We start from the raw sequence: 56,544 nt of genomic DNA, 5'->3' as shown, positions 1-56,544 counted from the left end.
CCGGATCGCCATCGAGTGTCAGGCGATCCGTTTGGCCTGCGAGCGTGCGACCGCGCGCGATCTGGCGCAGGTTCAAGCCACCTTGGACGCGATCATGGCCACGCTGCACGACCCCGCCCAGGGCGGCGAGGCGGATTTCCAGTTCCACTGGGCCATCGTGCGCGCCGGTCACAGCGGTGTGCTGACCACCATGTATGACGCCATCTCCACGCTGCTGCTGCGCTCGCACGTGCAGCGACGCGTGACGACCACCCCCGTGGCCGGCATCCGGGAATACCTCGCCGATGCGCATCGCGAGGTGTTCCTGTCGCTCCTCAACCGCGATGCCGATCAGGCGGAACGGAAGCTGCGCGAGCATTTCGCCATCGGTGACGAATTCCGGCGGCAGAGCATCATCGCCGCCTACCGGGAGTCCGCGACCGGCAGCGCCCCCACCGCAACAAATCCTGCCGCAACAAACCCCGCCACAATAAACAATGAGGAGGAAACGCGATGACCATGCTTACCAGGCTGTCTCCGCTCGCCGCCGGCATCGTCGCGGCGATGCTGGTCACATGCGGCAGCGTCGCGGCGAAGGACCTGCGCTACGCGCATGTCGGGGCCGAGGGCGACATCCAGACCCGGTACGCCGAGGAAGCGGCGAAGGCCGTCGAGCAGGCGACGCAGGGCCGGGTGAAGATCAAGGTCTACCCGGCCAGTCAGCTGGGCGGCGTGGCGGAGATGGTGGACGGCATCCGCATGGGATCGATCTCCATGGGGCACCACGATTTCGCATCGCTGGCCCGCATCGTCCCGGAGGTCGCCGTCTTCAACGCGCCGTTCATCTACCGCGACGCTACGCACGCGCTGCACGCCACGGACCCGGACACCCCGGCCGTCGCCGCCATCAACGAGCGGCTGGTTAAGGACGGCGGCGTGCGCATCATCGGGCGGATCTACCGCGGGGCCCGGCACATCTCCAGCAAGTTCCCCGTCAAGAGCCCGGCCGATCTGGCGAACAAGCCGTTCCGCGCCGTGCCGCTGGAACTGTGGGTGTCGATGGTCAAGGGCTTCGGCGCCATCCCGACGCCGGTCGAGGTGGCGGAGCTGCCCACCGCGCTGATGACCGGCATGGTGGTCGGGCAGGAGAACCCGCTGACCATGATCAACGCCAACAAGCTGTACGAGGTGCAGTCGCACATCTCGCTGACCGGCCACATGCACTCGGTGCTCGCCGTCTTCATCAACGAGAGCGTTTGGCAGGGCCTGCCCGAGGCCGACCGCAAGGCCATGAAGCAGGCGCTGAGCCAGAAGGCGGAAGAGTCGCTGCAGTGGGCGACCGAGGCGGAGAACAATCTGGTCGGCGAACTGAAGGGCAAGGGCGTCACCTTCGTGACCACGGACAGCGGGCTCGATCTCGCCAGCTTCAAGACGGCGGTGATGGCCCAGGTCTCCAAGGACTTCCCGACCTGGGGCCCGTACATCCAGCAGATCGAAGCCGTGAAGTGATCCGGGCCCGGCGGGCTCCCCCAAAGAGCCCGCCGGCCCAGAGCGGGGCCTTAGGACGTTGGTGACGCCACCATGACCGCCATCCTCAAGAAGTTCCTGACGGCGCTGACCGTGCTCCTGCTGTTCGGGCTGGTGCTCGTCCCGTCGCTGCAGATCGTCATGCGCACGCTGGGCGTGCCGTTCATCGGCTCGGAGGAGCTGACGCGCTTCCTGCTCATCTGCCTTGTCTTCACCGGCTTCCCGCTGGTGGTCGCGACCGGCGAGAACATCGTCATGGGCGAACTCAAGGCGGCCCTGCCCAAGGCCGCGCAGCGCATCGTCGATCTTGCCATTTCCGTGGCGGCGATCGCCGTCACGGCGTTCGTGGCCTACGTCACCTACCGGACGGCGTTCCAGTATCTGAGCAACGCCACGCCGACGCTGAAGATCCCCTTCTGGGTTTTCCTGTCGGCGACGTTCGTCGGGTTTGCCGGGGCGGCGCTCGTGCACCTCTGGCACCTGCGGCACCCGCCGCAGCGCGACACCAACATCTCCATCTGACCGGGCGGGGAGAATGCGCCGATGGGCATTGTCATGTTGGTGAGCTTCCTCGTCCTGTTCATCGCCGGGTTTCCGGTGGTCTACACCATCCTGCTGCCGGCCGCCGCCTACGTGCTGTGGGAGGAGCTTCCCTTCGGTCTGCTGGCGCAGCGCATCACCTACGCGCTGGACAGCTTTCCGCTGGTGGCCGTGCCGCTGTTCATCTTCGTCGGCAACCTGATGAACCTCTCGGGCATCACCGACCGCATCTTCCGCTTCGCCGACACGCTGGTCGGCCGGATCCCCGGCGGACTGGCGCAGGTCAACATCTTCTCCAGCCTGATCTTTTCCGGCATGTCCGGCGCGGCGCTGGCCGACGTCGGCGGCCTTGGCCGCATCGAGATCGCGGCGATGAAAAGGAAGGGGTTCGACCCCGCCTTCTCCGGCGCGGTGACCGGGGCGTCCGCCATCGTCGGGCCGATCTTCCCGCCCAGCATTCCGCTGATCGTCTATGGCTCGGTCACCAGCGTCTCGATCGTGCAGCTTCTCATGGCCGGCATCGTCCCGGCGCTGCTGTGCGTCGCATTCCTGATGATCACCGCGGCGGTCGTCGCGCTGTGGAAGGGCTACCCGCGCGCCGAGCGCTGGCCACGACCGCGCGAGGTCTGGCGCGACCTGCTGCCGGCGCTGCCGGCCCTGCTCGCCCCGGTGCTGATGATCGCCGGCATGCTGAGCGGTTTGTTCACCCCGACCGAGGCGGCGTCGGTGACCGTGCTCTACGTCATCGCCGTGGGCTTCCTGTACTACCGCGAGATGACCGTCGCGCACCTGATCGACGCCGCCATCGTCACCGCGCGCAACACCAGCGCCATTCTGATCATCGTCGCGGTGGCTGCGCTGTTCGGCTGGATCCTGGCGGTCGAGCAGATCCCGCAGGATGTCGCCCGGCTGCTGCTTGGCATCTCCAAGGACCCGCTGGTGCTTCTGCTGATTGTCAACGCGCTGTTCTTCGTCGCCGGCATGTTCCTGGACAGCACCACCGCCACGCTGCTGATCGTGCCGATCATCGCGCCGCCGCTGGTGGCGGCCGGCGTCGATCCGGTGCACCTGGGCATCGTCACGATCTTCAACCTGATGATCGGCCTGCTGACGCCGCCGATGGGGCTGTCGCTGTTCCTCATCAGCGACATCGCCCAGATCAGCATGCGCGCGCTGCTGAAGGCGCTGCTGCCGTTCTATGTTCCGCTGCTCGCCACGCTCGCCGTCATCACCCTCTGGGCGGACCTCACGCTGTGGCTGCCCAGCCTGCTGCGATAAGCAATTTCAAGGAGGCCCTGTTCATGCGCATCGTCATCGGATCGGACCATGCCGGCTGGAGGCTCAAGCCGACGGTTCTGGAAATCCTGAAGGCCAGGGGGCACGATGTCATCGACGTCGGCAGCCATGACGACAAGCCGGTGGATTTCCCGGACATCACCGGGCAGGTCTGCCGCCACGTCGTGGAGGGGCGGGCCGACCGTGGCCTGCTGGTCTGCGGCACCGGCGTCGGCGCCTCGATCGCCGCCAACAAGGTCGCGGGAATCCGGGCGGCGGTGTGCCACGACGTGCATTCCGCCCACCAGAGCGTCGAGCATGACGATGTCAACGTCATGTGCATCGGCGCCCAGATCGTCGGCCCCTGGCTGGCCACGGATCTGGTCGATTCCTTCCTCGGTGCGCAGTTCAACGCCACCGAGGACCATGTGCGGCGCGTCGCCAAGCTGCACGATATGGACAAGGCCCGCACAGGGGGCGGCACGGGGGGCGCTTAAAGGGGAGGGCCGGCATGATTGTCGTTTTCGGGTCCCTGAACATGGACCTTGTCATGGCCGTGCCCGCGCTGCCGAGGCCCGGCGAGACGGTGCTGTGCCCATCCTATCAGGCCTTGCCCGGCGGAAAGGGGAACAATCAGGCCGTCGCGGCGGCGCGCGCCGGGGGAACGGTGCGTCTGTTCGGCCGCGTCGGGCCGGACGGCTTCGGCGCGGCGTTGCGGGCCAATCTCGCCGCCAACGGCATTTCGGACGAGGACGTCCGTACGGCCGGGGCACCGACGGGATGCGCCACGATCATGGTCGCCCCGGACGGCGAGAACGCCATCGCCGTTGCCAGCGGCGCCAACCTCGAAGCCCGTTCCGCCGACGTCTCCGACGACGCGCTGAAGCCCGGCGGGTTTCTGGTGGCGCAGATGGAGGTTCCGGCGGAGGAGACCTGGGCGGTGCTGCGGCGGGCGAAGGCCGCCGGCATGCGCACGGTGCTCAATCTCGCGCCGGCCCCCATCCCGACACCGGCCCTGGCCACGGCGGTCCGCGAAGCCGTCGACATCCTCGTGGTCAACGAACTTGAGGCGGCAACCTTGGCGTCTGGCCTGGATGAAGGGGCCGCATCGGTGGACGCCGCCACGCTGTGCCGCCGCCTTGCGGATGCGTTGCGCGTCGTGTGCGTCATGACCCTTGGCGGCCGGGGCGTGCTGGCCTGCGACCGGGAGCGGGTCTGGGCGGTCGAGGCGCTGCCGGTTGCGGTGGTCGATACGACCGGCGCCGGCGACACCTTCACGGGCGCGCTGGCCGCCGCGCTCGATGCAGGGGAAACGCTGCCGCAGGCTCTGCGCTGGGCGGTCACGGCCGCGGCCTTGGCGTGCTGTGGCCGTGGCGCTCAAGACAGCATGCCGGCCGCCGATCGGATCCGCGCATCCCAAGCGAACCTGCCGCCAGCCCGCGAACTGTCAGGCAATTGGCGCGTTCCGAGTTGACTCCATCCGCAATCCCTCATCCTTGCCGACACGGCCGACAGTGGCTACCGGGGGGATGTCGCGGCCACCAAGGTGGGTGATGCCGGCGATTGGCGGCTGGAGATTGTCAAACGCTCCGATCAGGTCAAAGGCTTTCTCGCGCTCCCGAAGCAATGGCTGGTCGAGCGAACGCTGTCATGGCTCACGCGGTGCCGCCGCCTCGTACGTCGTGACGAGCAGTATCTCCGCACCTCCGTTGCCTTCATTCGCATCGCCACGACCCGTCTGATGCGCCGCCTCGCTCGGAAATAATCTTTCAAGACAAACTCTGACTTAAAGATGGCGGGCGAGCCGCAACACGCATAGCGCGGTTCAGTTGTGAAAGATGATTTTGATTCACTTTTGTATACTGTTAAGCAATCCGAAACTGCGGCTGAATAGGATTGGCAATTAAGCCTGCTCTTGGGGAAGTGAGCAGATAACAGCCGAGGTGGATATGCGTATTGCTGCCATAGTGAAATTTTCTTACGCCGCTACGGTAACTTTGTCTGTCCTGTCTGGTATCTGTCTCGCGCTTGCGAATGACGCTACCGATGCGGAACGGCGGGCTATGCTGGAGCGCGCGGAATACAGGCAGTTGGCCTTCGATCTCGCCAATGCGTCTGAGCATCTGACCAACGAAGCCCGCCGATATACGGTTTTCGGCGACAAACGGCACTACGACAACTATTGGCGGGAGGTGAAGGATGTCAAAACCCGTGACCGAGTGGTCCGGCGCCTTACCGAACTGGGTGCTCCTCAACGTGAACTCGATCTGATTGAGGAAGCCAAGCGAAAGTCGGACACGCTGGTCGCGGTAGAAGACGCCTCTATGAAAGCGGTGGCCGCAGGAGATTTGAGAAAGGCCCAGGAACTCATGTTCGGGCCTGACTACGACCGCGGCAAGGCAGAAATAGCGGCACCGCTTTCCCGCTTCCAGGAGTTGCTGGCGGAGCGGACGACGAAAGTGGTTGAGGAAGCACGAGATCGTGCAGGTCTGCTGGACACGTTGACTAAAATCATCATTGGGCTGACGGCACTCAGCTTTCTGGCAATTCTGTACGGTGTTCTGAGCCGTCGTGTCGTCGCTCCGTTGGTTCGTATGAGCGATATCGTTACCCGGCTTGCCAATCAGGACTACCGTGCCGACGTGCCCGATTGCGAACGCAAGGACGAAATTGGCGACACGGCAAGGGCGGTGCAGGTGCTGAAAGAAAACGGCATCGCTCGCCAGCGGCTTGAGGCTGAGCAGGCGGCCGAGCGCGAGGCTAGGGAGAGGCGCAGCGCGGCGGTCGAGCAACTGGTCCGCGGCTTCGAAGGCACGGTGTCGCGAAGCCTGCGCACGGTTGCCTCGGCGGCGACTGAGCTCGATTCGACTGCGCGGAGCATGGCCGAAATCGCCGAGCAGACCAACCGGCAGGCGACCGCCTCGGCCGCCGCGGCCGAGCAGACCTCGGCCAATGTGCAGACGGTCGCTGCGGCTACCGAGGAGATGGCTGCTTCCATCCATGAGATCAGCCGGCAGGTCGCCAGTTCCAACGAAATTGCCGTCAAAGCGGCAAGGCAAGCGCAGGAGACGACGAGTTCGGTGAGGAGCCTCGCCGATGCTGCGAGCCGGATCGGCGAGGTGGTCAAGCTGATCCAGGACATCGCCTCGCAGACCAACCTGTTGGCGCTGAACGCCACCATCGAGGCGGCACGCGCTGGTGAGGCAGGTAAGGGCTTCGCCGTCGTGGCGTCGGAGGTGAAGGCGCTGGCCAATCAGACCGGAAAGGCGACTGAGGAGATTGCCACGCAGATCATGTCCGTGCAATTGGCCACCCAAGGCACGGTGACCGCCATTGAGGGAATCGGCCAAACGATTACGACGATCAACGAGATCGCGTCGGCCATTGCCGCCGCCATTGAGGAGCAGAACGCTACAACGGGCGAGATCACTCGCAACGTGCAGCAAGCGGCGAAGGGCACCGACGAGGTGAGCACGAACGTTGTGCAGGTGAACCAAGCGGCCACACAGACCGGCACCGCAGCCACGCAGGTCTTGGGCGCCTCCAGAGAGCTGTCACAGCAAGCGGAAGCTCTGCATCGTGATGTGGAGAATTTCCTTGGTAGCATCCGGGCGGCCTGATGTCCCACACCAACCGCCTTGGACAGGAGATGGCTGAGGGAGCGTTGTCACAGGAGCCCGTAACATCCAGTGCTCGATGCCGGTAGTCTGGAGAGATGGCATGCTGCCGCGTGAGTCCCCGCTGGTCTCGCCGTGTGCTGCTACCTCCAAGCTTGGCAGCGTGGCGGCGTCTGGGCCACCTTCCATAATCAGCTGCGGGGCGATCTGCGCGAGCGCGACGTCAGAATGATTGCTTTGTGCGCAATAGGTTCCTGATGGTAGTGACACGATAACGCGGGAGAGGAATTCATCGCCATCTTCTTGCTACCCAGCTGATCCGTCCTGACGGCCCTCGCCACTGTCGCGGCTGTCGCGGACGCCACGGCTCCGGCAAACGCCGAGGAACGGTTCATCGCCGCTGCCGAGGCAAAGGGTTCCGGCGTGCAGCGCTTTTGGTGAGGTGCAACGACTTCGTCTTGACCGAGCCGAAAGCCGACGTTCGCTCCAAGGCTATGGCCCAAGCCGCTTCCTGCCGGAAGCGGTCAAAGCTCCACAATGGGTGGCCTCCTGCGTGGTCATCGCTCCCATCGGCCTTGCCCAGGGCCATTGGCCTATAGACGAAAAGGCAACGACCGCTCATCGTCTTGAGCCGACAAATGTCCACCATCCGGAGCGATCATGGTGCCCGGCTGTGCCATACCAGTTCGAACTCGGCTTTCTGTGTGTCGGTTAAGTTTCGGCTTTTTTCTCGGGTTGCTCGCCACGCAGCCCATGGCAGCGGCAGAGGACGGGTTCGTTGATTCGTCCGGGCGCCGTGTTGCCGTACCGCCCCGCGTCGAACGGGTGTTTCCCGCCGGTCCGCCCGCTTCGGTCGTCGTCTATATGCTGGCGCCCGACAAGCTGCTGGGCTGGACCCGCGCCATCAGCCCGCCGGAGCGCTCGTTCCTGCCGGAACGGTACGCCGATCTGCCGGAACTGGGGCGGCTGACCGGGCGCGGCAACACCGTCAATCTGGAAGCGGTCGTCGGCGCCCGGCCGGACATCGTCCTCGATGTCGGCAGCACGGCGCCGACCTTTGTGTCGCTCGCCGACCGCGTTCAGGAGCAGACGCGCGTGCCGACCGTGCTGATCGACGGGCATCTGGCGGATTCAGCCAAGACCTTCCGGTCGGTGGGCACGCTGCTTGGCGTGTCGGAGCAGGGAGAGCGGCTGGCCCGCTATGCCGAGGAGACACTGGCCGAGGTGCGGCGGCGCATGGAGAGCGTGCCTGCGGACCGGCGGCTGACGGTCTACATGGCGCGCGGGCCTCGCGGGTTGCAGACCGGCATTCGGGGCTCCATCAACGTCGAAGCTCTGGACGTTGCCGGGGTGCGCAACGTCGCCGCCGAAGCGCTCGGTAACGGCGGCATCGTCAATGTCTCGATGGAGCAGGTGCTCGCATGGCAACCCAATGCCATCGTCACCATCGACCGCGGCTTTTACGACAGCGTGTGGACCGATCCGCTGTGGCAGGGCGTCAAGGCGGTGCGCGAACGGCGCGTCTACCTGTCGCCGGGGCTGCCCTTCACCTGGATCGGTTCACCGCCCTCCGCCAATCGACTTCTTGGTCTGCGCTGGCTCGGCAAAGTGTTGTACCCTGACCTCTTCCCGGAAGACCTGCGCGAGGAGACGCGACGCTTCTATGCCCTCTTCTACCACCGAGAACCGGACGACCGGCAGATCGACGAACTCCTGGCCGGTTCGCGTCCGCCCGGGTGAGATGCCCTTTGCCGTGGTGCTGGGGGCCATCGTGGCCATGCTGCTGGCGGCTGTGCTTGTTGCGTTTCACGTCGGCGCCTTCCCCGTGTCGCCAGGCGAGCTTGCGTCGCTCCTGTGGGCCAAGGCGACGGGAGGTTCAGTGAGCGTTCCGCGCGCGGTGGAGACGGTGATCTGGGACATCCGGGGGCCGCGCGTGCTGGCCGCCATGCTGATCGGCGCCGGGCTCGCGGCGTCGGGTGCCGCCTACCAGGGGCTGTTCCGCAACCCGCTGGTCTCGCCGGACATCCTCGGCGTTTCATCGGGTGCGGCGCTGGGCGCGGTGCTGGGCATCTTCGCTTCGCTGCCGGTGGTCGCCATCCAGGGGCTGGCCTTCGCCGGGGGGCTCGTGGCGGTGGCGGCGGTCTACGGCCTCGCCGCCGCCGTGCGCGGGCGGGACCCGGTGCTGGTCCTTGTGCTGGGGGGCGTGGTGATCGGTTCCCTGCTGGGGTCGGGGGTGGCCCTGCTCAAGTACCTCGCGGACCCCTACAACCAGTTGCCAGCCATCACCTTCTGGCTGCTGGGCAGCCTATCGGCAGTCAACCGCGCCGATCTCGCCGCGTTGGCACCGCCGGTGGCGGTGGCGCTGGTGCCCTTGGTGCTGCTGCGCTGGCGGCTGGACGTTATGACGCTGGGTGACGAGGAGGCGACCTCGCTCGGCGTCTCGGTGCGCGCCATCCGTGCCGTTGTCATCGCGGCGGCGACGCTGATGACCGCCGCCGCCGTGTCGGTGGCCGGCATCGTCGGCTGGGTCGGGCTGCTGGTGCCGCACCTTGCACGGCTGATGGTCGGGCCGGCCTTCGTGCGCCTGCTGCCCACCGCCGTGGTGCTGGGGGCGGCCTACCTGCTGGCGGTGGACACGCTGGCGCGCGGACTTGGGCGGGTCGAATTGCCGCTGGGGGTGCTGACGGCGGTGATCGGCACGCCGGTGTTTCTCTGGCTGCTGGCCTTCGGCCGTCGAGGCTGGTCATGAGCGCGCGGCTTGCCGTCGAGGATCTGGCCTTCGGCTACGGCGAGCGAACTGTCGGGGCCAGTGTCGGCTTTGCCGTCGGGGTGGGCGAGGTGCTGTGCCTGCTCGGTCCCAACGGCAGCGGCAAGACAACGCTGTTCAAAACGATTCTCGGCCTGCTGCCCCCGCGCGGAGGCCGCATCCGCGTCGATGGCGAGGATGCCGGTGGCTGGACCCCGCGCCGCCGCGCGCTGGCCTTCGGCTATGTTCCGCAGGCCGGCGCCGGGCAGTTTTCCTTCAGCGTGAGCGAGATGGTGCTGATGGGCCGCACCGCCCACCGGGGGCCCTTCACCGCCCCCGCCGAATTGGACCACGCGGCGGCAACGGCAGCCCTGGACCGCCTCGGCATCGCGCATCTGGCCGAGCGCGACTGGCTGCGCATCAGCGGCGGCGAGCGGCAACTGGCCCTGATTGCGCGGGCGCTGGCCCAGGCGCCGCGCGTCCTGGTGCTCGACGAACCGACCGCCAGCCTCGACTTCGGCAATCAGGTGCGCGTTCTGGAGCAGGTGCGCCGGCTGGCCGACGAGGACGGCCTGGCGGTGGTGTTTTCCACCCACCATCCCGAGCAGGCCTTCGCCATCGCCGACCGCGTCGCCCTGCTGCACAACGGCCGGCTCGCCCGCCTCGGTTCGCCCGATGAGGTCATTACCGCCGCCATGATGCGGGAGGTGTACGGGACCGAGGTGGACGTGCTGACGGTCGGCGACGGCGGCATGCGTGTCTGCCTGCCGCGCACTCTGCGCCGGGGGGCGTAAGGCTCATCGGAACAGCGTCATGCCGGCCGCCGCCTTCTGCACCAGTTCGAAGTTGCACCGGCTGCTCAGCACGGCGAAGCCCGCCGACACGACATCGGGACAGAAAGCGATTGCGGTCGCGCCCGGCTTTTTGGGCCTAAAGCGGATTTCGATCCGCTCTGGACCGCGACGGCGGGCCCGGACGCCTATGCGTCCGAAGCCCGGCCGGCACATGAGGCCATATGAATCTAAAGCGAATGCAAATTCGCTTTAGTCGGCGTCGGCAAGGGCGGACGGGCTGGATGTTGATTCGGCAACTCCGGGCACAGGGTCATTCCGGGATGATCACCTGCCCCCCAGGATTATCGGTGACCGCCAAGGTCCGGAAATACTCGATCTCCGGATAGGTCCCGTAACGGGCGAGAATCCCTTCGAGCCAAGGCCCCTCGTAGAAGTGCTTGGCGTCCTCGATGCTGCTCCATTGATAGACGCCGCCGGCGGTGCCGATCTCGCTCCAGATGAACTGCTTGCGGATCAGGCCGGGCACGTCGCCGAAGCCCGGCGCGATCTTCTTGAAATGGGCGAAGCAGTCTTCCCGCGTGATGGACGCGGGAAGGCGGTAGCGGACGATGGCGGTGATCATGCGGCTCTCCGAACACTTGGCGGGGACGTCACCAGCTCGATCCCATGCCCAGCAGGTCCAGCACCTTGTGGCGCAGGTCCACCAGCACGGGGTCGTCGCGGTGGCGCGGGTAGGGGCGGTCAATGGGGATTTCGGCCGTGATGCGCGCGGGACGCTCGCTGAACACGATGACGCGCGTCGCCATCAGCAGGGCTTCCTCCACGTCGTGCGTGACGAGCAGGGCGGTGAAGCCGGCGCTCTGCCACAGCCGCACGATCTCGCCCTGCATGGCGATGCGGGTCAAACTGTCCAGCTTGCCCAGCGGTTCGTCCAGCACCAACAGGCGCGGGTCGTTGACCAGTGCGCGGGCGAGTGCCGCGCGCTGGGCCATGCCGCCGGACAGCTGGTGCGGGTAGGCCTTGGCGAAGCCGGACAGGCCGACCAGGGCCAGCGCCTCGTCCACCCGCGCGCGGTTCTGCTTCAGCAGCCCTTGCGCCTCCAGCCCCAGCGCCACGTTGTCCCACACCGTGCGCCAGGGGTAGAGCGTCGGGTCCTGGAAGACCACGACCCGCGACGGGTGCGGCCCGTCGATGGGCCGTCCGTCGGCGAGCAGGCTTCCGCCGCACGGCGGCTCTAGCCCGGCGACGAGGCGCAGCAGCGTGGACTTGCCGCAGCCGGAGGGGCCGAGCAGCGCCACGAACTCCCCCGGCTCCACGGAGAAGCTGACGTTGTCGAGGACGGGCAGGGTCTGCCCGTGCAGTTCGAAGGCGTGACTGACGTTGCGGACGGCAAGGCCGAGCCCGGCCTCATCATCCGCCTTGTGGGCGAGCGCTACCATCGCAGCAGTCCTTTCTGCCAGGCGAGCAGGTGATCGCGGATGCGGAACAGCAAGGCGACGAGACCGGAGCACAGCAGCGCCATCACCAGAAGTGCCGCGTACATGTTGCCGTAGGCGGCCCAGCCCTGCGCCCACTGGATGTACCAGCCGAGCCCGGCCTTCACGCCCAGCATCTCCGCCACCACCAGCACCGCGAAGGAACCGCCAAGGCCCATGAACAGGCCGACGAAGACGTGCGGCATGGTCGCGGGGATCGCCACCTTCAGCACCAGGAACCGCTTGTTGGCGCCCAGCGTGCGGGCGATGTCGTAGAAGGCGCTGTTGACGCCCGCCACCCCCGACAGCGTGAGGATCGTGACCGGGAAGAAGGCGGCCAGAGCCACCAGGAAGGTGCTGGCACTGGCGCTGCTTGGGAAGGCGAAGAAGGCCAGCGGCAGCCACGCGGTGGCCGGCAACGGCCCGATCAGCCGCAGCACCGGGTTCACCCAATAGCCGACCGCCCGCGACCAGCCGACCGCCACGCCGGTGATGAAGCCGGCGGCCGAGCCCAGCAGGTAGCCGGAGATCAGCAGCCACGCCGAATGCAGCACGCATTCGGCAAGGCGGGGCCAATCGTCCAGATAGACCTCCAGCAATCCCTGCGGTGGTGCAAAGAAGGGGCGCGGCAGCAGGTTCAGCTTGGCGGTCGCCACCTCCCAGGCCGCCACGCCCAGCGCCAGGGCCAGCATCCAGGGCCACGCCCGCTGCGCCCGGCGCAGCAGGGAGGCGAGCGCGAGCCCGCCCCCCACAACGGCCAGCAGGCTGGCGAGTTCGCCCGTGCGTTCCCACTCCTCCGCGTCCGGCCAAGCGGAGGTCAGCGCCGCGACGGCGAACCACGCCGCCGCAGCGCTCAATCCACCGATTACCGGCCGTAGCGATGGGGCCTCCTTGGGCAGCGCCCCCGCCTCCTCGCCAGCTGCTCCTTCAATGGCCGCCATCTCAGGCCACCACGTCCGCGTAGATCTTGTCGGCGAACTTCGCGGTGTCGAAGTTCGGCTTGAAGACCTGGATGCCCTTCAGCTCGTCGGCGTAGGAGGCCAGTTCCTTCTTCAGGTTGGCGCTGACAGGGTGGTGGTGGTGCGTCTGGCTGCGGAGCTGCGCCACCAAGTCCTCAATGCTGGTCTTGGGCGAGTACTGCTGGTAGGCCTTGGCCGCTTCCTCCGGGTGGTGGACGGTGTAGTCCTGCGCCTCGAACACCGCCTTGACCAGCGCGGCAGCCGCCGCCTTGTCCTCGCGCAGCAGGCTGCCGCGCACGCCGATGACGCAGCAGGTGCGGTTGACGTACTCGCCGGTCAGGTTGGTGGCGATCTCCACGAGATTGCCGGACTTCAGGAAGGCGTAGGTGACCGGGTCCCAGTGGGCGACGGCCTGTGCCTCGCCCTTTTCGACGGCGACGGCCAGCAGGTCGCCGGGGAACACGCGCCAGTCCACATCCTTGTTCGGGTCGATTCCCTGCTTGGAGAACAGGATCGAGAAGAAGTGCTTGGCCGGGCTGGACAGGTCGGCGACGGCGATGGTCTTGCCCTTCAGCCCCTTCAGGTCGGTGATGCCGCCGGACTTCGCCGCCAGCAGGCGCATGCAGCCGCCGTGCACGCCAGCCGCGATCTTCACATCGAAGCCCTGCTCCAGCGGCTTCAGCCAGCGCAGCGCCATGCCGTGACCGACGTCCGCCTTGCCGGAGGCGATGGCCTCCAGAAGGCTTTCGGTGGTGCCGGCGAAGTTCACGAATTCCACGTTCAGGCCGTGCTTGGCGAAGAAGCCCTTGTGCTGCGCGACCGCGACCGGCGCGCCGCAGACCGCGCCCGTGTTCCAGGCGAGCTTCAACGTCTTCGTCACCGTCGGAGCGTTGGCCACCGCCAGACGCGGCGCCAGACCGGTCAGAGGAAAGGCGGCGCCGACCGCCGCCGCGCCGATCAGAAGACCACGCCGGGACACCGCCGCCGGACGGTTGCCCTGTCGAAACTCCACCATGATCCAATTCCCTCGTGTGTGCCGAGCCCTATTAGCGACTGGGCGTTGTTGAAATTGCTGTCTTCTTCATGAAAGCACACACTTGCAGCGCATTGTCAATTGCGGGTGTAGGCTTTTGTGCGGCCTCGGGCGGCTGTATAACAAAATGAATTAGTATTATTTTTTCCAATAAATCTACTTTTTAGGTAGATTGATGTTGACAGCCTGGATCACGCTTGGTGTGATTGGGGCACGCAGTTTGGACAGACCCCTTTCGGGAGACCCCGATGACAGCGACCATGAAGCACCTGCTTGTGGCCGCAACGGCCGCGCTCGGCCTTGCGACCGCCACCTCCGCCACGGCTCTTGCCGCCGACCGCACGGTGACCATCGGCTACCAGACCACGGTCGATCCCGCGAAGGTCGCGCAGGCCGATGGCGTCTACGAGAAGACCACCGGCTGGACGATCAACTGGCGCAAGTTCGACAGTGGCGCCGACGTGATCGCCGCCATCGCGTCGGGCGACGTGCAGATCGGCTATGTTGGGTCGAGCCCGCTGGCCGCCGCCGCCAGCCGTGAGCTGCCCATCGAAACCATCCTGGTCGCCGCCCAGATCGGCGAGGCCGAGGCCCTGGTCGTGCGCAACGGCGCCGGCATCAAGGAACCGAAGGACCTTGTCGGCAAGAAGGTCGCGGTGCCCTTCGTCTCGACCACCCACTACAGCCTGCTGGCCGCGCTGAAGCATTGGGGGATCGCGCCCAAGCAGGTGCAGATCCTGAACCTGCGCCCGCCGGAGATCGCCGCCGCTTGGGCGCGCGGCGACATCGACGCGGCCTATGTGTGGGACCCGGCGCTGGGCAAGGCGAAGGAGACGGGCAAGGTGCAGGTCACCTCGTCCGAGGTGGCAAAGTGGGGTGCCCCGACCTTCGACGCCTGGATCGCCCGCAAGGACTTCAGCGCCGCCAATCCCGACGTGGTGAAGGGCTTCGTCCGCGTCACCAGCGACGCCTATGCCACCTACCGCCAGAACCCGGCCGCCTGGGCCGGCAAGGCCGAGAACGTCCAGAAGGTCGTCAAGCTGACCGGCGCCAAGGCCGAGGAGGTGCCGGAACTTCTGACCGGCAACCACTTCCCGCTGCCGGACGAGCAGGCATCACCCGCTCTGCTGGGCGGCGGCACCGCCAAGGCCATCGCCGAGACCGCCGCCTTCCTGAAGGAACAGGGCAAGGTCGAGCGTGTGCTGCCCGACTACGGCGCCTACGTCCAGCCGCGCTTCGTCAAGGACAGTGTAGCGGCGAAGTAGATCCGCATCGGGCCCCCACCCCGACCCTCCCCCACCTGACGGCGGGGGAGGGAGACGAAAAGGCCCTCCCCCGTGCGCAGCATGGGGGAGGGTTGGGTGGGGGCCCACCGCAGCGCTTCAAACATCCCGCCGGAGATCCTCCATGCCCACCCTGAGCGTCCTCGATGCAACCGTGCGCTTTCCGTCCCCCGCCGGGGGGACGGTCACCGCGCTCGACCGGGTGTCGGTCGCGGTGGAACCGGGGGGCTTCGTCGTGGCGCTGGGGGCGTCGGGTTGCGGCAAGACCACCTTGCTGAACCTGATGGCCGGCTTTCTGCCTCCCACGTCCGGACGGGTAGCCCTGGGCACGGCCCTCGTCACCGGGCCAGGGGCGGAGCGCGGCGTGGTGTTTCAGAACGACGCGCTTTTCCCCTGGCTCAGTGTCCTCGACAACGTGGCCTTCGGGCTGCGGCTGAAGGGAATGCTCAAGGCGGAGCGGCAGGAGAGGGCGCGCGCCGTGCTCGACCTCGTCGGGCTAGGGGGCTTTGCCGGGCACCGCGTCTGGCAGCTATCGGGCGGCATGCGCCAGCGCGTCGGGTTGGCCCGCGCGCTGACCGCCGACCCGGAGGTGCTGCTGATGGACGAGCCGCTGGGCGCGCTCGACGCTATGACGCGCGAACAGATGCAGGAACTGATCCTGGAGGTCTGGGCGCGCACCGGCAAAAGCATCTTCCTCATCACCCATGGCATTGAGGAGGCGGTGTTCCTGGCGACCCGGCTGCTGGTCATGTCGCCGCGCCCCGGCCGGATCACCGCAACGCTCGACCTTGATTTCGGCCGGCGGGTGGCGTCCGGGGAGCCCGCGCGGGCCGTGAAGTCCGATCCCGCCTTCATCGCGGCGCGCGAACGCGTCCGCGACCTCGTCTTCGCCGCCGCCGGGGAGTGACGCCATGTCCGAAATCGAAGCGCTTCTCTATGGCCTTGCTTCGCCCGACGGCGGGAGGGAGGCGCCGCACCGCTCCTGCCCGCTATCCCCAACGGCGCGGGCCGCCCTTCTCACCGTGGCGCTGATGCTGGGAGGCTGGTGGGCGGCATCGCACTTCGGCCTTGTGCCGCCGCTGTTCCTGCCGTCGCCCGAGGCGGTCGCGGGCCAAGCGGTGCGGGTGTGGACGGAGGGCTTCGTCGATTCCACCCTGGCCGAGCATCTCGGCGCCAGCCTGGGGCGCGTGTTCGCCGCACTCCTGTTCGCCATCCTGACGGCGGTCCCCGCCGGCCTTGCGCTGGGCCTGAGTCCGCTGGCGCGCGGCGTGCTGGAACCGGTGATCGAGTTCTACCGACCGATCCCGCCGCTGGCCTATCTGCCGCTGATCGTCATCTGGTTCGGCATCGGCGAGGGCTCGAAGGTTCTGCTCATCTACCTCGCCATCTTCGCGCCCATCGCCATCGCGACGGCGGCCGGCGTGCGCTCCGTCGATGCGGAGCGGGTGAACGCCGCCCGCTCGCTGGGCGCCACCCGGTTTCAGGTGGTTGGCCTCGTCGTCCTGCCCAGCGCCCTGCCGGACATTCTGACCGGCGTGCGCATCGGCCTTGGGGCCGGCTGGTCCACGCTGGTCGCGGCGGAGCTGGTGGCGGCAACGCGCGGCCTCGGCTTCATGGTCCAGTCGGCCGCTCAGTTCCTCGTCACCGACGTGGTGGTGCTGGGAATCCTCGTCATCGCCGCCGTGGCCTTCGCGCTGGAACTGCTGGTGCGGCTCTTTCAACGGATTTTCGTGCCCTGGCAGGGGCGCCAATAAACCTTCCTAAAGGGGGATTTCACATGCCAGATGTTGCGCTTCCCACCCTGACCATCGCCCCCATCAGCCCGTCCATCGGCGCCCGCGTGACGGGGATCGACCTGACCCGCCCGCTGTCCGAGAACAGCTTCGCGGCGCTGGAGCGGGCGCTGGTTACGCACCACGTGCTGTTCTTCGAGAACCAGCCGCTCAACCCCCGCCAGCAGCGCGACTTCGCCGCCCGCTTCGGCGACCTGCACATCCACCCGGTCTACCCGAACGTGCCGGAGCAGCCCGAGATCATGGTGCTGGACACCGGGTCGCACAACCCGACGGACAACGACGTCTGGCACACCGACGTCACCTTCATCGAGACGCCGCCGGCCATCGTCGCCCTGTCCGGAAAGATCATCCCGCCGCAGGGCGGCGACACGGTGTGGGCGAGCAACGTCGCCGCTTACGAGGCGCTGTCCGCCCCCATCCGCCGGCTGCTGGAACCGTTGCGGGCGGTGCACGACTTTACCAAGGCCTTCCCGGAATGGCGGCACACCGGCCCGGCCATCCATGAACGCTGGCGCGAAGCGCGCGACAAACACCCGCCGCTGACCCATCCGGTGATCCGCACCCACCCGGTGTCCGGCGCCAAGGCTCTGTTCGTCAGCGAGAACTTCACCACCCGCATCCTCGGCCTGACGGAGAAGGAAAGCGCCAGCATTCTTGGCTTCCTCTTCGACCACATCGCCCGGCCGGAATTCACCGTGCGCTGGCAGTGGAAGCCGGACGATCTGGCGATCTGGGACAACCGCTCGACCCAGCATTACGCGGTCAACGACTACCTGCCGCACCGGCGCGTCATGCACCGCGCCACCGTGCTCGGCGACCGCCCCTACTGACCCCTGCGACGAGGAGACGAGGAATGGCTTTCGGTAAGATTCGCGGGGCGTGGCTCGGCCTCGCCGTGGCTCTGGGGGCGGCGCTGGCGCCGGGCGCCTCGCGCGCCGAGGTGCCGGAGCTGAAGATCGGCATCCAGTACGGCCTCGGCTATCTGCCGCTGATGATTGCCAAGAACCAGCAGCTGATCGAGAAGTACGCCGAGGCGCGCGGGGCCGGGAAGGTCAAGGTCAGCTGGCAGGTGCTGAGCGGCGGGGTGGCGCTGAACGACGCGCTGCTCAGCGGCAACGCCCACATCGTGGCCGCCGGCATCTCGCCGCTGCTGACCATCTGGGACAAAACGCGCGGCGGGCTGAACGTCAAGGCGCTGGCCGGGCTCGACTCCTCGGCCTATTGGGTGAACAGCAACAACCCGAACGTCCGCAGCATCCGCGACCTGACGGAGAAGGACCGCATCGCAGTTCCGGCGGTGAAGATCTCCATCAACTCCGTCGTGTTGCAGATCGCGGCGGAGAAGGAGTTCGGGCCGGGTCATCATTACGACCTGGAGCCGCTGACGGTGACGCTCAGCCCGCCGGAGGCCACCGCCGCGCTGGTGTCCGGCAAGACCGAGATCACCGGGCACATCACCACGCCGACCTACGGCACGATCCAGTTGGCCTCCCCAAACGTCCACCATATCCTGAATTCGCGCGACGTGATCGGCGAGGCGACGCTGGTCCTGGCCTACGCTACTTCGAAATTCTACGAGGAGAACCCCAAGGTCGTCGCCGCCGTGGTGGACGCGCTGCGCGACGGCTTCGCCCTGATCGCGCGCGACAAGGCCGAGTCCGCGCGCATCTACCTTGCCGAGGAATCCAGCAAGCTGAGCCACGAGGACGTGGTGAAGCTGCTGAACAACCCGGACATCAGCTACTCGCTGGTCCCGCACAACACCGGCGTGATCGCCGACTTCATGCATCGGGTCGGCTCCCTGAAGAACAAGCCGGAGTCCTGGAAGGACTACGTGTTCCCGATCCTGCACGGCGAGTCCGGCAGCTAATCCAAGCTTTCATTCTCCCCCTTCCTCACCAACAGGAGATTGGTCGATGAGCGTTTCCACCCCCTCCGCTCTGGACATCAAGCCGATCAACGGCAACATCGGCGCCGAAGTGCGCGGCGTCCAACTGTCGGGCGACCTGCACCCGGCGACGCTGAAGGCGATCCAGGACGCGGTGTACGAGCACAAGGTGATCTTCGTCCGCGACCAGCACCACATCGATGACGCCCAGCAGGAGGCCTTCGGCCGTCTTTGGGGTGATTTGGTCGGCCATCCGACGGTGCCTTCGCTGGGCGGGACGCAGGCGATCTTCGACGTGGACGGCTCGCGCGGGGAGCGCGCCAGCTCCTGGCACGCGGACATCACCTTCGTCGACGCCTATCCCAGTATCAGCATCCTGCGCCCGCATGTGCTGCCGGACAGGGGCGGGGACACGCTGTGGGGCAACACGGTCGCGGCCTATAAGGAACTGCCGGAGGCGCTGCGCGACTTCGCCGACAAGATTTGGGCCATTCACACCAACCAGTACGACTATGCCGGCGACCGCGTCACCGTGCGGGAGGACGGGCTGAAGCGCTTCAAGGAGGTCTTCACCTCCACTGTCTACGAGACGGAGCATCCGCTGGTCGCGGTGCACCCGGTCACCGGCGAACGCACGCTGATCGTCGGCCATTTCCTGCAACGGTTGAAAGGCTTCACCACGTCGGACAGCCAACGGTTGATCGGCATCTTCAACGACCATGCGACCCGGCCGGAGAACACGGTGCGCTGGCACTGGTCGCCGGGTGACGTGGCGATCTGGGACAACCGGGCCACCATCCACCGCGCCGTGGATGACTACGGCGATCGCCCGCGCGTCGTCCGCCGCACTACGGTGGCCGGCGAACCGGCCGTCAGCGTGGACGGGCGCCGGAGCGTGACGCGCGTTCTCGGCAAGAAACCGAGCCTCGCGGCCTGAGGCGACCTGCGGCGGCGGTGCGGGGTCCCACGCCTCCCGTACCGCCACCGTGCCAACGTCTGCGCCAAACCGGGAGCTGAGACGATGAACGCGCTGACCTCTCTGGACGTTGTGGACACCGACAAGGTTTCCGAACGCCCGCTGCTGGACGTGTCCGGCGTCACCTTGCAGTACAAGACGCGCCGGCACCTCGTCACCGCCACCTACCGGGTCGATTTCCAGGTGTTCCAGGCGGAACGCTACGTGCTGCTGGGGCCGTCGGGCTGCGGCAAGTCCTCGCTGCTGAAGGCGGTGGGCGGTTTCCTCCAGCCGGTCGCGGGCGCGATCCGGCTGAACGGCCGCGCGGTGAAGGGGCCGGGACCCGACCGCATGATGGTGTTCCAGGAGTTCGACCAACTGCCGCCGTGGAAGACGGTCAAGCAGAACGTCATGTTCCCGCTGCTCGCCAGCGGCAAGGCGTCGCGCCGGGAAGCGGAGGAAAAGGCGCTGGACTGTATCGCCAAGGTGAACCTGTCCAAGTTCGCCGACGTCCATCCGCACATGCTCTCAGGCGGTATGAAGCAGCGGGTCGCCATCGCGCGGGCCATGGCGATGGAGCCGGACATCCTGCTGATGGACGAGCCCTTCGCGGCACTCGACGCGCTGACCCGCCGCAAGATGCAGGAGGAGTTGCTTCAGCTCTGGGACGAGGTGCGTTTCACTGTCCTGTTCGTCACCCACTCCATCGAGGAGGCGCTGGTGGTCGGCTCGCGCATCCTCGTGCTGTCGCCGCACCCCGGACAGGTGAAGGCGGAGCTGAACTGCGACGGCTACGACCATTTCGCCGTCGGCAGTCCGGAGTTCCAGGCCACCGCCAACCGCATTCACACCATGCTGTTCGCGGACCAAGTTGAAAATGACCGGGTCGAGGAGGTGCGCGCATGACCGACCTTGCCATTTCCTCGCGCATCCAGCGCGAGCCGCCCCGGCGACCCGAGTACGAGCGTAAGGTGGTGACCACCGGCCCCATCGGCGACGCCGCCCGCCCGCTGTCCCCTTGGGAGCGGCTGAGCAACGTCACGGCGCTGCGCCGCCTGCTGGTGCTGGCCCTGGTGGCGGCGCTGTGGGAGGGGGCGGCCACGTGGCAGAACAACCCGCTGATGTTCCCGACCTTCAGCGCCACGATAGCGGCGCTGTGGGACGGAATCTGGCGGGAAAACCTGCTGTCCATGGTCTGGGTGTCGCTGTCGGTCCTGCTGAAGGGCTATGCCATCGCCGTGGTGCTGGCGGTGGTGTTGACCAGCTTCGCCGTGTCCACGCGCATCGGCAACGACGTGCTATCCACGCTGACTTCCATGTTCAACCCGCTGCCGGCCATCGCCCTTTTGCCCATCGCCATGCTGTGGTTCGGCCTAGGGGCGGTCAGCCTGACCTTCGTGCTGGTGCACGCGGTGCTGTGGCCGCTGGCGCTGAACACGCACGCCGGCTTCACCTCGGTGTCGGAGACGCTGCGCATGGCCGGGCGCAATTACGGCCTGACGGGCATCCGCTACGTCGTCACCATGCTGATCCCGGCGGCCCTTCCGGCCATCCTGACCGGACTGAAGGTTGGTTGGGCCTTCGCGTGGCGCACCCTGATCGCGGCGGAGCTGGTGTTCGGCGTGTCGTCGGGCAAGGGCGGGCTCGGCTGGTTCATCTTCCAAAACCGCAACGAGCTGTCCATCGACAAGGTTTTCGCCGGCCTTGTCACCGTCATCCTGATCGGCCTGCTGGTCGAGAACGTCGTCTTCCGCTGGATCGAAACACACACGGTGCGCAAGTGGGGAATGGTTCGCTGATACTTTCCCTGTGCCTTCGGTCCGGTCCTAAAGAGGCTTGCCGCTTCAATCCGTTGCCTTCTTCAACAGGCCCACCGCCCAAGTCTACGCGGCAACATCCAAAATCGCGACGGCGCCCGCGTTCTCCTGTTGCTGATGGTCGTGGCATTATCCAGCGTCTTGCGCCTGCGGGCCGATGGCGGTCAGGGGGGCAAACTCGTCGCCTGGGTCTCCAACTTAACGATGAACGAATTGAGGGCCGCAGCATGACACGAACCCATTTTGCTCCGCCCGGCCCGCTGGGGTTCGGCGGAGCGCCGCTCGGCAACATGTTTGACGTCGTCTCGGACGAGACGGCAGAAGCCGCGCTGGTGGCCGCCTGGGAAACGGGCGTTCGTCACTTCGACACGGCGCCCCATTACGGAAACGGTCTTTCCGAGCACCGCTTCGGAAACGTGCTGCGCCGGTATCCCCGCGAGGAGTTCACGCTTTCGACGAAGGTCGGCCGGGTTCTCAGGGCGGACCCGAGCGTCACGGCCAACGGGCCGTTCGTGAGCACCCTACCGTTCCGTGGCGACTATGACTACACCTACGACGGAACGATGCGCTCGATCGAGGACAGCTATCAGCGGCTGGGCCTTGCTCAGATTGATGTCGTCTACATCCATGATCTCGCCGCCGATCATCATGGCCCCGCCTGGGAAGAGCTGTTCGATGTGGCGATGAACGGCGCGGCCAAGGCGCTGATCCGCCTGCGGGACGAGGGCGTCATCAAAGGTTGGGGCATGGGCGTCAACCTCACCGAGCCCTGCGAGCGTGCGTTGGAGCGATCGGACCCCGACGTTTTCCTGCTCGCCGGGCGCTACAGCCTGCTCAATCAGCCGGCGCTGGCGCGGCTGTTCCCGATGTGCGCCGAGCGCGGCGTGCACGTTGTCGTCGGAGGGCCTTATAATTCCGGCCTTCTGGCGGGCGGGAAGACCTTCGAGTACCAGGAGGCTCCGCCCGAGATGATCGCCAAGCGCGATCGGCTGGCCGCCGTGTGCGCGCGCTTCGGCGTGGACCTCCGCTCCGCCGCACTGCAGTTCTGCACCGCCCATCCTGTCGTCGCCGCGATCATCCCAGGCGCCAAGCATCCCGATAAGGTGCGGGACAATGCTCGCCTGATGACCGCAGAGATCCCGGACATGCTCTGGCAAGAGCTGCGCGCTGAGGGATTGATCCCCCCTGAAGCGTCAGTTCTGGAGGCGCGGATATGAGCCGCCTTCACCCCTCCATCGCTGCGGGGCGCGTTGCCGTGATTACGGGAGCCGCGAGCGGCATCGGTCTTGCCGCCGCGCAGCGTCTGACGGAGGCGGGCATGCGGATCGTCCTCGCCGATCACGCGGCGGAGGCCCTTGAAGCCGCGGCCGAGCAGGTCCGGGGGCAAGGCGCGGAGGTCTTGGCCGTCCGAACCGATGTAAGCGATCAGAACGCCGTTGCCGCGCTCAAGGCCCAGGCGAGCGCCTTCGGTCCCGTTTCCTTCCTCATGAACAATGCGGGGCGCGAGGGCGGTGGCGGCCTTTTGGCCGGCGCCGACGTGTGGGAACGAACGATCGCGACAAACTTGATGGGGCCGCTCTACGGAATTCAGGCGTTTGTTCCCGACATGCTCCGCGCGGACTGGCCCTGCGCCGTGGTCAACACCGGGTCCAAACAGGGCATCACCCTTCCGCCCGGCGATACGGCTTACAACGTCAGCAAGGCCGGGTTGAAGGCGCTCACCGAATCCCTTGCGCATGACCTGCTGCAAACCGGTGGCCGTGTGTCGGCGCACCTCCTGATCCCGGGCTTCACCTTTACGGGTTTCACCCGCGCGCGCGGCGTTGCGGAGAAACCGCCCGGTGCCTGGACCCCGGAACAGGTAATCGAATACATGCTCCCCGCCATGGCCGCGGGGGACTTCTATATCCTCTGCCCCGACAACGAGGTAACGCCCGACATGGATAAGAAGAGGATCGCTTGGTCCGCTGGCGATATTATCGAGAATCGTCCGGCCCTGTCGCGTTGGCACCCTGAATTTTCGGAGGCGTTCAAGGCGCATATGGAAGGGGGCCAGCCGTAAGACCGGCTTTGTCGGCCCTGGCGGGGCGGTAGGTTCCGTAGCTGCGTCTGCAATGGGTTTCCAGTCGACCTCAGTCGATGCTGAGACGCGGCGAGGTGCATCACCGTGTTGCAGAAGGGGAGGGCGCTCCGAGGCTGCGACTGGGGCCACGTGTCGCCGAAAGCCGCCCCTCCCGATGAACAAAGGGAGCGTGGCGGCGCACTCCGTGCCCATCCGCCGCGCCTCTCGGGTGCGCGGTTATTTTCCCCGCGACCTTTGGGCGAAGGCGGTGAAGCCCCGCAGGAACGATCGCAACTGCTCTTCCACCTTCGTGTCTGAGACTGTGCCGTCCTCGCCGAAGATCGTGTGCGCCCGCGAGACCAGCAGGCGACCGTCACTCCACAGTTCGGTACCGAGCGTGCGCAGAACTGGAAGCCAAGCGTTCTGGCTCAGGATGGTGCCGAAGCCACCAGGCGAGGCTCCCATCAGCGCAACGGGCTTCCCGCCGAAAACCCGGGGGATGTCGGCCGGCGGCCGGGACAGCCAGTCGATCGCGTTCTTGAACACGCCGGGGATCGAGTTGTTGTACTCGGGCGTGACGAGCAGCAACCCGTCGGCGGCCGCGATGGCGTCCTTCAGCTCCACCACCGGCTGCGGAATTCCTTCGGCGGCCTCGAGATCCCCGTCGTAAAGCGGTATGCTGCGGATGCTGGCTATGGTCAGGGTCGCGCCATCCGGCATCGCAGCGGCGGCCGCCTTCAGCAAAGCGGTGTTGAGCGAACCTCGGCGGAGACTGCCCGATAATCCGATCAGTGTGGTCATCCGCGCCTCCATGGTCATGCGATCAGCTAACGTTGGCAATATGGCTGCTGCGGCGCGGCCGTCAAAGGTGGGCCGCCGCGCATTCCCACCGAGGGGATGGACGCCGAGGCGCAAACCTCCACCTTGTTCCCCGAGTCCGCTCGATCCCGCGAGGAGGTGCCGCATGTGGCCGGACATTCCCTATCAGCCTTGGCGGGACACCTGCACCGCCCTGCACCTCTACACGCAGATCGTGGGCAAGTACCGTCTTGCGCGGACGCCCTGGGTGAACCATTCCTGGCACGCCACGCTCTATGTGAATGGACGGGGGCTGACGACCGGCCTGGTCCCCGACGGGCCGGGCGGCGTCGAGATCGCCTTCGACCTGATCGACCATGCGGTGGTGGGGTGTGCCACCGACGGCCGTTCCGGCCGCTTCGCCCTCGGCCCGACGACGGTCGCCGGCTTTCACACCCGCTTCATGGAGCTGCTCGCGTGGCTCGGGGCCACGCCTTGGCTGGACGGCCGTCCCAACGAGGTGCCCGACCCGGTGCCGTTCGCCGAGGACCGGATTGAACGTCCCTACGATGCGGATGCCGTGCGGCGGTTCTTTGGCGCTCTGGTGGCCGTTGACGGCGTGCTGAAGCGGTTCCGCACGGGATATCTCGGGAAGGTCAGCCCGGTGCATCTTTTCTGGGGAAGCTTTGACTTGGCGGTTACGCGCTTCTCCGGTGCCGCAGCGCCTCTTCACCCCGGCGGGATCCCGGCCTTGCCCGATGACGTCACCCGCGAGGCTTACAGCCACGAAGTGTCCTCGGCCGGCTTCTGGCCGGGCGGCGGGATGGTCGAGTATCCAGCCTTCTACTCCTATGCCTATCCGGCGCCCGAGGGCTTCGCCGAGGCCAGGGTCGAGCCGGAGGACGCGCGTTTCAACCGTGAACTCGGCGAGTTTCTGCTGCCCTACGATTCCGTGCGTCGGGCGGTTGATCCGGAGGCGACGTTGATGGCGTTTCTGGAGAGCACCTACCGCGCGGCGGCCGGCCTCGGCGGCTGGGAACGCGCACGTCTTGAATGCGCGCTCGGAGAACCACGTCGGCCACGCTCGCTGTGACGGTCCGCCGCTTCACGTATCGCCGTGGGGCGAGGAGGGCCGCCCCGAAGCGCCGCGAGCGCGCGAGATATCGCAACCAGCTTTCCAAGGTTCTCCGCTCAGAGTTTGAGTGCTCTCCTGTGATGCCCTGAACGGGTGGCGGCAACCGGGGGCGGGACCGCCAAAGGCCCGCTTGGGGCCGTGACGCCGCATCGGACTGGCGGAAACTGCCGTTTCAGCCCGGGCCTTGTGCGTTCGGAACCAACCGAGCCTCGCTCGGGTTCCTCTCCCGTCATGGTGCGGAGCACAATGGCTCCGCTCCGCTCACCCCACGCGGGAGACCAAGCATGACCGGAATCCGGGTTCACGACTCTCCCACGCGCGAGATTCGGCTTTCCAATCAACCGCATCGGCAGCAACGACGGTCGCGGCTGGGGACCGTTTTGGGTCTGTCCACCGCTGCCGTGGCCGCCACAGCCCTCTTCAACACCTACCGGGCACGCAAGGTCGAGCGCGAGCACCCGCCCAAGGGGCGATTCGTCACGGTGGACGGCGTCCGGCTCCATTACCTCGACCAGGGCGAGGGATCGCCGGTCGTCCTCATTCATGGCAACGTCGTGGATGCGGGAGATTGGGTTTTGAGCGGCGTCTTGGACCGAACCGCCACTCATCACCGTGTGATCGCTTTCGACCGCCCCGGCTTCGGACACAGCGGCCGGCCGCACGGCTCGATGTGGACGGCGGCCCATCAGGCCACGCTGCTGCGCCACGCCTTCCGCAAATTGGGGATCGAACGCCCGGTGGTCGTCGGACACTCCTGGGGGGCACTCGTTGCGTTGGAACTCGCCCTGAACCACCCGGACGCGGTCAGTGGTTTGGTCGTTCTATCCGGCTATTACGATGCCACGATCCGCTACGACGTGCCGCTCGTCGCGGTGTCGGCGGTTCCCGGTGTGGGCGATGTCATTCGGTACACCGTGTCGCCGGTTCTGGGAGCCGCCCTGTTGCCGCTGAACATCAAGGCTATGTTCTCGCCCCAACCCGTGCCGCCCCAGTTCAAACGCAATTTCCCATACGGTTTCCCAATCCGCCCTTGGCAGATCCGGGCCGAGTCGCAAGACGCCGTCACGATGATGCCGGCCGCGATCGACATGCACCAACGGTTTCGCAATCTGCATCTGCCAGTCTTCATCTTAGCCGGGACGGAAGACCGGATCGTGAGCCACGAAAGCCATGCCACTTGGCTCCACGACCAGATTCCCGGCAGCCGCCTGCAGTTGATCAACGGGGCTGGTCACATGGTCCACTATGCGCGTCCGCAGCAGGTCGCCGCCTGCATCGACGAAGTGGCCGCGGCTCGTCACCCAACTGAGGAAGTGCCGGCAGACGATGGCGTGGTCAATTACCCATAAATTCGCCGGGTCCGCACAGCTTCAATCCGGTGCTGTCCACCAGCAGGCGGATCGCACCGCCGCTGGCCCGTGACGCGGTCTTCCACGCCGTGTTCGCGTCTTCGGTGAACCACACGGTCAGGCTGCCACGCCGCCGCAACGCCGCATCGTATTCGGACGAGTTGGTCACGCGCCGCTTTGGTCGCGGGATATGATGGCGGCATTCGCCTTGTGCGGCATCAGGAAACCATCGGAGCAGCGGAACGGCGCCCCCTCCCTATCGCTGCCGACACCTCGATGCACCACGCTGGCACGGTGATAAACCGCATGACCAGCCTCGGCATGCCGGTCTCCCGAAAGGTCGCCTGAAGTCCGCGGGCAAGGGGCACAGCCTGTCCGCAATCCGATTTGCACAACAACGCTTATCGTTACGGCTGTGGATCCGTTCAGCAGCGCCGCATTCGCACTTTGTCGTGGTGACGAGTTGACGCTCTTGCGTTTTCCGGCCCGGGACGCTGCCAGGAAGCGTGCGAGCTAGGTCGGTCCTACAGGCCGCTGGAGGGAACCGTCGTTTCCGTGGCCGCGCTAGGGCCAAGAATGGCCCGCAAGCCTTCGAACGCTTTGTCGAGGACGCTCGCATCGGCCTCCGTCGGGTAGACCGCGTAGATGGGAAGGGCGAACGGATGGGCTTCGGGAACGATCTCCCCTATTCCCTGATCGATCAAGGGCTGGACCAAGCCGCGCGGAAAATGCCCGCTGCCACCGCATTGCCTCACATAGTCCAGCCCCAGCGTGCCGACGCCGATGGACAGCGGTGTGGACAATATTTCCGGATGCCGCAGGCGGATGTTGCGCTGGAACTCCTCTCCCCAGTCGATGTGGACATAATGCCCGCCCTCGGTTTGCGGATCGGCGGCGATGTTCAGCAGGACCAATTCCTCTTCCAGCAGCAAGCGCACCGTCAACCCCGGCACAGCGCGCGGCGAATAGAGAATGGTGAGGTCGAGCGTCCCATCCTGCAGACGCTGCAGCAGGTCATCCGCCAACCCGACTTCGCACCGCAGGGCGATGTCGCCGGCATTGCGCCGCATCCACGGGATCCAGCGGTTCAGCATGCGGTTCCACAAGCCGGCCTCGCTGCCGATGCGCAGCAACGCCCGGTGCCCGCGGGGAAGCGCCGCCTCTTGCCGGGCCTGTTCCCACAGGCGGACCATGGCGATGGCGTGGCGCTGGAACCGCACTCCGGCGGCGGTCAGCGTTGCACCATTCTTGTTCCGCACGAAGAGCTGGCAGCCGAGTTGCTCTTCCAACTGGCGGATGCGCGTGCTGACCGTCGACTGCGTCACATGCAGCCGTTCCGCCGCGGCCACGAAGCTGCCCGCCCTCGTCACCTCAAGGAAGGTGCGTGCCGTTTCCGTATCCATGCCACCTCACCACACACCGGGTATCGCGCTCCGACTGCGAGCCAGTGATATCGGAAACTTCGATGCAATTCATCGAACAAATTCGCTTTTCCTGCCTTTAGGCGCGACCTAGGCTTTGTGCAACCGACCCCGGAGAGAACCAGGGGCTTCCTCGGCTTCCGGTCCTGTCTTGCCCAATGGGGGGCGGGTCGGAAGCGCTCCCATCCCATGCACCGCGACAGCGGCCCTCACGGCGCAACGCCCGCAGTGCGTGCTTTTGACGGCAATAGGACTACGATCATGACCGATCTTGCGCCCACGACCCCCCTCGATCGCACGGCCAGCGATGCTTCCATGTACAGCACGGGCGACGATCTCGTTCGGATGTTCGTAAAAGCATCTCTGGTCTGGTGTGTCGCTGGCCTTGCCATGGGCGTCTGGGTGGCGCTGCTGCTCGTCTTTCCTTCCCTGAACCTTGGCTTGGAATGGACCAGCTTCGGCCGCATCCGGCCAATCCACACCGCCCTCGTCGTCTACGCCTTCACGGGCAATGCGCTGCTCGGGTCATCCTTCTTCGTGGCGCAACGCACCTGCCGCACAGCGTTGTGGGGCGGTCGCGACGTGCACCAGCTGCTGTTCTGGGGCTACCAGATCTTCATCGTTCTTGCCGTGTCCGGCTACGCGATGGGTGCCACGCAAGGCAAGGAGTATGCCGAGTTCGAGTGGTACACGGACCTGTTTCTGCTGGTCATCTGGTCGCTCTACTTCACCATCCTGGCGGCCACCGTCCGGCGACGCCGGGAGACACACATCTATGTCGCCATCTGGTTCTATTTGGCTTTCGCCATTGTCGTGGCCATGGTGCACACGGTCAACAACCTGTCGGTTCCTGTGTCCTTCACCGGTTCGAAAAGCTATCCGCTTTTTTCCGGCGTGCAGGATGCCATGCTGCAATGGTGGTTCGGGCACAACATCGTCGGCTTTTTCCTGACCGCCGGCGTGGTCGGCATGATGTACTACTTCGTGCCGAAGCAAGCCGAGCGGCCGGTCTATTCATACCGCCTGTCGATCGTGCATTTCTGGTCGCTGGTCTTCATCTATATTTGGGCCGGTCCGCACCACCTGCACTACACCGCTCTCCCGGACTGGGCGCAGACGCTGGGCATGACCTTCTCGGTGATGCTGTGGATGCCGTCGTGGGGCGGCATGATCAACGGCATCATGACCCTGTCGGGGGCCTGGGATAAGCTGCGCACCGACCCAGTCCTGCGTTTCCTTGTCACGTCGGTGGCCTTCTACGGCATGTCGACCTTCGAGGGCCCGCTGATGGCGATCAAGGCGGTCAACGCGCTGTCGCACTACACCGACTGGACCGTCGGTCACGTGCACTCCGGCGCGCTGGGCTGGGTGGCCTTCATGGTGTTCGGTTCCCTCTACCACCTCGTTCCGCGTCTCTGGAAGCGGGAACGGCTCTATTCGCTGCCTCTCGTCAGCCTGCATTACTGGACCGCGAGCCTTGGCATCGTGCTCTATATCACCGCCATGTGGGTGTCGGGCATCATGCAGGGCCTGATGTGGCGTGCCCACGACAGCCTCGGTTTCCTGCAGTACTCGTTCGTTGAGACGGTCACGGCCATGCACCCGTTCCATGCGATCCGCGCGGCTGGCGGGGCGCTGTTCCTCGCGGGCGCCTTGATCATGGTCTACAATCTCGTGCGCACCATGCGCGGCGATACGGCTGAGGAACGTGGACGGACCCGCCGCACGCCAGCCGTGCAAGCGGCAGCCCATTGACGGAAGATCCAGCCATGGTCTTCCGGAGCACCCGCAAAAGAGGGCTGGAACGAGCGTGCCCCGGGCATTTTCCCGCCTCATGGGCGCTGGGGCGGTTGTCCAGAGCCTAGACCCGCCCGCTTCGGAACGGCAATGCGCTCTACGCCTGCAAGGGCCTAAGCCGACCCTTTCATCCGTCTGTCTGACTTAGAACCGCCTTTGAGCTTTGCGCTCAGACCTTTCGCCACCTCCGGGAGAACGAGGAGAATGAATTGTAAGAGAAGGCATCCGCTGCGCCGTTGGATGATCATCCTCTCCAAGAAACATCGGGTCCGCCGTCACATCGCCCTCTTCAGGCCCATTCTTCCGGGGGCCAATCTCCAAGACCGTCTCGTCGCCTGCTGCGGTGCCCTGCTTGGCATCGCCCTGACCGGACTTCTGTGCCACAACCTGCTGTCCAGCCTGTCGGTCGCGCCGGCCCTGGTCGCACCGATGGGGGCGTCGGCCGTGCTGCTGTTCGCAGTGCCGGCCAGTCCGCTGGCCCAGCCCTGGCCGATCATCGGCGGCAACACTCTGTCGGCGCTGGTCGGCGTCCTGATCGCGGCGGTGATTCCCGACCCGATGGTCGCCGGGGCGGTGGCGGTGGCGCTCGCCATCGTGGCGATGTCCCTGACGCGCTGCCTGCACCCGCCGGGCGGCGCCGCGGCGCTGACCGCCGTGTTGGGCGGGCCGGCGGTGGCGACCTCGGGCCTCGGCTTCGCCTTCTTCCCGGTCGCCGTCAATTCGGTCCTGCTGGTCGCCGCCGGCTGGCTGTTCCACCGCTACTCCGGCCATTCCTACCCGCACGTCCCGGCGATAAGGCCGGCCACCCCGCAACCGGCCAGCGGGTCGCCGCAGCCGCAGCTGCGCGGGGGCGTCACGGCGTCGGATGTGGATGACGCGATCCAGAAGCTCGGCGAAGCGCTGGACGTCAGCCGGGAGGATCTGGGCATGCTGCTGGCGCAGGCGGAACTGAACGCCATGGAGCGGCTGCACGCCGAAGTCGCCTGCCGCGACGTGATGTCCACCGGCGTGGTCGCGGTCACCGCCAATTCGTCGCCCGACATCGCCCGCGCGCAGCTGATCGCGCACGCCTTCCACGCCCTGCCCGTGGTGGACGAGCGCAACGTCGTGGTCGGAGCGGTCGGCCACGCGCAGCTGGCCCAGGGCGGCGCGCGCGTCGCCGACGTCATGGCGTCGGCGCGGCTCGAAGCGCCGGACACGCCGGCTTTCAAGCTTCTCGGCGACCTTTCCGAGGGACGGACGCGCGAAGTCATGATCGTGGACGACGACGGCAAGCTGTTGGGTGTCATCACGCAGACGGACCTGTTGATGGTCCTGGCGCGCAGCGCTCTTTCACACTCTGTACCGGGAGAGAGCCAACCACGCGGTGGGTCAGCGCCGCTGATGAAGCGTCAGCATGGTCGCGATGCTGCATCAGCCCAGATGAAACTGAGCGAGTTACAATGAAGGGGCGTTCAGCATGACGACTGCGCTGCTCGCCACTGCTCACGTCCGGCAGGGGGCGTGTCGCCGCAGCCGGTTTGCAAACTCACGACCGAACGTCTGACCCCACTGGTGCGCCGTCTCGTGGCTGACGGTGATGCCGCGCGCCGCCAGCATTTCCTCGACCATCCGCAGACTCAGCGGTAACCGGTTTAGCGGGAGTCGGGACGCGTCGTCATGGTTGCCCTATACCGATCCCGTCGGCCATCGACCAGCCTGAACTTGACGGTTACCAGAGCGAGCCATCCGAAGGAACGTTCCATGGTCCTGCAGATTCCGGCTGGGATGGAGGTCCCCTTACGTCCTCCGGCAACCGGCTCGATGGTGATGCCGAGCACCGCGCCGGCTTTGGACAGGCGTTCGCTCCGGTCACCGAGGTCGCCCAGAGCCGGCCCTTGGAAGCCTTGCCCGGCAAGTCGACGCAGGACCGGGACGATGCCTGTGGTGTCGTGGACATTGGCCGGCGCGGTATCAATGGCCAGAGGAATGCCGTACTTGTCCACGCTGATGTGGACCTTCACGCCGAAGCCCTTCTTGCCGCCGGCGACACCACGCGCAAAGCAGCTGGGAGCCGAGCGGCAGGTGCGGCTTGCGGGCGAACCGCGTGTACAACGTGCCGAAAGGCAGGCCCGAGAGCGGGGCGATGGCGCGCCACAGCATGCGGCCGAATCCCACGCACCAAATGGCCATGATCGCTTTGCGCAACGATGCGACCGTCAGGGTCGGCTTCGGCCCAGAACGCGCCGGCCGGGACGTCCCCGCTACAAACATGTTCTTAATACGCATCGTCCCCGCTGCTGGAATGGAGGCTCGCGGGTTGCGGCGGCGATATGACGGTACACATATTCTGCACCTGACCTCCCTGTCTCCATTGTCCACATTCTTGCTGATCTGCCACGACATGACGATTGCCGAATGAGCACTGAGCCCTTCGCTCCTACCGCCCCCGACATCTTCGCCGGAGGCGGCGCGATGGGGGCGCGTATGCTTGCCTGCGACTGGACACGGTCGCCCCTGGGACCGCCTGAAGCTTGGTCACAGTCATTGCGCACGGTGGTGAACCTGATCCTCACGTCCCGCTTCCCGATGTTCGCGGTCTGGGGACCGGACCTCACCTTCCTTTACAACGACAGCTATCGTCCCATCCTCGGCAACAAACCCGAGGCGCTGGGCCGTCCCTTCGCCGAGGTCTGGGCCGACATCTGGGATGATCTCACCCCGCTGGTCGAGCGCGCGCTGGCCGGCGAGGCGACCTTCCACGAGGATCGCCTGCTGGTGATGGAGCGCCATGGGTATCGGGAGGAGACCTACTTCACCTTCTCCTACAGCCCGATCCGGGACGAGTCCGGCCGCGTCGCCGGCATGTTCTGCGCGTGCACCGAAACCACCGCGACGGTGATCGCCGAACGACAGCAGGCATTCCGGCTCGACCTGGAACGCCAGTTGCGTGACCTTGCCCATCCCAGGGAGGTCATCGCCGCCGCCGCCGAGCGGCTGGGTCGACATCTGAACGTGGCGCAGGTGGGATACGCCGAGATTGATGGCGGCGGGGAGTTCATCACCATCGGGCACGACTGGGGCGACGGCCGCATCCCCAGCGTTGTCGGGCATCATCGGCTCGCCGACTTCGGCGACGCCCTCATCGCGCCGCTGCGACGCGGCGAGAGCTTCGCCGTGTCGGATGTGAGCACGGACGACCGCACCGTCGCGGCAGCCTTCGACGCGCTGGGCATCCGGGCCGTGCTGGCCGTGCCGCTGGTCAAAGAGGGGCAACTGGTAGCCACGCTCTTCGTCCATCACCCGGAACCCCGGATGTGGAGCGTGGCCGAACTGACCCTGACCGCCGAGGTGGCCCAACGCACCGGGTCGGCGGTGGAACGGGCGCGTGCGGAGATGGCGTTGCGCGAAAGCGAAGCACGCTTTCGCGATATGGCCGACAATGCGCCGGTGATGATCTGGGTCACCGAACCGGACGGCCAATGCAGCTACCTGAACAGGCCTTGGTACGAGTTTACCGGCCAAGCGCCGGGTCTCGGACAAGGCCTCGGCTGGATTGATGCCATCCATCCCGAAGACCGTGCCGCGGCAGAACGAAGCTTTCTCGACGCCAACGCGCGGCAGCACTCCTATCGCACCGAATTCCGTCTGCGCCGCGCCGACGGCTCCTGGCGTTGGGCGCTTGACGCCGCAGCGCCACGCTTCCACGCCGACGGCCAGTTCCTTGGCTATGTGGGCTCCGTCATCGACATCACAGACATCCGCGAGGCCGAGCAGGCCGTGCGCGCCGGCGAGGAGCGGCTCCGCCTAATCGCCAACCTGACTCCAGCGTTCATCTGGTTTGCCCACCCTGACGGGTCGCTGCACCATTTCAACGACCGTTGGTACGCGTACACCGGACAGACACCCGCGGAAGCGCTGCCCGACGGCTGGATCGCGATGCTGCACCCCGACGACGTGGAACGCACCGCGGCGCAGTGGGATGACGCGCGCGCCCGCGGGCACCTGTACGAGATCGAGGTGCGCTACCGCCGCCGCGACGGCGAATACCGGTGGTTTCTGGCGCGCGCCGAGCCGCTGCGCGATGGGGCCGGGCGGATCACCGGCTGGTTTGGCTCCAGCACCGACATCCACGAGCGCAAGATGGCTGAAGAGGCGCTTCAGCGGCTCAACGCCACGTTGGAAGTCCGCGTCGCCGAGGAGACCGCCGAGCGCGAACGAGCTCAGGTGGCCCTGTTGCAAGCGCAGAAGACCGAAGCGCTCGGCCAGATGACGGGAGGCGTGGCGCACGACTTCAACAACCTCCTCCAGGCCCTCTCCGGTTGTCTGGCGATGATCGAGCGCCGGGCGGCTGACGCCCCGATCCAGCCGCTGCTGGACGCCGGGCGGCAGGCTGTGGACCGGGGGGCCAAGCTGGTGCAGCAGTTGATGGCTTTCGCCCGCCGCCAAGCGTTGCGGCCCGAGGCGGTGGACCTGCGCGACCGGGTGCTTGGCATGTCCGATCTGCTGACCCGGGCGTTGCGCGCGGACATCCGGTTGGAAACCAATTTTGCCAGCGGCCTGTGGCCGGTGGAAGTTGACCCGACCCAGCTGGAGTTGGCCCTGCTCAACCTGTCGGTCAACGCCCGCGACGCCATGCCGACAGGCGGGGCGCTTACCATGCGGGCAGCCAACGTCTCGCTCGCCGCCGATCACCCAAGCGGGCTGATGGGTGATTTCGTGCGGCTGACGGTGTCGGACACCGGCACCGGGATGCCTCCCGACATCCAAGCGCGGGCCTTCGACCCGTTCTTCACCACCAAGGAGGTCGGCAAGGGCTCCGGCCTTGGCTTGTCGCAGGTCTATGGCTTCGCCCAGCATTCGGGCGGCACCGCGTGGATCGAGTCCGTGGAGGGTGGCGGCACCTGGGTGCATCTCCTCCTGCCTCGCTCTCTCGGCGTTCCGGTGTCGGAAAGCAAGCAGCGCTCCTCTTCCTTGGCCGAACCGATCCGAAGCGGACGCGTGCTGGTGGTGGAGGACGATCCCATCGTCGCCATGACGGTCGCGACCGCGCTGGAGGACGCCGGGTTCACGGTGATCCGCGCGGCGACCGGGGATGAGGCGCTTCCCCTGCTCGCAGAAGGCGGCGTGGACCTTTTGTTCAGCGACGTGGTCATGCCCGGCAGCATAAGCGGCGTGGAACTGGCGCGTGAAGCGCAACGCCGCTATCCCAATCTACCGATCGTGTTGGCAACCGGCTACAGCGAGGAGATCGCTCGTGCCACCGGCGTGAAGGTACTGCCCAAACCCTATCGGATCGACCTCCTGATCCATGAGCTCAATGCAATGCTGACCGATGCCGGACAGACACGCCGGACTGAGTGAGGTCGCGCCTGGACTCTGGGCGAGCTGACGGCATAGCTGGGCCCTGGAGGCCCCTTTGTACAACGGAGAAGGCGGCTTCTGGCGAAAAGCCGGCCAAGGTGCCGGCAGATTGCTGCTGTGCCGACTGCAAGGGGCCAGCGGGCCGAGGCCCCTCATGCTAGGCTGGGTTCCGGCATCGGGATGAGCTTGGTGGCGCCGCGGCGGCTTGCGCGCCGTCAATGAACGCCAAGCACGTGTCCAGCTGCGTCAAGGATGAGAACGACTTCGCGGCTGCGGTGTCGAAAGGTCACCCGAGTGTTTCCCAGATCATCTCCCGTGCCCATTTCATGGATTTGAAACACGAGGTTGTCGCGCAGCCCGGCCATAAGCCCCTCCGGAGGTAGGCCGAGCAAGGCCGCGACCGGTGCGGCATCGAAAACGACAGCCCCCTCAGCGTCAACGTCAGCAATTTTGCGTCCAAGCAGTTCGGCTGAGCCGATCCGGTCGATGTCTCTCATGATCGGTCTTCCTGTGATGACGGCAATAGTGTGCGCTCATCCGGACCACCGGACGCGCCTTTCCCGTGGCTGTAGGCCTGCGCCAGGGTGGCGTCCTGTGCCGGCGTGAGCACGGCATCGACGGCGCCGAGCAGCGCCGTCTCCTCCTTCTGGATGTGCAGAACGAGGCCGTCGATCAGCTCGCGGCCAAAATGACGGAAGACGGGCCAGCTTTCCTCATCGAAGCCTTCGCGCAGAGCCAGGGCACACAGGCGGGCGAGGCGTTGGGCAAGAGGGCGCAGAGTTTCATGGTCGGCCAACAGGTCGGCCGTCATCTCGTAGGCGCCAGCAGCGGCGATGGGCGGGAAAAGGAACTCTTCCTCCAGCATGAAATGCCGTTCAAGGCTCTGGCCCAGCTCTGTGCCAAGGGTGGCGAGCAGAGCGCGGTCCTCCGGACCAAGGGGTGGAATGTGATCCTCCGTGGTGCGCTCGATGCAGGCTTCGAAGGTGTTCAGAAGGTCGATGGTGCGGTGATGGTCGTCGTGAAGGAGCTGACCGGTCTGGCTTTCGGTGTGCATGTCACGAAGTCTCGTGAAAAGGTATCAAGCGGGGTGCCAACCCAGCGCGCCGGCGGCGTGAATCGCCAGGATCAGAAGGCCGACCACCAGCAGATAGGCGGTCAGGCCGGTTCGCCAGCACCGCCGGGCGCGGTGCAGCTCCATGTAGTGGAGGAGGATCTGGCGCCCCTTCGCCACCGCGATGCTCAACAGGGCCGCGGCCACGGCAATCCCGAAAGCCGGCCCGTGCTCACCGTCGGCCAGCGGCAGCGCGGCCAGTGACAGGGCGATCAGAATGCCCCAGGCGCGAAAAAGGACGATCATGGATTGGGTCATCGCCAGCCTCCTCAGCGCATTAAGTAGAGAAGCGGGAAGAGCACGACCCACACGAGGTCGAGCATGTGCCAGAAGGCCGCTCCGGTCTCCAGATTTTCCACGCTGTCGTGCCACGCCACGATCAGCAGCAGCAGGATGCCCATGACCACGTGCAGCGCGTGGAATCCGGTCAGCAGGAAGTACAGGGTGTAGAAACCGCCGCTGTCGAGCGAATGGCCGGCCTCGAAGGCCGCCGCATACTCCACGCCCTTGATGGCGAGGAACAGCGCCCCCACCGTCGCCGCCGCGACGAACAGCCCCCGCGCCCGGAACCGCCAGCCCCCACGGGCCAGCGACACACCCAAGGCAGCCAGGAAGCCGCTGGTCACCAGGACGATGGTGTTGATGCCGCCCAGCATCGGGCTGAGATGGGCCTGCCCGGCGGCGAAGCCGGCCGGATCGAACAGCCGCGCCACGGCGAACCCGACGAAGCCGACGCCGAAGACCGCCAGTTCGCTCAGGATCAGGATCCAGATCATCGGATGGCCGGGCAGGCCCACGAACGGGTCCGACCCCGCATCCGTGTCCGCATCGATGATGATGTCCGCCGTCGTCATGCCTCTGCCGCCCCCAGTCTTTTGGTTGCCGACATCCTAGGCGCCGCGCTGGGTGGCGTCTTTGCGCCGGAGCAAGCTCCGCGGGATTGGCGCCCGTGAAGGGCGGCCGTTACGGTGAGCACCGCGAAGAGCAGGATGGCTGCGCCGTTGCGGATATCCTATCGTCGCTCTCGTCGTCGGCTATCCGTGGGGGGCGGCGGTTCCAGGTGGTAAGGCTGACCAACCGCGGATCGTCGGCGTGGTCCACCAACATGCGTCGGACCCGCTCTTGCCATAGGCTGCGGAAACGCACGGCGTTGGTGCATGGAGGCGCTGCTGGAGCAGTTAGCGGGGGCTGACGTGCCATGTCGACGGGCGGCCCCGTCGTTCTGATCGCCGCGCCCACCATACCCTTCAAGCACAAGTCCGCAGCCAGAGACGCGGAGGGCCAAGAGACCGGCCGCCCGCCTCCGTGCACCAACGCCAGACAGCGAACAATGTCAGCCCTGCGCGTCATGCAGCCGCCGGTAGACGCCGCCGCGAATAAGCTGATCGTGCGGTCCCTCGGCCAGGATGCCGCCATCGCCGACCACCACGATCCGGTCGGCGTCCCGAATGGTGGTCAGCCGGTGTGCGATGACCAGCGACGTCCGGCCCTGCGCCAATTCCTGCAGGGACGCCTGGATCGCCCGCTCCGTCTCGGTGTCCAGGGCCGAGGTCGCCTCGTCCAGGATCAGGATCGGCGGGTTCTTCAGGAAGATGCGTGCGATCGCCACCCGTTGCTTCTGGCCGCCGGACAGCTTGACCCCTCGTTCGCCGACGATCGTGTCCAGGCCATCGGGGCAGTCGGCGATCAGCCCGTCCAGGCGGGCGCGGCGGGCGGCTTCCAGGATCTCCGCCTCGCTGGCGTCGAGCCGGCCATAGGCGATGTTGTCGCGCAGGGTGCCGGCGAACAGGAACACGTCCTGCTGCACGATGCCGATCTGCCGGCGCAGCGAATCCAGCGTCAGGTCACGGATGTCGTGGCCATCGATGGTGATGCGGCCCCGCGTCACGTCGTAAAAGCGCGGCAGCAACGACAGCAGCGTCGTTTTCCCGGCTCCCGAGGTGCCGACGAAGGCGACGGTTTCCCCGGCGCGGATCGACAGGGAGACGTCCTCCAGCACCGGCCGGTCGGGGTCGTAACCGAAGCTGACCTCCTCGAACGTGATGTCGCCCTTGAAAGGCGCCGCCGTCACGGCGCCGGGACGGTCCACGATCTCCGGCTCGATGGCGAGGAAGTCGCAGTAGCGGCGAAAGCCGGCGATCCCCTTGGGATAATTCTCGATCACCGCCGCGATGCGCTCCAGCGGCTGGTAGAAGACGTTGATCAGCAGCAGGAAGCCGACAAATCCGCCGATGGTCAGTTCGCCTTCGTAGACGAACCAGGTGCCGGCGACCAGCACCACCACCTGCACCAGCCGCATGCCCAGGTAGTTCAGCCCGAGGCTCAGCGCCATGATGCGGTAGCCGTTCAGCTTGGCCTGCCGGTAGCGGGTGTTGTCCTGGGCGAACAGCGAGCGTTCATGGGATTCGTTGGCGAAGGCGCGGACCACGCGGGCACCGCCGACCACCTCCTCGATCCGGGCGTTGAAGGCGCCGACCCGCTCGAACTGGGCATGCCAGTTGGCCGTCATGTCGCGGCCGAAACGCAGGATCAGCACCATCACCACCGGCACGATCAGCAGCGTCAGCAGGGCGAGTTGCACATGCACCGACAGCATCAGGGCGAGCGCACCGAGGAAGGTCACCACCGCGATGAACACGTCCTCCGGCCCGTGGTGGGCAAGCTCGCCGATTTCCTCCAGGTCCTTGGTCAGGCGGGCGACCAGATGGCCGGTCTTCTGCCCGTCGAAGAAGCGCAGCGGCATCCGTTGCAGATGATCGAAGGCACGGCGGCGCATCTCCGTCTCGATCTCGATGCCCAGCAGATGACCCCAATAGGTAACGGTCGCGATCAGCCCGGTGTTGGCCAGATAGACCAGCAGCAGGCCGAAGCTGGCCAGCAGGATCATGCCCCAGTCGCCGCCGGGCAGCAGCCGGTCCACGTAGGCGGTCACCGCGAAGGGAAAGCCGAGCGACAGCAGGCCGGACAGAACCGCCCCGCCGAAATCGACCACGAACAGCCCCTTATGGGGGCGGTAGTAGCTGAAGAATTCCTTCAACACGGTTGGGGGCCTCTGGTTGCGCTGGTCCTGGCCGCGCCCCCGGTCGGGTTGGGCGGCCATCATTGTGACGCGCGGGGAGGGGGGGCCTCGCAAAAATTCACGCCGGATAATTTACCCCGGCAAGAGCCGCGCCGACGCTCCGGATCAGGCGCGGTCGGCGCGCGCCATGGCGTCGAGGAAATGCCCCATCGCCAGCTTCATATCGTTGAACACGGTCCCCTGCGAGACGCCGAGATGGGCCGCGATCTGCGGATAGGACATGCCCTCCACCCGGTTCAGCAACCAAACCCGGCGGGCGCGGTCGGGCAGGGCGTCCATGGCCCCCATGAACTGCGTCAGCCGCTCGCGGTGAAGCAGGCGGTCCTCCACCGAAGGGGAATTGCAGGCGACCTCCAGCGGATCGACGCCTCCCGAGGCCGGGGCCTCAAACCGATTCTGGGTCCGGCGGCGGCGGATATGGTCGAGGGCGAGGTTCTGGACGGTGCGGTGGAGGAAAGCCGCGATGTTGTCGATCGGCTCCTTCTGCGCCGCGTTGCAGGCCCTGAGATAGCTCTCCTGGATCACGTCTTCCGCAGTCGGCATGTCGCGGACGATCCGCAAGGCCCGGCCCAGCAGCGATTGGCGGTGATCCAAATAGATGGCGGTCAGACTTGTGGGCATGGTCGGCCTATCCGTCGCGCTGTGCGCTTCCTGGAGTCGCAGAAATTGATAATCATTCTCATTTGGTGATGTCAAGCCGGCCCGAGTGCCGATCAGCGCTATTTGTGGTCGTCCCGATCTCGAACGTCTAAAATGCAAGACCAGGCTGACAGACGGCGGGCGAAGCGGGTGACGCAGGACAGGGCAGACGGAAAAAAGCCGGAGGAAGCCTACCGGCATGCAGACCCGGTGACCGATGCGGCGCTCGACTGGTTCGTCCGGCTGCTCGACGCTCCGGCCGACCCGGACACGCTGGCCGGCTACCGGGCCTGGCGACAGAGCGACCCGCGCAACGCCGAGGCGTTCGACCGGCTGGCCGAGGTCGGCGGCATGGCGGAATTGCGCACCGCGACCCTGACGCATCGTCCGGCGAACCCGATGCCGCGTCGGCAGCCGCGGCGGGCGTGGCTGGGCGCGATGGTGGCGGCCGTGCTGCTGGCCGTTGTTGGAGCGCACCTCTACCCTGACCTCAGGATCCGCTGGGAAGCCGACCACCGCACCGGCACCGGCGAACGGCGGGAGGTGACACTGCCCGACGGCTCCCGCCTGATCCTGGACAGCGACAGCGCCGTGGCGCTGGGATTCGGCCATGGTGAGCGCCGGGTGGCCTTGATGCGCGGGCGCGCCTATTTCGACGTTGTCCGCGATCCCGCCCGCCCATTCCGCGTCGCTGCCGGCTTCAGCACGGTCGAGGTGACGGGGACCGCCTTCACCGTACAGTCGGACCAGCGCGAGGATTCCATTTTCCTGGAGCGCGGGCGGGTGGTGGTCAGCCGGCGGGGCGATCCGGGGCAGCTAATGACCCTTGCGCCCGGTGACCGGCTGACCGCGACGGCGCTTGGCCTGACCATGCAGCACCGCGCCGATCCGGTGGCGGCGCTGTCGTGGCGGGACGGCCGCTATGCCTTCCACAACGAGCGGTTCGCCACGGTGGTCGAGACGCTGCGGCGCTATCACCCCGCGCCGATCCTGCTGCTGGACGACCGCATCGCGTCGGAGCCGGTCAGCGGCAACTACCGGCTGGACGACCCGACCGGTGCGCTGGCCGCTCTAGCCGGCATTGTCGGCGCGCGGATGACCGTGCTGCCGGCCGGCATCATCGTCCTGCGCTGAGAATCATTCGCAACTTTTTTTGTGAGGTCCCGCGACCCCGGACGTCTGGCGAACAGGGGGGCAGGCTCGGCGGCCTGCGATTGCATCCCCCGCGCCAGCCTATGACGGGAGTTGCAGGGAATGGTCGGCCGCACGGCATCCATAATCAAAGTTGCAGATTTCAACCGGTCCCGGATTGCCGGGCAATTGTTCGCCGCATTGATGGCCTCCACCGCGCTCGGCGCCACGCTGACGGCGATGCCCGCCGCGGCCCAGCAGAGCGCACCGGTGGACCGTCCGGCAGCTTTCTCCCTGCCCGCACAGCCGTTGCGCAGCGCGATCGACGCCTTCAGCCGGCAGACCGGCTGGCAGATCGGCTATCCCGGCACGCTGGCCGATGGCCGGACCTCCCGCCCGGTCAACGGAACCATGGCGCCGGCCCAGGCGCTGGAGACCCTGCTGGCCGGCACCGGGGTCACCTATCGCCTGACCGGTCCGGCCACCGCCACACTGGCCCCGGCCCCCGCCCCATCCGCCTCGGGTGACGCGGTCGTGCTGAGCCCGGTGTCCGTGTCGGCGGCTGCCTCCGCGCCGACCGGTCCGGCCCAAATCATCATCACCAAGGAGGATTTGGAACGGAAGAACCCCCAGAACCTCCGCGATGTCTTCGTCGGTGAGCCGGCGGTGCGCGTCGGCAGCTCCGTCCCCATGTCGCAGAAGGTCTACGTCGACGGGTTGGAAGAGACCAACCTGTCGGTCAGCATCGATGGCAGCCGGCAGAACAACAAAGTCTTCCACCACAACGGCACCACCCTGATCGACCCGGCCTTTCTGAAGACCGCCCGCGTCGATGCCGGCGTCGCCCCCGCCGACGCGGGACCGGGGGCGCTGGCCGGCTCCATCGCCTATGAGACCAAGGACGCCCGCGACTTCCTGGCCGGTGACGGGCTCGGCGCCTTCGTCAAGTCCAGCTTCGCTACCAACGGGTCCGTCTTCACCAACAGCGTGGCCGGCTACGGCCGCCACCAGGGGCTGGAGGGGCTGGGCTATTTCACCTACGCCAAGGGCGGTCGCTTCAAGGACGGCGTCGGCCGCAAGGTCGAGGGGACCGAGACCGACCTGAAGAGCGGCCTCGGCAAGTTCGCCTACGAGACCGACACCGGCCACCGCTTCCAGGCCAGCTACGAGCGGGTCTACGACGACGCGCCGCGCCCGTTCCGCGCCAACATCGGCTTCATCTCCGGCCGGCCGCCCTGGGAACCGAGGGTGCGCGACTACACGATGGATCGCCAGAACCTCGTCTTCACCTACACCGACAGCCAGCCGACCGACCTGTGGAACCCCAAGCTGCTGGTCGCCTACGGCCGCACCGACATCGAGGCGCCGATCTTCACCCGCCCGGTGGGAGCCAGCACGGTTCCCGGCAGCTATCCCGGCAAGGGGGCGACCAGCTCGTTCAACGGCAAGCTTGAGAACGCCTTCACCATCGGAATGGGCACCATCACCGCCGGCACCGACTTCTACGTCGATCGCGCCAACTACGAAGACCGGACCATGACGGCGGTGGAAAAAGCCCGCAACGCCGGCCTTTACGGTCAGGCGCGGCTGACCCCGGTCGAGCGGGTGCGGCTGTCCTTCGGCATGCGCGCCGACCAGCAATGGTTCGAGGGCACTTCCGGCGAGGAATGGACCAACAGCGGCATCAGCCACAACGTCTCCGGCGAGGTGGATGTGTGGCCCGAGTATCTGACCGCGAAGGCCGGCTATTCGCGGGGCTGGGGCGGCGTCCAGCTGGCCGAGAATTACGTCATGAACCCGGCCTGGCGGTATGGCGCCGGTCCGCAGCCGGCAACCGCCGACAACCTGACCGCCGGGCTGGTCGGCCGCTACCAGGGCTTCACCGCCGAGGGCCGCGTCTTCCGCACCGAGCTGGACGACGTCCGCGCCCCGCGCTTCGCCGTCGGCAGCGGCACCCTGACCCGCGACGTCAAGTCGAAGGGCTATGAGGTCGGCATCGGCTACGCCTGGGACACCGGCTTCGTCCGCGCCAAGTACGCCGACATCGACGTGACCATCGACGGGCTCCCCGCCGATTCCGACACCGGCACCTACCTCGCCACCCCGATGGGCCGCGTCTACACGTTCGGCGGCGCCCAAACCATCCCGGCATGGGAGCTGACCTTCGGCGCCGACGTGGAGATCGTGCTGGATTACGACAAGGTGCAGGCCGGCCAGCAGCCGCTGAAGGGCTACGAGACGGTCCACCTCTTCGTCGAGCACCGGATTCCGCAGTACTCCAACCTGACCCTGCGCGTCGACGTCCGCAATCTGCTCGACGAGACCTACGCCGACCGCGCCACCTACGGGCAGGAATTCGGGACCGTTACCCCGCTTTATCAGCCGGGCCGGACCTTCCTGCTGACCGCGTCGGCGAAGTTCTGACCCCCGCACCGCGAACGGGAGCCCCCTCATGTTCCAATCAACCGCCCATTTCGAGACGGAGCATGGCAAGCGCTATGCCACGCAGCTCTGCCGCCACTTCGCCCACAAGATCGAAACGGAGGAGATGGAAGAAGGCGGGGAGTGCCGATTTTCCATCGGCACCGCCCGGCTGCGGGCGGCTCCCGACCGACTGACCATCGAGGCCAGCGCGCCCACCGCCGAGGAACTGGTCGAGCTTCAGTCGGTGGTCGAGAGCCACCTGCTGCGCTTCGCCTTCCGCGAGGGTGGCGGACGGCTCGATTGGCGGCGGCTCGATCGGGTGGCGTGAGGCCAGCCTTCGCCATGCCTTGCCCGAAGTCCTTCAGGATCGGCACATGATGCGTTCCACCCAACAGATCGCCGAGCACGCCACCTTTCAGAACTTCGCCAACTGCTATTGGCGGGAGATCGACGCCGGCCGGACCACCCGGCACGGTGCGGAGGCGGAACCCGGCGTCGAGTGCGTCGAATGGCTGCTGCCGTCGCAGCGGACCGCGCTGAGGGCCGAGATCGTCTCGCGCTCGCTGTGCGGCCCCTGCGGCTTCGGGCGGATTTGGAAACGCGCCCTGCCCGACGAGCCCTGGCAGCCGACCGAACCTTTCACCGCGCTGTGCTGTCTGGCCGGCGAGAGCTATCGCCGGATGGAGGGCAAGGGCGCCCGATCCGACCTGCGCGGCAGCGAATTGGAACTGCTGCTGCGCGTCCTGCAAAGCTACCAGTCGGTCCACCGTTACCTCGACGCGGCACAGGCGGCCAACGGTGAGGAGGACGATTTCATCGCCGCCGAACAGTCGCTGGTCTTCGGCCATTGGCTGCACCCGACGCCCAAGAGCCTTCAGGGCATGACCCCCTGGCAGCAGCCGGTCTACGCGCCGGAACTTGGCGGGCGGTTCCGTCTGCGCTGGTTCGCCGCCCCGGCGGCGAAGATCAGCCACCGGTCCGCCTTCCGCCAGTCGGCCCCGGAGATGATCACCGCGATCCTGGGTGACGGGGGCGCCACCTTCGCCCCGAAAGCCGACGAGCTTCTGATCCCGATGCACCCGCTCCAGGCCGACGCGCTGGCGCTCGACCCGGTGGTGCAGGCGATGCTGGAGCGCGGCGCGTTGCGGGCGCTGGGCGCCGCCGGGCCGGAGTTCACCGCTACCTCCTCGGTGCGGACGGTCTACAGCCCGGACAGCCCGTGGATGCTGAAATTTTCGCTGCCGGTGCGCATCACAAACTCGATCCGCGTCAACCGGCGGCACGAGCTGGACGCCGGCGTCATCATGGCCAAGCTGATCGGCGCCGTCGGCCCGACGCTGGGGCAACGCCTCGGCTTCGTACTCGATCCCGCCTACATCACACTGAATTCCTGCGACGGCAGCGAGAGCGGATTCGAGGTGATCATCCGCGAGAATCCCTTCTCCGCCGGCCGCCAGCGCGGTGTCGTGACCATCGCGGCGCTGGCCGCCGATCCGCTGCCCGGCCGCCCATCCCGGCTGGACCGGATCGTGCGCCGCGCCGCGACGGAACGGGGTGTGCGCGTCGACGAGGCGGCGCGGGCTTGGTTCGAGGCCTATCTGGACTGCGCGCTGGACCCGGTGCTGCGCCTCTACGACACCCACGGCATCGCGCTGGAGGCGCACCAGCAGAACGGGCTGCTCGACATCCGGGACAGCATGCCCGCCCGTTTCCTCTACCGCGACAACCAGGGCTTCTACCTGTCCAACTCCTACCGTGATTCGCTGCGCCGGCTGATCCCGGAAGCCGACAACATCCGCTCCCTCTATTACGACGAGGAGGAGATCAACCGCCGCTTCTCCTACTACGTCATCGTGAACCAGATCTTCTCGGTCATCGCCCGCATGGGCAAGGACCGGCTGGCTGCTGAAGAGGACCTGCTGCGCACCCTGCGCGCCCGGCTGGAGCGGCTGGCCTCGTCGCTGGCGCGGGCCGGGCGGCGCTTCGCCGAAGAGGTTCTGGACAGCCCGACCATCGGCGCCAAGCAGAACCTGACCGTCCGGCTGCTGGACATCGACGAGCTTCAGACCGGCAGCGAGGCCGACCTTTACGCCCATTGGCCCAATCCCCTGTGCCGGAATCCCCTGTGCCGGACCGGCGGCGTTTCGGGGACCGAGGGGGGACGCCATGCCCTTTCCTCGTGACCTGCCCGGCCGCCCCGACGAGCGGGTGGTCCGCCAGCTTGCCGCCGCCCTGCTGTTCGAAGGGATCGTCGAGCTGGCCGTGACCGGGGGCGAGCGCTTCTCCTGGCGCTCGGGCGGTCGGGAATTCCGTTGCCTAGGAACCCTCGGGCCGTTCGGCCGTCCGCGGCTCCAGCCGGGATCGGTCGAGATGCGCGGCGAGGATGGTTCCTGGCGGGCCGCCACCCTCGCCGCGATGGTCGCCGGCCTGGACGCGCCGGATCCGCACAAGACCGGATTGCTGGCGGAATTGGAGCGCACCGTCTCGCTCTGCCGCTGGAACGCCACCAACCTGCCGGCCAACCCGCGCCACGGCCTGTCCTTCGCCGAACTGGAAGGCCGGCTGGAGGAGGGGCACCCCTATCATCCCTGCTTCAAGGCGCGACTGGGCTTCGACGAGGCCGACCATGCCGCCTTCGGGCCGGAGGTCGGGCAGCGCTTCCAGCTGGTTTGGCTGCTGGTTGCCCGCTCCTGCCTGCATCAGGCGATCCCCGGCGACGAGGAGGCGTTCTGGCGCGCCGAACTCGGTCCCGCCGCCTGGGAGGTGGTGCGCCGCCGCCGGGACGAACTGGGCCTGTCCGACAAGGACTACGGCCTCCTGCCTCTGCATCCCTGGCAATGGTGGTCGCTGCGGGAGGGGGACGCCGCGCCCTGGCTGGCTCCCTGGCTCGCCGATCGGCGGGCGGTCTGCCTGGGGCCGCTGGGCGACCACTACCGAGCCAGCCAGTCGCTGCGCACGGTGATGAACGCCGACGACCCGCGCAAGGCCGACGTCAAGCTGGCTCTGAACGTCATCAACACCGCGTCCCGCCGAATCATCGAACCGCATTCGGTGTGCACCGGCCCCGCGATCTCCGGCTGGCTGACCGCCGTGGTGGAGGGCGATCCGGACTTCCGCGAGACCTATCCGCTGACCCTGCTGCCGGAATATGCCGGCGTCATCGCCGACCGTGACGGCCCCTTGGCCGGGCAGCTGGCTGCGCTGTGGCGGCGGAGCGTGCATTCGACGCTGGACGAGGGCGAATCCGCGATCCCCTTCAACCTGCTGATGGTGACGGAGGCGGACGGCAACCCCTTCCTGGCGCCCTGGGTGGAGCGCTATGGGCTGCTGCCCTGGCTGGACCGGCTGCTGGAGGTGGCGGTTCTGCCGGTCTGGCATCTGCTGGTCCGCCACGGCATTGCGGTGGAGGCGCACGGGCAGAACATGATTCTGGTCCACCGCGACGGCTGGCCGGTGCGGCTGATCCTGCGCGACTTCCACGACAGCGTGGAGTACGCGCCGGACTTCCTGGCCGACGCCACCCACCTGCCGGACTTCCCCGGTCTGCATCCCGCCTACCGCGACGCGCCGCCCGACCGGTACTACTGGGCAAGCGGGGTGGACGCGCTCCGCGAGCTGGCCATGGACACCCTGTTCGTCTTCAACCTGACCGACATGTCCGACCTGCTGGCGCTCAAGCACGGCATGCCGGAGGAGGTGTTCTGGCGGCGCGTCCATGAGCTGCTGGAAGCTCACGCCCGCCGCCACGGGCTGGAGGAGCGGCACCGCCGCGTCGGCCATGCCGCCCCGGAGATCCTCACCGAATCCCTGCTGCGGGGAAAGCTGCTCCGCGCGCGGGAGGAGATCCACCACACGGTTCCCAACATTTTTGCGCGTTTCGCGCAACAACCCGCGCCCGGAGGCTTCCGATGATCCGGATCGACGACCGACATTATTCCAGGGTGGAGGTCGAGGCTCTGACCGCCGGCCACGCCGGGCAGGCCCGCCTGTCCGACCGGCCCGGCGCCCGCTTCGCCGTCTGCTTCGCCAGCACCATCGATTGGCTCGCCCTGTTCTTCGCCATCCGCGCGGCGGGCGGCAGCCTGCTGCCGTTGCATCCCTCCACCCCAGTCGAGGCGGCGCGGCGGCTGGCGCGGGAGGCCAGCTGCCATGCGCTCTACCACAACAGCCTGAAGCCGGAGGAGATCGCCCCCCGTCCGGCCACTCCCGCACCCGGTCAGCTGCTGCAAATGAGTTCCGGGACCACCGGCGCGCCCAAATGCATCGCGCGGAGCTGGACCGAGATCGACCGGGAGATCGAAAGCTACGTCGGTTCCTTTACGGAACCCGCCGGCATGACCCCGGTCATCGCCTGCCCGACTACCCATTCCTACGGGCTGATCAGCGGCTTGCTGGCCGGGCTGCGGCGCGGAGCGGAGCCGGTGATCCTCGACACCACCAACCCGAAGTTCCTGCTGAAGGCGCTGCGGGAGATCGAGCGGCCGCTGCTCTACGCCTCCCCGGTTATCCTGCACACGCTGGCCCGGCTGATGCCCGAGGGGGAGCGCATCCACGCGGCCATGACCTCCGGCACCCTGCTGCCGGAACCCTGGTTCGAGCGCATCCGCGGCAAGACCGTTCACCTGTTCCAACAGTACGGCTGCTCGGAAGCCGGCTGCATCGCGGTCAATCCCGACATGGCGGCCAGCGCCGACCTGGGCCGCGTGCTGCCCCACCACCGCCTGACCACTGGCACGAGGGAGGCCCCGGCGGAGATCGTGCTGTCGGTTCCCGGCGGCGAAATCCGCACCCGCGATCTGGGATACCGGCGCGACGACGGCATGCTGGTGTTCGTGTCGCGCCTGGACGACACCATCAACGTCGCCGGCCTGAACGTCTATCCGCAGGAGGTGGAGGACGTGGCGATGGCGCTGCCCGGCGTCACCGACGCGGTCGCCTTCCGCCGCACCGACCGCTTCGCCGGCGAACGGGTCGCCCTGCTGTTCTCCGCCGCGCCCGAGGTGACGGAGCCGATGCTGCGCGACTGGTGCCGGAAGAATCTGGCGGACCATCAGCAGCCGGGCGAACTGATCCGCGCCGATGCCTTGCCCCGGATGGCCAACGGCAAGATCAGCCGGCGCGCGGTCGCCACGCGCTATGCGGAGGCCGCACCGTGACCGAGAACGACATCGTCGAAGCCATCCACACCGTCCTGCGCGACCATCTGCAAAACCGTCACTTGGCGGCTTTCGGTCCGCAGGCCCGGCTGAACGAGGATCTGTACCTCGACTCCGTGCTGATGATGGAGTTGTTCCTTCAGCTGGAGCTGTCCTTCGGGCTGGACGCCCCGGACGACCTCATCACCTCGCGCGATCTGTCCACGGTGGCCGACGTGGCGAGCCTGTTCGCCGGCACCAAGCCGGCCGCCGGTGCCGAGGCGCCGCCCCCCGGCAGCGTCCACGGCGAGGAGTATCAGGACATCAAGGTCCACTGCTTCGTCAGCTGTGTCTGCGACGCGCTGAAGCGGGCCGGGATCGACCATCGCCCCTTCTATTTCGGGGTCTGGGACGCCGAGTTCGAGGTCGGGGCCGACTGGGTCCTGCGCTACCACGCTCCCACCGTCAGCCACGATTTCTTCCGCGACTGGTACCGCCGCCTCTACGGAGCGGAGGTGCGGCAATGGTACGATCACGCCCGCGGCAAGGAGGAAAATCTCGCCCTCCTGCTCGATCTGGTGGAGCGGCGGCCGGACACCCTCAGCGTCATGGCGATGGTCGATCTGTTCCACCTGCCGGAGCGGGAGAACAAGTTCAACCAGAACCCCTTCCCGCATTACCTGATGCTGGAAAAAAGCGGCGATCCCGCGACCTTCTTCGTTTCCGACCCCGACTTCCGCTGGGAAGGCGAGATCGAGCGCGAGCGGATCGCCAACGCTTTCCGTCAGCCCAGCGTGGCCGGCGGCTACCTGTTCGACCGGCGCGAGCTGCACCCGGCGCGGCCCGCCGACATCGCCGCCTATTTCGAAGCCTGCTTCCGGGCCGATGCCAACCCGCTGACCGCCGCCGTGCGCGCCATCCTGTCGGCCCACCTGGCCGGGGCGGATGGCCTGCCGGTTGCCAATCTGTCCATTGCCCTGCGCGAAGTTCCGGTGATCGCCATCCGGAAATACGCCTACGAGCACGGCTTTGCGTTCTTCTGGCGGGCGTTGCGCCTGCCCGACGACGGCTTCCTCGCCCACTGCGACGCGATTGAGGAGCTGTTCCAGGGGTTCAAGGCCCTGCACTACGCGATGCTCCGCCTCGCCCAGACCGGCGACGCGGGCCTCGTCCCCGACCTGTTCGAGCGGCTTGACCGGCTCGACCGGCAGGAGACGGCGTTGAAAGGCGACCTTGCCGCCGTCTTCCGCCAATGGCGCGCCGCCGCCGGCCTGACCGCAATTTCTGTCGAGGCAGCGTGATGAAGCTCTCGCTCTGCACCATCACGTTCCGCCACCATCTGGTGTCGCTGGAGGATCTGGCCGTCTGGGCTGCCGGCAACGGCTTCCAGGGGATCGAGCTGTGGGGGGCGCACGCCCGCAACATGGCCGGCACCTCGAACCGCGATGGCGGATGGCTGGCCGAGTTCGGCCTTTCGGTGCCGATGGTCAGCGATTACCTGCCGCTGGACGGCGCCCCCGACACGCTGGTGCGCAAGACGTTGGACCTGTGCCGGCTGGCCCAGCGCTGGGGCGCCCGCAAGATCCGCACCTTCGCCGGCGGCTCCGGCAGCGCGGAGACACCGCCGGAGCGGCAGAGCTTCATCGCGGAGCGGCTGCGCACCCTGTGCGGACTGGCCGCCGACCATGACTTGTCGCTGCTGGTGGAAATCCATCCCGGCACCCTGGCCGACAGCCTGAAAGCCACCCGCGCGCTGATCGCCGCAGTCAATCACCCGGCGCTGAAGGTCAATTTCGACGTGCTGCACGTCTGGGAAGGCGGGGACGACCCCGTGACCGCCCATCGGGCGCTGCGTCCACACATCGGCCATTACCACCTGAAGAACATCCGCGACCGCGCCGACCTGACGGTGTTCGAACCGGCCAACGTCTATGCGGCGGCGGGGCGGCGCGACGGGATGGTGCCACTGTTCGACGGGGCGGTGGACTATCGCCGCTTCCTTTCCGAACTGGCCGGCGATCCGGCGGCGGAAGGCTCGCTGGAGTGGTTCGGCGACGATTGCTACGCGGTTCTGCGGCGGGACCGGGACGGCGTGGCGAAGGCCACGGCTCTCACCGCCGGGAACGCGCGGCCCCTTCGCGCCGCCGGCATGGCGCGGCAATGACGGGAGCGCGAAACAGGATGGACGCAATGGTGTGGTTCGGTCGGCTGGTTGTGGTTGTCGCCCTGTGCTTGCCGGTCCTGCCGGCCGGGGCCGCCGGGATTCCCACGGCCCTGATTGCCACGGCGCTCGGGCCGGTCGAGGTCAAGGGCGTGCCGAAGACGGTCGCGGTGTATGACGTCGCCGCCATCGACACGCTGCTGCACCTCGGCATCACGCCGGCGGGCCGGCCGCAGAAGATCTTCGTCCCGGAGCTTGAGGCGAAAACCAAAGGGGCCGCTCCGGTCGGCACCCTTCAGGACCCCGATCTGGAGGCGTTGAGCATGCTCGGCCCCGATCTGGTCATCATCGGCGGACGATCCTCTCCGCACCTCGACACGGTGCGCCGGGTGGCGCCCGCCATCGACATGACCATCGACGGCAAGGACCTGCTGGCCGACGCCAAGCGCCGCCTGTCGGCCTACGGCCTGCTGTTCAACCGCGAGGTGGAGGCGAAGGCGGCGGAGGTGCGGCTGGATGCCGCCGTCGCCGCCACCCGTGCGGCGGTGGCCGGCCGGGGGCGGGCGCTGATCGTCATGACCAACGGGCCGAAGCTGTCGGCCTATGGGGTCGGTTCCCGCTTCGGCTGGCTGCATTCGGAGCTGGGCATCCCGCCCGCCGTGCCGGACTTGGGGACCGCGCTGCATGGGGAGGTCGTCTCCTTCGAATTCATTCGCAAGGCCAACCCGGACTGGCTGATCGTGCTGGACCGCACCGCCGCCATCGGCGAGACGGGAGCCAGCGCCAAGGCGACGCTGACCAACGATCTGGTGGCGCAGACCACCGCCGGCAGCACCGGCCAGATCGTCTACCTGCCGCCCGCCGACACCTACATCGCGGCCGGCGGCGTGTCGGCCACCCTGCGGGTGCTAGCCCGGCTCGAAGAGCGGTTCCGGGCGGCCCCATGACCATCCTCCCGGCCGTCTCCGTGCGGGCCGCAGCGTTGGGAACGGTCCTGTTCTTCGCGGCACTCTGCGCCGCCAGCCTGTCGGTCGGCGTCTCCGACCTGTCCACCGTGGACGGGACGGAGGCGCTCGACACGCTGTTGATCAGCCGGCTGCCGCGCACGCTGGCAGTGATCCTGGTGGGGGCCGGGTTGGCCATCGCCGGGCTGATCATGCAGACGCTGGCGCGCAACCGCTTCGTCGATCCCGGCATCGGGGGGACCGAGCAGAGCGCGGCCTTCGGCATTCTGCTGGCGACCCTGGTCTGGCCGGCGGCCTCGATCCTGGAGAAGATGGTCGTGGCGACGCTGACGGCCCTCGCCGGGACCGCCGCCTTCCTGCTGCTGGTCCGCCGCCTGCCGCCGACCCAGCCCTATTTGATGCCGCTGTTCGGGCTGATCTACGGCGGTGTGATCTCCGCCGGGGTGACCTTCATCGCGTGGCAGATGGACCTGCTGCAATATCTCGACATCTGGATGAACGGGGACTTCTCCGGCGTCCTGCGCGGGCGGTACGAGCTGCTGTGGCTCGCCGCCCTGCTGGTGGCGCTGGCTTGGTGGTTCGCCGACGCGCTGACCATCGCCTCGCTGGGCAAGGACGCCAGCCTCGGCCTCGGCCTCGACTATGAACGGATGGTGCAGGCCGGGCTGGCGGCGGTCGCGCTGCTGTCGGCCATGACCGTGGTGGTGGTCGGGATGATTCCCTTCGTCGGGCTGATCGTGCCCAACCTAGTCTCCCGCCTGCGCGGCGACAACCTGCGCGGCTCCCTGCCCTGGGTGGCGCTGGGCGGGGCGGGGCTGACGCTGGGCTGTGACGTGCTGGGCCGGCTGCTGCGGTATCCTTATGAAATTCCCATCGGCACCATCCTCGGCACCGTCGGCGCGGCGCTCGCCCTCTGGCTTCTGGCGGAACGGCATGAACGCGGCTGAACGGCGGGTCTGGTTCGCGGCTGGGCTCGCCCTGCTCTGTGCCGCCACCTTCATGACGCTGGGGTTGCGCGGCAATTTCGCCTTCGTGCTGGAGCTGCGGGCGGTCAAGCTGCTGGCGCTGGTCCAAGTGGCGGTGGCGGTGGCGGTCTCCACCGTTCTGCTCCAGACGGTGACGGGGAACCGCATCCTGACGCCTTCGATCATGGGGTTGGACGCGCTCTATCTGCTGGGCCAGACGGTGATGGTCTTCCTGCTGGGTGGCCTCGGCTTCGCCAGCGTCGATCCGCGGATGAAGTTCCTTTGCGCGCTGCTGGCGATGGTCGGCGTCGCCGCGGCGGTCTTCCTGCCGATTCTGCGCCGGCAGGTGCCGCTCTTCCGGATGCTGCTGACCGGGGCGCTGCTGGGGATCCTGTTCCGCAGCCTGACCTCACTGGTGGGACGGCTGATCGACCCCAACGACTTCGCGGTGCTCCAGGGCTCCGGCTACGCCAACTTTTCGGCCGTACGCGGGGATCTTCTGGCCTTGGGCTTGGTGCTGACGGCCGCCGGGGCGGCGGTGGCGTGGCGGCTGCGGCATGTGCTGGACGTGGTGGCGCTCGGCCCGGCGGCGGCCATCGCGCTGGGCATCGATTGGCGCCGCACGGTGACCGGAATCCTGACGCTGGTGGTGACGCTGGTGGCGGTGTCCACCGCGCTGGTCGGGCCGGTGGTCTTCCTCGGCCTGCTGGTGGTGGCGCTGGCCGAGCGGATGACCGGCACCCAACGCCACGCCGTCCTGCTGCCGGCGTCCGCCCTGATCGCGGTCGCGGTGCTGGTCGGCGGCCAAACGGTGTTGCAGCACGGCTTCGGCGGAGCGGGGACGCTGGGGGTGATCGTGGAGTTCGTGGGCGGGACGTTGTTCCTGTTCCTGCTGGCGACGGAGCGAGGGCGATGATCGAAATCGAGGGTGTCAGCCTCAGCCACCGGGGGACGCCGATTCTCCATGAGGTTTCGCTGGCACTGCCCAAAGGCGAGCTGACCGCGCTGATCGGCCCCAACGGAGCCGGCAAGTCCAGCCTGCTGTCGGTGGTCGCCCGGCTTCAGCCCTTGCAGTCGGGGTCCGTCGCGGTGGACGGGCTGCCAGTGGACCGCACCCCCAGCCGCGAGCTTGCCAGGATGCTGACCATCATGCGGCAGGACACCGGCTTTGCCGGCCGCCTGACGGTGCGCGAACTGGTGGGGTTCGGCCGCTTCCCCCACAGCCGGGGCCGCCTGACCGACGAGGATCGGGAGCGTATCGACGAAGCGCTGGCTCTGTTCGACCTGACGGCGCTGGCCGGCCGCGATCTCGGCACCCTGTCGGGCGGGCAGCGGCAGCGCGCCTTCGTTGCCATGGCTTTCTGTCAGGGGACCGATTATCTGCTGCTGGATGAGCCGCTGAACAATCTGGACATGATGTACGCCCGGCAGATGATGCGGCTGCTGCGCAAGGTGGTGGACCGGCGCGGGCGGACGGTGGTGATCGTGCTCCACGACATCAATTACGCCGCCGCCTACGCCGACCGCATCGTCGCCATGAAGGACGGGCGGATCGTTGCCCACGGTCCGCCGAATGACGTCTTGACCGTCGGCCGGCTGGAACAGCTCTACGGATACCGGATGCAGGTACACCGGATCGACGGACGGACGATGATCCGGCATCATGATTGACGGGGCCGGGCCGCAGCAAGCGTGGCCCCTCAGCGTTGGTGCACCGAGGCGGGCGGCCGGTCTCTTGACCAGGCGTGGCGATCAGAACGACGGGGCTGTCCGTCGACGCGGCACGTCAGCCCCTCGTTAATTGCTCCAGCAGCGCCTCCATACACCAACGCCTCTGATCGGCGTTGCCACGAGACTGGAGCAGCGGGTGGAGAACCGGCTGGTGGTGGCCGTCGACGAACTATACCCGGAGCATGCGCTTGGTGCGCTGTTCGCCGATGTCGCCCACCACTTCCCCCTCGTGGAACTGGAACTGCTGTTCCCGCTGATGGAGGACGTCAGCCGCATGGTGCGGGACGGCACGGCCGACCTGGGCGTTATGCGGCGGCAGGAGAAGCTGCCGGTAGAGTTGGGCTTCCGGACCATCGGGCGGGTGCCGTTGACGCTTGTCCGCGGGCGCGACCACTCCCTTGCTAAGGATCGGGTCGAAGATCAGTGCCTCCCTTTTGTCCGTCAGAAGGGGCGGGTTTCGGCGACACGTGGCCCCAGTCGCAGCCCTGGGGCGCCATCCCCTTTCGCTACGCGACCCCAGATCGCCAGTTGGAAATGTCATCTTCGTTGGCGCAGCCGTAATGCTGCTCCAGCCAGTCGACTGCAAATGCGGTGATAGCGGCGGCCTCAACCATCGTGCTGGCGGCCTCCCCGATGGTCCCTTGCACGCCATGCCCCGCCGCGAGGAACTCGGCGACGATGGTGGCGAAATAGTCGTCGTCAGGGCCGGGCACGACCGGAACGGACGTTTCGAATTCCTCGATCATTCGCCACTGGGTGCCGGCCGCCGTGGCGAATGGCACCTCGCAACGGCGGATGCGCTTTCCCGGAACACGGGAGAGATGCTCGGCATGGTGAAGCAAGGTCATCGTGTCGAGTGGCGCGCCCACCATCAGGACCTTGCCTCCGGCGGCCACCAGCTTTGCCAACGGCGAGCCGGGGCCGTACCCATAGTCCAGCGGATGATCGGCTGTGATCCACTCCGCTCTCGCGCCGATCGCGGCCATGGATGCGCCTGGGTTGCCGCTTCTTCGAGCGCCCGGCCAGGTGCGAATGAATTCGGCCAGCACACCGTTGTCCCGCGCAGCCCGTGAAGACGCTGGATCGAACGGTGGCACATGGGCTCGCCATTCCTCGGCGACACGTCCGTCGCGATCCAGAAGCCCATCGTAGCGCGCGTCCCAATCCGTATAGGCGAGGATCGTGCCATCCGGGCCTGAGGCGTCTAGGAGCGCTCCGATCAAGGCGTCGGGACCATTCAGAAGTGGCCCAACCCGGCTCATCGCCGCGTGGACCACGACGATGTCTCCTGGGCCAATGCCCAAATGCTCGGCATCTTCGCGCAACGAGGCGCGTGTCCGAAAGAAGGCAATATTCGACATGGGCTCCACACTTGCAGCGCCTAAACAGCATCCAGGCATGATTGGAAGCTGACAACCATGGGACGGCTTTTCAAGTCGACTTCCCGCAAGGAGTGTCCCCTTTCACCACACATCCTAATCGGCGGATGTCGCCCTTTCCCGGGCGGTGGGATCGTCCACTTTTCGCCGATATCGTTGAAAAAGTCGGGTGCTGATCGAGTGCTGCTGCGCCGATTGTAAGGGCCGAACGGGCAGAGGCCCCCCTCATACCGGC

General features: G+C 67.1%; 54 protein-coding genes and 2 pseudogenes (1 of these 56 only partly in view). 40 read left to right on the top strand and 16 right to left on the bottom strand.

Annotated elements, in window-relative coordinates; translation table 11 throughout:
* From J2852_RS28365 to J2852_RS28315, 11 genes are all read left to right on the top strand, one after another.
* Positions 1-496, top strand: the 3' portion of a protein-coding gene (locus J2852_RS28365) for a FadR/GntR family transcriptional regulator (protein WP_209882178.1). It extends 320 nt beyond the left edge of the window; the window shows 496 of its 816 coding nt (coding positions 321-816); its start codon lies off the left edge, out of view; its stop codon occupies positions 494-496.
* Entirely contained in the window at positions 493-1,488 is a 996-nt protein-coding gene (locus J2852_RS28360; protein ID WP_209882176.1) for a TRAP transporter substrate-binding protein, read from the top strand. Before J2852_RS28365 ends, J2852_RS28360 begins: the two co-directional genes overlap by 4 nt.
* Positions 1,489-1,560: 72 nt before the next feature.
* The gene (locus J2852_RS28355; RefSeq protein WP_209882174.1) at positions 1,561-2,028 is read left to right on the top strand and encodes a TRAP transporter small permease; all 468 of its coding nucleotides are present in this window, start codon (positions 1,561-1,563) and stop codon (positions 2,026-2,028) included.
* 21 nt (positions 2,029-2,049) lie between these two features.
* The gene (locus tag J2852_RS28350) at positions 2,050-3,324 is read left to right on the top strand and encodes a TRAP transporter large permease (RefSeq protein WP_209882172.1); all 1,275 of its coding nucleotides are present in this window, start codon (positions 2,050-2,052) and stop codon (positions 3,322-3,324) included.
* A 23-nt stretch (positions 3,325-3,347) separates the two neighbouring features.
* Positions 3,348-3,818, top strand: coding sequence for a ribose 5-phosphate isomerase B (gene rpiB / locus J2852_RS28345; RefSeq protein ID WP_209882170.1), 471 nt, complete (start codon positions 3,348-3,350; stop codon positions 3,816-3,818).
* 14 nt (positions 3,819-3,832) lie between these two features.
* Complete coding sequence (locus tag J2852_RS28340) at positions 3,833-4,795, top strand: ribokinase (protein WP_211112371.1); 963 nt, start codon at positions 3,833-3,835, stop codon at positions 4,793-4,795.
* Between the two features lie 18 nt (positions 4,796-4,813).
* Positions 4,814-5,086, top strand: a complete 273-nt coding sequence (locus tag J2852_RS32450; RefSeq protein ID WP_425514408.1) for a transposase — start codon at positions 4,814-4,816, stop codon at positions 5,084-5,086.
* A gap of 298 nt (positions 5,087-5,384) precedes the next feature.
* Positions 5,385-6,941: a methyl-accepting chemotaxis protein gene (locus J2852_RS28330; RefSeq protein WP_246500047.1), complete on the top strand. Its 1,557-nt coding sequence runs from the start codon at positions 5,385-5,387 to the stop codon at positions 6,939-6,941.
* 750 nt (positions 6,942-7,691) lie between these two features.
* A complete protein-coding gene (locus tag J2852_RS28325; RefSeq protein WP_209882165.1) occupies positions 7,692-8,678 on the top strand; it encodes an iron ABC transporter substrate-binding protein in 987 nt (328 codons plus the stop codon).
* Position 8,679: 1 nt separating this feature from the next.
* On the top strand, positions 8,680-9,687 hold the full coding sequence (locus tag J2852_RS28320) for a FecCD family ABC transporter permease (RefSeq protein WP_211112370.1): 1,008 nt from the start codon (positions 8,680-8,682) through the stop codon (positions 9,685-9,687).
* Complete coding sequence (locus tag J2852_RS28315) at positions 9,684-10,478, top strand: ABC transporter ATP-binding protein (RefSeq protein ID WP_209882163.1); 795 nt, start codon at positions 9,684-9,686, stop codon at positions 10,476-10,478. Before J2852_RS28320 ends, J2852_RS28315 begins: the two co-directional genes overlap by 4 nt.
* A gap of 310 nt (positions 10,479-10,788) precedes the next feature.
* Here the strand turns inward: J2852_RS28315 and J2852_RS28310 are convergent, their stop codons facing one another.
* Genes J2852_RS28310 through J2852_RS28295 form a run of 4 tightly spaced genes read right to left on the bottom strand, consistent with a single transcriptional unit; the run spans position 10,789 to position 13,927 of the window.
* Positions 10,789-11,100: a hypothetical protein gene (locus J2852_RS28310; RefSeq protein ID WP_209882161.1), complete on the bottom strand. Its 312-nt coding sequence runs from the start codon at positions 11,098-11,100 to the stop codon at positions 10,789-10,791.
* A gap of 28 nt (positions 11,101-11,128) precedes the next feature.
* On the bottom strand, positions 11,129-11,917 hold the full coding sequence (locus J2852_RS28305; protein WP_209882159.1) for an ABC transporter ATP-binding protein: 789 nt from the start codon (positions 11,915-11,917) through the stop codon (positions 11,129-11,131).
* A complete protein-coding gene (locus J2852_RS28300; RefSeq protein ID WP_209882157.1) occupies positions 11,911-12,894 on the bottom strand; it encodes an ABC transporter permease in 984 nt (327 codons plus the stop codon). Before J2852_RS28300 ends, J2852_RS28305 begins: the two co-directional genes overlap by 7 nt.
* A gap of 1 nt (position 12,895) precedes the next feature.
* Positions 12,896-13,927: an ABC transporter substrate-binding protein gene (locus J2852_RS28295; RefSeq protein WP_209882155.1), complete on the bottom strand. Its 1,032-nt coding sequence runs from the start codon at positions 13,925-13,927 to the stop codon at positions 12,896-12,898.
* 266 nt (positions 13,928-14,193) lie between these two features.
* On the opposite strand from J2852_RS28295, the gene tauA reads away from it, so the two are divergent.
* The 10 genes from tauA (at position 14,194) to J2852_RS28245 (ending at position 23,746) form a co-directional block, all read left to right on the top strand.
* Positions 14,194-15,210, top strand: a complete 1,017-nt coding sequence (tauA, locus tag J2852_RS28290; protein WP_209882154.1) for a taurine ABC transporter substrate-binding protein — start codon at positions 14,194-14,196, stop codon at positions 15,208-15,210.
* A 142-nt stretch (positions 15,211-15,352) separates the two neighbouring features.
* Positions 15,353-16,135 (top strand): taurine ABC transporter ATP-binding protein, encoded by a 783-nt coding sequence (locus J2852_RS28285; RefSeq protein WP_209882152.1) that lies wholly within the window; start codon positions 15,353-15,355, stop codon positions 16,133-16,135.
* Positions 16,136-16,139: 4 nt separating this feature from the next.
* Positions 16,140-16,982, top strand: coding sequence for a taurine ABC transporter permease TauC (gene tauC, locus J2852_RS28280; protein ID WP_209882150.1), 843 nt, complete (start codon positions 16,140-16,142; stop codon positions 16,980-16,982).
* Positions 16,983-17,005: 23 nt separating this feature from the next.
* Entirely contained in the window at positions 17,006-17,854 is an 849-nt protein-coding gene (tauD, locus tag J2852_RS28275; protein WP_209882148.1) for a taurine dioxygenase, read from the top strand.
* Positions 17,855-17,877: 23 nt separating this feature from the next.
* Positions 17,878-18,894 carry an ABC transporter substrate-binding protein gene (locus tag J2852_RS28270; RefSeq protein WP_209882146.1) on the top strand — a complete coding sequence of 339 codons (1,017 nt, stop codon included), beginning with the start codon at positions 17,878-17,880 and terminating at the stop codon, positions 18,892-18,894.
* Positions 18,895-18,940: 46 nt separating this feature from the next.
* Positions 18,941-19,849, top strand: coding sequence for a TauD/TfdA dioxygenase family protein (locus J2852_RS28265; RefSeq protein ID WP_209882144.1), 909 nt, complete (start codon positions 18,941-18,943; stop codon positions 19,847-19,849).
* An 84-nt stretch (positions 19,850-19,933) separates the two neighbouring features.
* The gene (locus J2852_RS28260) at positions 19,934-20,773 is read left to right on the top strand and encodes an ABC transporter ATP-binding protein (protein ID WP_209882143.1); all 840 of its coding nucleotides are present in this window, start codon (positions 19,934-19,936) and stop codon (positions 20,771-20,773) included.
* A complete protein-coding gene (locus tag J2852_RS28255; protein ID WP_209882141.1) occupies positions 20,770-21,666 on the top strand; it encodes an ABC transporter permease in 897 nt (298 codons plus the stop codon). The genes J2852_RS28260 and J2852_RS28255 overlap by 4 nt, the downstream gene beginning before the upstream one ends.
* Before the next feature lie 245 nt (positions 21,667-21,911).
* A complete protein-coding gene (locus J2852_RS28250) occupies positions 21,912-22,901 on the top strand; it encodes an aldo/keto reductase (RefSeq protein ID WP_209882139.1) in 990 nt (329 codons plus the stop codon).
* Positions 22,898-23,746 carry an SDR family NAD(P)-dependent oxidoreductase gene (locus J2852_RS28245; RefSeq protein WP_209882137.1) on the top strand — a complete coding sequence of 283 codons (849 nt, stop codon included), beginning with the start codon at positions 22,898-22,900 and terminating at the stop codon, positions 23,744-23,746. The genes J2852_RS28250 and J2852_RS28245 overlap by 4 nt, the downstream gene beginning before the upstream one ends.
* Positions 23,747-23,983: 237 nt before the next feature.
* Here the strand turns inward: J2852_RS28245 and J2852_RS28240 are convergent, their stop codons facing one another.
* Entirely contained in the window at positions 23,984-24,547 is a 564-nt protein-coding gene (locus tag J2852_RS28240) for an NADPH-dependent FMN reductase (protein ID WP_209882135.1), read from the bottom strand.
* Positions 24,548-24,710: 163 nt separating this feature from the next.
* Here J2852_RS28240 and J2852_RS28235 point away from each other — a divergent pair, with 163 nt between their 5' ends.
* Entirely contained in the window at positions 24,711-25,637 is a 927-nt protein-coding gene (locus J2852_RS28235) for a DUF5996 family protein (RefSeq protein WP_209882133.1), read from the top strand.
* Between the two features lie 326 nt (positions 25,638-25,963).
* Positions 25,964-27,028, top strand: a complete 1,065-nt coding sequence (locus J2852_RS28230; RefSeq protein ID WP_209882131.1) for an alpha/beta fold hydrolase — start codon at positions 25,964-25,966, stop codon at positions 27,026-27,028.
* Here the strand turns inward: J2852_RS28230 and J2852_RS28225 are convergent.
* Positions 27,015-27,197 (bottom strand): hypothetical protein, encoded by a 183-nt coding sequence (locus J2852_RS28225; RefSeq protein ID WP_209882129.1) that lies wholly within the window; start codon positions 27,195-27,197, stop codon positions 27,015-27,017. The genes J2852_RS28230 and J2852_RS28225 overlap by 14 nt on opposite strands.
* A 355-nt stretch (positions 27,198-27,552) precedes the next feature.
* Positions 27,553-28,431 carry a LysR family transcriptional regulator gene (locus J2852_RS32160; RefSeq protein ID WP_209882127.1) on the bottom strand — a complete coding sequence of 293 codons (879 nt, stop codon included), beginning with the start codon at positions 28,429-28,431 and terminating at the stop codon, positions 27,553-27,555.
* A 333-nt stretch (positions 28,432-28,764) separates the two neighbouring features.
* Here J2852_RS32160 and ccoN point away from each other — a divergent pair, with 333 nt between their 5' ends.
* The gene (gene ccoN / locus J2852_RS28215; RefSeq protein WP_211112374.1) at positions 28,765-30,204 is read left to right on the top strand and encodes a cytochrome-c oxidase, cbb3-type subunit I; all 1,440 of its coding nucleotides are present in this window, start codon (positions 28,765-28,767) and stop codon (positions 30,202-30,204) included.
* Between the two features lie 282 nt (positions 30,205-30,486).
* On the top strand, positions 30,487-31,692 hold the full coding sequence (locus tag J2852_RS28210; protein ID WP_246500046.1) for an HPP family protein: 1,206 nt from the start codon (positions 30,487-30,489) through the stop codon (positions 31,690-31,692).
* A gap of 45 nt (positions 31,693-31,737) precedes the next feature.
* On the opposite strand, the pseudogene J2852_RS31800 reads toward J2852_RS28210, so the two are convergent.
* Positions 31,738-31,878, bottom strand: a pseudogene (locus J2852_RS31800) (IS6 family transposase); the annotation flags it as partial.
* A gap of 2 nt (positions 31,879-31,880) precedes the next feature.
* Positions 31,881-32,267, bottom strand: a pseudogene (locus J2852_RS28205) (transposase); the annotation flags it as partial.
* A 65-nt stretch (positions 32,268-32,332) separates the two neighbouring features.
* On the opposite strand from J2852_RS28205, the gene J2852_RS28200 reads away from it, so the two are divergent.
* Positions 32,333-32,647 (top strand): hypothetical protein, encoded by a 315-nt coding sequence (locus tag J2852_RS28200; protein WP_209882120.1) that lies wholly within the window; start codon positions 32,333-32,335, stop codon positions 32,645-32,647.
* Between the two features lie 134 nt (positions 32,648-32,781).
* Complete coding sequence (locus J2852_RS28195; RefSeq protein WP_343206838.1) at positions 32,782-35,589, top strand: PAS domain S-box protein; 2,808 nt, start codon at positions 32,782-32,784, stop codon at positions 35,587-35,589.
* A gap of 215 nt (positions 35,590-35,804) precedes the next feature.
* Here the strand turns inward: J2852_RS28195 and J2852_RS28190 are convergent, their stop codons facing one another.
* The 6 genes from J2852_RS28190 to J2852_RS28165 all read right to left on the bottom strand — a co-directional run bounded on the left by J2852_RS28190 (position 35,805) and on the right by J2852_RS28165 (position 40,400).
* The gene (locus J2852_RS28190; RefSeq protein WP_209882116.1) at positions 35,805-36,086 is read right to left on the bottom strand and encodes a DUF6522 family protein; all 282 of its coding nucleotides are present in this window, start codon (positions 36,084-36,086) and stop codon (positions 35,805-35,807) included.
* Complete coding sequence (locus J2852_RS28185; protein WP_209882114.1) at positions 36,083-36,643, bottom strand: hemerythrin domain-containing protein; 561 nt, start codon at positions 36,641-36,643, stop codon at positions 36,083-36,085. The genes J2852_RS28190 and J2852_RS28185 overlap by 4 nt, the downstream gene beginning before the upstream one ends.
* A gap of 24 nt (positions 36,644-36,667) precedes the next feature.
* Positions 36,668-36,958 carry a cytochrome C oxidase subunit IV family protein gene (locus J2852_RS28180; RefSeq protein ID WP_209882112.1) on the bottom strand — a complete coding sequence of 97 codons (291 nt, stop codon included), beginning with the start codon at positions 36,956-36,958 and terminating at the stop codon, positions 36,668-36,670.
* A gap of 11 nt (positions 36,959-36,969) precedes the next feature.
* Positions 36,970-37,554, bottom strand: coding sequence for a cytochrome c oxidase subunit 3 (locus J2852_RS28175; RefSeq protein ID WP_209882110.1), 585 nt, complete (start codon positions 37,552-37,554; stop codon positions 36,970-36,972).
* Between the two features lie 479 nt (positions 37,555-38,033).
* A complete protein-coding gene (locus tag J2852_RS28170; RefSeq protein ID WP_209882108.1) occupies positions 38,034-39,740 on the bottom strand; it encodes an ABC transporter ATP-binding protein in 1,707 nt (568 codons plus the stop codon).
* A 144-nt stretch (positions 39,741-39,884) separates the two neighbouring features.
* Positions 39,885-40,400, bottom strand: coding sequence for an RNA polymerase sigma factor (locus J2852_RS28165; protein ID WP_209882107.1), 516 nt, complete (start codon positions 40,398-40,400; stop codon positions 39,885-39,887).
* Positions 40,401-40,568: 168 nt separating this feature from the next.
* Between J2852_RS28165 and J2852_RS28160 the strand changes: the two genes are divergently transcribed.
* From J2852_RS28160 to J2852_RS32445, 13 genes are all read left to right on the top strand, one after another.
* Complete coding sequence (locus tag J2852_RS28160) at positions 40,569-41,552, top strand: FecR family protein (protein WP_209882105.1); 984 nt, start codon at positions 40,569-40,571, stop codon at positions 41,550-41,552.
* 186 nt (positions 41,553-41,738) lie between these two features.
* On the top strand, positions 41,739-43,973 hold the full coding sequence (locus J2852_RS28155) for a TonB-dependent receptor (RefSeq protein ID WP_246500045.1): 2,235 nt from the start codon (positions 41,739-41,741) through the stop codon (positions 43,971-43,973).
* A gap of 28 nt (positions 43,974-44,001) precedes the next feature.
* Positions 44,002-44,301, top strand: a complete 300-nt coding sequence (locus J2852_RS28150) for a DUF2218 domain-containing protein (protein ID WP_209882103.1) — start codon at positions 44,002-44,004, stop codon at positions 44,299-44,301.
* 46 nt (positions 44,302-44,347) lie between these two features.
* Positions 44,348-46,156, top strand: a complete 1,809-nt coding sequence (locus tag J2852_RS28145) for an IucA/IucC family protein (RefSeq protein WP_246500044.1) — start codon at positions 44,348-44,350, stop codon at positions 46,154-46,156.
* Positions 46,140-47,885, top strand: a complete 1,746-nt coding sequence (locus J2852_RS28140) for an IucA/IucC family protein (RefSeq protein WP_211112368.1) — start codon at positions 46,140-46,142, stop codon at positions 47,883-47,885. The genes J2852_RS28145 and J2852_RS28140 overlap by 17 nt, the downstream gene beginning before the upstream one ends.
* A complete protein-coding gene (locus J2852_RS28135; protein WP_209882102.1) occupies positions 47,882-49,129 on the top strand; it encodes an AMP-binding protein in 1,248 nt (415 codons plus the stop codon). The genes J2852_RS28140 and J2852_RS28135 overlap by 4 nt, the downstream gene beginning before the upstream one ends.
* Positions 49,126-50,409: a DUF6005 family protein gene (locus J2852_RS28130; RefSeq protein WP_209882100.1), complete on the top strand. Its 1,284-nt coding sequence runs from the start codon at positions 49,126-49,128 to the stop codon at positions 50,407-50,409. Before J2852_RS28135 ends, J2852_RS28130 begins: the two co-directional genes overlap by 4 nt.
* Positions 50,409-51,272, top strand: coding sequence for a sugar phosphate isomerase/epimerase family protein (locus tag J2852_RS28125; protein ID WP_209882099.1), 864 nt, complete (start codon positions 50,409-50,411; stop codon positions 51,270-51,272). The genes J2852_RS28130 and J2852_RS28125 overlap by 1 nt, the downstream gene beginning before the upstream one ends.
* A gap of 17 nt (positions 51,273-51,289) precedes the next feature.
* Complete coding sequence (locus tag J2852_RS28120) at positions 51,290-52,216, top strand: siderophore ABC transporter substrate-binding protein (protein WP_209882097.1); 927 nt, start codon at positions 51,290-51,292, stop codon at positions 52,214-52,216.
* The gene (locus tag J2852_RS28115) at positions 52,213-53,181 is read left to right on the top strand and encodes an ABC transporter permease (RefSeq protein WP_209882095.1); all 969 of its coding nucleotides are present in this window, start codon (positions 52,213-52,215) and stop codon (positions 53,179-53,181) included. Before J2852_RS28120 ends, J2852_RS28115 begins: the two co-directional genes overlap by 4 nt.
* Positions 53,168-54,115 carry an iron chelate uptake ABC transporter family permease subunit gene (locus tag J2852_RS28110; protein ID WP_209882093.1) on the top strand — a complete coding sequence of 316 codons (948 nt, stop codon included), beginning with the start codon at positions 53,168-53,170 and terminating at the stop codon, positions 54,113-54,115. The genes J2852_RS28115 and J2852_RS28110 overlap by 14 nt, the downstream gene beginning before the upstream one ends.
* Positions 54,112-54,870 (top strand): iron ABC transporter ATP-binding protein, encoded by a 759-nt coding sequence (locus tag J2852_RS28105; RefSeq protein WP_209882092.1) that lies wholly within the window; start codon positions 54,112-54,114, stop codon positions 54,868-54,870. Before J2852_RS28110 ends, J2852_RS28105 begins: the two co-directional genes overlap by 4 nt.
* A gap of 196 nt (positions 54,871-55,066) precedes the next feature.
* Complete coding sequence (locus J2852_RS32445; RefSeq protein ID WP_425514407.1) at positions 55,067-55,525, top strand: LysR substrate-binding domain-containing protein; 459 nt, start codon at positions 55,067-55,069, stop codon at positions 55,523-55,525.
* On the opposite strand, the gene aac(3) is transcribed toward J2852_RS32445, so the two are convergent.
* Positions 55,437-56,291, bottom strand: a complete 855-nt coding sequence (gene aac(3), locus J2852_RS28095) for an aminoglycoside 3-N-acetyltransferase (RefSeq protein WP_209882087.1) — start codon at positions 56,289-56,291, stop codon at positions 55,437-55,439. The two genes, J2852_RS32445 and aac(3), sit on opposite strands and share 89 nt — an antisense overlap.
* Positions 56,292-56,544: the final 253 nt, after the last annotated feature.

This window comes from Azospirillum soli (genome assembly GCF_017876165.1).
Taxonomy (GTDB): Bacteria; Pseudomonadota; Alphaproteobacteria; order Azospirillales; family Azospirillaceae; genus Azospirillum; species Azospirillum soli.
The sequence above is the reverse complement of the archived record's forward strand: the minus strand, read 5'-3'. Positions and strand labels throughout refer to the sequence as shown.

Excerpts from the sequence above, each read along its gene's own strand:
- J2852_RS28360 (WP_209882176.1), top strand. The coding sequence starts at position 493 with ATGACCATGCTTACCAGGCTGTCTCCGCTCGCCGCCGGCATCGTCGCG.
- J2852_RS28355 (WP_209882174.1), top strand. The coding sequence starts at position 1,561 with ATGACCGCCATCCTCAAGAAGTTCCTGACGGCGCTGACCGTGCTCCTG.
- J2852_RS28350 (WP_209882172.1), top strand. The coding sequence starts at position 2,050 with ATGGGCATTGTCATGTTGGTGAGCTTCCTCGTCCTGTTCATCGCCGGG.
- rpiB (WP_209882170.1), top strand. The coding sequence starts at position 3,348 with ATGCGCATCGTCATCGGATCGGACCATGCCGGCTGGAGGCTCAAGCCG.
- J2852_RS28340 (WP_211112371.1), top strand. The coding sequence starts at position 3,833 with ATGATTGTCGTTTTCGGGTCCCTGAACATGGACCTTGTCATGGCCGTG.
- J2852_RS28330 (WP_246500047.1), top strand. The coding sequence starts at position 5,385 with ATGCTGGAGCGCGCGGAATACAGGCAGTTGGCCTTCGATCTCGCCAAT.
- J2852_RS28325 (WP_209882165.1), top strand. The coding sequence starts at position 7,692 with ATGGCAGCGGCAGAGGACGGGTTCGTTGATTCGTCCGGGCGCCGTGTT.
- J2852_RS28320 (WP_211112370.1), top strand. The coding sequence starts at position 8,680 with ATGCCCTTTGCCGTGGTGCTGGGGGCCATCGTGGCCATGCTGCTGGCG.
- J2852_RS28315 (WP_209882163.1), top strand. The coding sequence starts at position 9,684 with ATGAGCGCGCGGCTTGCCGTCGAGGATCTGGCCTTCGGCTACGGCGAG.
- J2852_RS28310 (WP_209882161.1), bottom strand. The coding sequence starts at position 11,100 with ATGATCACCGCCATCGTCCGCTACCGCCTTCCCGCGTCCATCACGCGG.
- J2852_RS28305 (WP_209882159.1), bottom strand. The coding sequence starts at position 11,917 with ATGGTAGCGCTCGCCCACAAGGCGGATGATGAGGCCGGGCTCGGCCTT.
- J2852_RS28300 (WP_209882157.1), bottom strand. The coding sequence starts at position 12,894 with ATGGCGGCCATTGAAGGAGCAGCTGGCGAGGAGGCGGGGGCGCTGCCC.
- J2852_RS28295 (WP_209882155.1), bottom strand. The coding sequence starts at position 13,927 with ATGGTGGAGTTTCGACAGGGCAACCGTCCGGCGGCGGTGTCCCGGCGT.
- tauA (WP_209882154.1), top strand. The coding sequence starts at position 14,194 with ATGACAGCGACCATGAAGCACCTGCTTGTGGCCGCAACGGCCGCGCTC.
- J2852_RS28285 (WP_209882152.1), top strand. The coding sequence starts at position 15,353 with ATGCCCACCCTGAGCGTCCTCGATGCAACCGTGCGCTTTCCGTCCCCC.
- tauC (WP_209882150.1), top strand. The coding sequence starts at position 16,140 with ATGTCCGAAATCGAAGCGCTTCTCTATGGCCTTGCTTCGCCCGACGGC.
- tauD (WP_209882148.1), top strand. The coding sequence starts at position 17,006 with ATGCCAGATGTTGCGCTTCCCACCCTGACCATCGCCCCCATCAGCCCG.
- J2852_RS28270 (WP_209882146.1), top strand. The coding sequence starts at position 17,878 with ATGGCTTTCGGTAAGATTCGCGGGGCGTGGCTCGGCCTCGCCGTGGCT.
- J2852_RS28265 (WP_209882144.1), top strand. The coding sequence starts at position 18,941 with ATGAGCGTTTCCACCCCCTCCGCTCTGGACATCAAGCCGATCAACGGC.
- J2852_RS28260 (WP_209882143.1), top strand. The coding sequence starts at position 19,934 with ATGAACGCGCTGACCTCTCTGGACGTTGTGGACACCGACAAGGTTTCC.
- J2852_RS28255 (WP_209882141.1), top strand. The coding sequence starts at position 20,770 with ATGACCGACCTTGCCATTTCCTCGCGCATCCAGCGCGAGCCGCCCCGG.
- J2852_RS28250 (WP_209882139.1), top strand. The coding sequence starts at position 21,912 with ATGACACGAACCCATTTTGCTCCGCCCGGCCCGCTGGGGTTCGGCGGA.
- J2852_RS28245 (WP_209882137.1), top strand. The coding sequence starts at position 22,898 with ATGAGCCGCCTTCACCCCTCCATCGCTGCGGGGCGCGTTGCCGTGATT.
- J2852_RS28240 (WP_209882135.1), bottom strand. The coding sequence starts at position 24,547 with ATGACCACACTGATCGGATTATCGGGCAGTCTCCGCCGAGGTTCGCTC.
- J2852_RS28235 (WP_209882133.1), top strand. The coding sequence starts at position 24,711 with ATGTGGCCGGACATTCCCTATCAGCCTTGGCGGGACACCTGCACCGCC.
- J2852_RS28230 (WP_209882131.1), top strand. The coding sequence starts at position 25,964 with ATGACCGGAATCCGGGTTCACGACTCTCCCACGCGCGAGATTCGGCTT.
- J2852_RS32160 (WP_209882127.1), bottom strand. The coding sequence starts at position 28,431 with ATGGATACGGAAACGGCACGCACCTTCCTTGAGGTGACGAGGGCGGGC.
- ccoN (WP_211112374.1), top strand. The coding sequence starts at position 28,765 with ATGTACAGCACGGGCGACGATCTCGTTCGGATGTTCGTAAAAGCATCT.
- J2852_RS28210 (WP_246500046.1), top strand. The coding sequence starts at position 30,487 with ATGATCATCCTCTCCAAGAAACATCGGGTCCGCCGTCACATCGCCCTC.
- J2852_RS28190 (WP_209882116.1), bottom strand. The coding sequence starts at position 36,086 with ATGAGAGACATCGACCGGATCGGCTCAGCCGAACTGCTTGGACGCAAA.
- J2852_RS28185 (WP_209882114.1), bottom strand. The coding sequence starts at position 36,643 with ATGCACACCGAAAGCCAGACCGGTCAGCTCCTTCACGACGACCATCAC.
- J2852_RS28180 (WP_209882112.1), bottom strand. The coding sequence starts at position 36,958 with ATGACCCAATCCATGATCGTCCTTTTTCGCGCCTGGGGCATTCTGATC.
- J2852_RS28175 (WP_209882110.1), bottom strand. The coding sequence starts at position 37,554 with ATGACGACGGCGGACATCATCATCGATGCGGACACGGATGCGGGGTCG.
- J2852_RS28165 (WP_209882107.1), bottom strand. The coding sequence starts at position 40,400 with ATGCCCACAAGTCTGACCGCCATCTATTTGGATCACCGCCAATCGCTG.
- J2852_RS28150 (WP_209882103.1), top strand. The coding sequence starts at position 44,002 with ATGTTCCAATCAACCGCCCATTTCGAGACGGAGCATGGCAAGCGCTAT.
- J2852_RS28145 (WP_246500044.1), top strand. The coding sequence starts at position 44,348 with ATGATGCGTTCCACCCAACAGATCGCCGAGCACGCCACCTTTCAGAAC.
- J2852_RS28140 (WP_211112368.1), top strand. The coding sequence starts at position 46,140 with ATGCCCTTTCCTCGTGACCTGCCCGGCCGCCCCGACGAGCGGGTGGTC.
- J2852_RS28135 (WP_209882102.1), top strand. The coding sequence starts at position 47,882 with ATGATCCGGATCGACGACCGACATTATTCCAGGGTGGAGGTCGAGGCT.
- J2852_RS28125 (WP_209882099.1), top strand. The coding sequence starts at position 50,409 with ATGAAGCTCTCGCTCTGCACCATCACGTTCCGCCACCATCTGGTGTCG.
- J2852_RS28120 (WP_209882097.1), top strand. The coding sequence starts at position 51,290 with ATGGACGCAATGGTGTGGTTCGGTCGGCTGGTTGTGGTTGTCGCCCTG.
- J2852_RS28115 (WP_209882095.1), top strand. The coding sequence starts at position 52,213 with ATGACCATCCTCCCGGCCGTCTCCGTGCGGGCCGCAGCGTTGGGAACG.
- J2852_RS28110 (WP_209882093.1), top strand. The coding sequence starts at position 53,168 with ATGAACGCGGCTGAACGGCGGGTCTGGTTCGCGGCTGGGCTCGCCCTG.
- J2852_RS28105 (WP_209882092.1), top strand. The coding sequence starts at position 54,112 with ATGATCGAAATCGAGGGTGTCAGCCTCAGCCACCGGGGGACGCCGATT.